This window comes from Lysobacter sp. N42, from assembly GCF_004344885.1.
Genome location: NZ_SKFB01000015.1, coordinates 1 through 55,474 on the forward strand (window position 1 = coordinate 1; position 55,474 = coordinate 55,474).

The 55,474-nt window shown below is 70.5% G+C and carries 51 protein-coding genes and 2 tRNA genes (1 of these 53 cut by a window edge); 24 read left to right on the forward strand and 29 right to left on the reverse strand.

All coding sequences use genetic code 11. From position 1 onward, the window contains the following. Nucleotides 1–644 precede the first annotated feature (644 nt). A complete protein-coding gene (locus EYQ95_RS17105; protein ID WP_243699965.1) occupies nucleotides 645–2,438 on the reverse strand; it encodes a D-(-)-3-hydroxybutyrate oligomer hydrolase in 1,794 nt (597 codons plus the stop codon). 95 nt (nucleotides 2,439–2,533) lie between these two features. Here EYQ95_RS17105 and EYQ95_RS17115 point away from each other — a divergent pair, with 95 nt between their 5' ends. Both EYQ95_RS17115 and EYQ95_RS17120 read left to right on the forward strand, forming a co-directional pair. After that, complete coding sequence (locus EYQ95_RS17115) at nucleotides 2,534–3,322, forward strand: 3-hydroxybutyrate dehydrogenase (RefSeq protein WP_243699966.1); 789 nt, start codon at nucleotides 2,534–2,536, stop codon at nucleotides 3,320–3,322. A 28-nt stretch (nucleotides 3,323–3,350) separates the two neighbouring features. Then, entirely contained in the window at nucleotides 3,351–4,016 is a 666-nt protein-coding gene (locus EYQ95_RS17120; protein WP_132328543.1) for a response regulator transcription factor, read from the forward strand. Between the two features lie 5 nt (nucleotides 4,017–4,021). On the opposite strand, the gene EYQ95_RS17125 is transcribed toward EYQ95_RS17120, so the two are convergent. Continuing rightward, complete coding sequence (locus EYQ95_RS17125) at nucleotides 4,022–7,339, reverse strand: PAS-domain containing protein (RefSeq protein ID WP_132328545.1); 3,318 nt, start codon at nucleotides 7,337–7,339, stop codon at nucleotides 4,022–4,024. Between the two features lie 141 nt (nucleotides 7,340–7,480). Further along, nucleotides 7,481–9,685, reverse strand: a complete 2,205-nt coding sequence (locus EYQ95_RS17130; protein WP_132328665.1) for a TonB-dependent receptor — start codon at nucleotides 9,683–9,685, stop codon at nucleotides 7,481–7,483. A gap of 178 nt (nucleotides 9,686–9,863) precedes the next feature. Between EYQ95_RS17130 and EYQ95_RS17135 the strand changes: the two genes are divergently transcribed. Continuing rightward, nucleotides 9,864–11,267, forward strand: coding sequence for a GntP family permease (locus EYQ95_RS17135; protein ID WP_132328547.1), 1,404 nt, complete (start codon nucleotides 9,864–9,866; stop codon nucleotides 11,265–11,267). Nucleotides 11,268–11,399: 132 nt separating this feature from the next. Here the strand turns inward: EYQ95_RS17135 and EYQ95_RS17140 are convergent, their stop codons facing one another. Together EYQ95_RS17140 and EYQ95_RS17145 are read right to left on the reverse strand one after the other, a co-directional pair. Further along, the gene (locus EYQ95_RS17140) at nucleotides 11,400–12,227 is read right to left on the reverse strand and encodes an amidohydrolase (RefSeq protein WP_132328549.1); all 828 of its coding nucleotides are present in this window, start codon (nucleotides 12,225–12,227) and stop codon (nucleotides 11,400–11,402) included. Nucleotides 12,228–12,243: 16 nt separating this feature from the next. Further along, on the reverse strand, nucleotides 12,244–13,392 hold the full coding sequence (locus EYQ95_RS17145) for a pyridoxal phosphate-dependent aminotransferase (RefSeq protein WP_132328551.1): 1,149 nt from the start codon (nucleotides 13,390–13,392) through the stop codon (nucleotides 12,244–12,246). 55 nt (nucleotides 13,393–13,447) lie between these two features. Between EYQ95_RS17145 and EYQ95_RS17150 the strand changes: the two genes are divergently transcribed. The 10 genes from EYQ95_RS17150 to EYQ95_RS17195 all read left to right on the forward strand — a co-directional run bounded on the left by EYQ95_RS17150 (nucleotide 13,448) and on the right by EYQ95_RS17195 (nucleotide 20,763). After that, nucleotides 13,448–13,936 carry a DUF3293 domain-containing protein gene (locus EYQ95_RS17150; protein ID WP_132328553.1) on the forward strand — a complete coding sequence of 163 codons (489 nt, stop codon included), beginning with the start codon at nucleotides 13,448–13,450 and terminating at the stop codon, nucleotides 13,934–13,936. Between the two features lie 33 nt (nucleotides 13,937–13,969). Beyond that, complete coding sequence (ccmA, locus tag EYQ95_RS17155) at nucleotides 13,970–14,614, forward strand: heme ABC exporter ATP-binding protein CcmA (RefSeq protein WP_132328555.1); 645 nt, start codon at nucleotides 13,970–13,972, stop codon at nucleotides 14,612–14,614. Beyond that, nucleotides 14,611–15,303, forward strand: a complete 693-nt coding sequence (gene ccmB, locus EYQ95_RS17160; protein WP_132328557.1) for a heme exporter protein CcmB — start codon at nucleotides 14,611–14,613, stop codon at nucleotides 15,301–15,303. The genes ccmA and ccmB overlap by 4 nt, the downstream gene beginning before the upstream one ends. Nucleotides 15,304–15,399: 96 nt before the next feature. Next, entirely contained in the window at nucleotides 15,400–16,149 is a 750-nt protein-coding gene (locus tag EYQ95_RS17165) for a heme ABC transporter permease (RefSeq protein WP_132328559.1), read from the forward strand. Continuing rightward, nucleotides 16,146–16,316: a heme exporter protein CcmD gene (gene ccmD / locus EYQ95_RS17170; protein ID WP_132328561.1), complete on the forward strand. Its 171-nt coding sequence runs from the start codon at nucleotides 16,146–16,148 to the stop codon at nucleotides 16,314–16,316. The genes EYQ95_RS17165 and ccmD overlap by 4 nt, the downstream gene beginning before the upstream one ends. Beyond that, a complete protein-coding gene (gene ccmE / locus EYQ95_RS17175; protein ID WP_132328563.1) occupies nucleotides 16,313–16,813 on the forward strand; it encodes a cytochrome c maturation protein CcmE in 501 nt (166 codons plus the stop codon). The genes ccmD and ccmE overlap by 4 nt, the downstream gene beginning before the upstream one ends. 21 nt (nucleotides 16,814–16,834) lie before the next feature. Beyond that, a complete protein-coding gene (locus EYQ95_RS17180) occupies nucleotides 16,835–18,796 on the forward strand; it encodes a heme lyase CcmF/NrfE family subunit (protein ID WP_132328565.1) in 1,962 nt (653 codons plus the stop codon). Further along, the gene (locus EYQ95_RS17185) at nucleotides 18,793–19,338 is read left to right on the forward strand and encodes a DsbE family thiol:disulfide interchange protein (protein WP_132328567.1); all 546 of its coding nucleotides are present in this window, start codon (nucleotides 18,793–18,795) and stop codon (nucleotides 19,336–19,338) included. The genes EYQ95_RS17180 and EYQ95_RS17185 overlap by 4 nt, the downstream gene beginning before the upstream one ends. After that, nucleotides 19,335–19,766: a cytochrome c-type biogenesis protein gene (locus tag EYQ95_RS17190; protein ID WP_132328569.1), complete on the forward strand. Its 432-nt coding sequence runs from the start codon at nucleotides 19,335–19,337 to the stop codon at nucleotides 19,764–19,766. The genes EYQ95_RS17185 and EYQ95_RS17190 overlap by 4 nt, the downstream gene beginning before the upstream one ends. 1 nt (nucleotide 19,767) lies before the next feature. Further along, a complete protein-coding gene (locus tag EYQ95_RS17195) occupies nucleotides 19,768–20,763 on the forward strand; it encodes a tetratricopeptide repeat protein (protein WP_132328571.1) in 996 nt (331 codons plus the stop codon). 68 nt (nucleotides 20,764–20,831) lie between these two features. Here the strand turns inward: EYQ95_RS17195 and ppsA are convergent, their stop codons facing one another. Continuing rightward, complete coding sequence (gene ppsA / locus EYQ95_RS17200; RefSeq protein WP_132328573.1) at nucleotides 20,832–23,207, reverse strand: phosphoenolpyruvate synthase; 2,376 nt, start codon at nucleotides 23,205–23,207, stop codon at nucleotides 20,832–20,834. Nucleotides 23,208–23,335: 128 nt separating this feature from the next. On the opposite strand from ppsA, the gene EYQ95_RS17205 reads away from it, so the two are divergent. From EYQ95_RS17205 to EYQ95_RS17220, 4 genes are all read left to right on the forward strand, one after another. Beyond that, on the forward strand, nucleotides 23,336–24,157 hold the full coding sequence (locus EYQ95_RS17205; protein ID WP_132328575.1) for a pyruvate, water dikinase regulatory protein: 822 nt from the start codon (nucleotides 23,336–23,338) through the stop codon (nucleotides 24,155–24,157). An 87-nt stretch (nucleotides 24,158–24,244) separates the two neighbouring features. Beyond that, complete coding sequence (locus EYQ95_RS17210; RefSeq protein ID WP_132328577.1) at nucleotides 24,245–24,751, forward strand: DUF1249 domain-containing protein; 507 nt, start codon at nucleotides 24,245–24,247, stop codon at nucleotides 24,749–24,751. Between the two features lie 42 nt (nucleotides 24,752–24,793). Next, a tRNA-Ala gene (locus EYQ95_RS17215) sits at nucleotides 24,794–24,869 on the forward strand. A gap of 37 nt (nucleotides 24,870–24,906) precedes the next feature. Next, nucleotides 24,907–24,982: transfer RNA gene (locus tag EYQ95_RS17220), tRNA-Glu, on the forward strand. A gap of 47 nt (nucleotides 24,983–25,029) precedes the next feature. Here EYQ95_RS17220 and EYQ95_RS17225 read toward each other — a convergent pair. Together EYQ95_RS17225 and orn are read right to left on the reverse strand one after the other, a co-directional pair. Beyond that, complete coding sequence (locus tag EYQ95_RS17225) at nucleotides 25,030–25,665, reverse strand: hypothetical protein (protein ID WP_132328579.1); 636 nt, start codon at nucleotides 25,663–25,665, stop codon at nucleotides 25,030–25,032. Nucleotides 25,666–25,721: 56 nt separating this feature from the next. Then, a complete protein-coding gene (gene orn, locus EYQ95_RS17230; protein WP_132328581.1) occupies nucleotides 25,722–26,291 on the reverse strand; it encodes an oligoribonuclease in 570 nt (189 codons plus the stop codon). 56 nt (nucleotides 26,292–26,347) lie between these two features. Between orn and EYQ95_RS17235 the strand changes: the two genes are divergently transcribed. After that, nucleotides 26,348–26,809, forward strand: a complete 462-nt coding sequence (locus EYQ95_RS17235; protein WP_132328583.1) for a DUF2721 domain-containing protein — start codon at nucleotides 26,348–26,350, stop codon at nucleotides 26,807–26,809. Here EYQ95_RS17235 and tadA read toward each other — a convergent pair. The 12 genes from tadA to ndk all read right to left on the reverse strand — a co-directional run bounded on the left by tadA (nucleotide 26,806) and on the right by ndk (nucleotide 39,595). After that, entirely contained in the window at nucleotides 26,806–27,324 is a 519-nt protein-coding gene (gene tadA, locus EYQ95_RS17240; protein ID WP_256432838.1) for a tRNA adenosine(34) deaminase TadA, read from the reverse strand. The two genes, EYQ95_RS17235 and tadA, sit on opposite strands and share 4 nt — an antisense overlap. A 159-nt stretch (nucleotides 27,325–27,483) precedes the next feature. Continuing rightward, on the reverse strand, nucleotides 27,484–29,049 hold the full coding sequence (gene guaA / locus EYQ95_RS17245; protein ID WP_132328587.1) for a glutamine-hydrolyzing GMP synthase: 1,566 nt from the start codon (nucleotides 29,047–29,049) through the stop codon (nucleotides 27,484–27,486). A 104-nt stretch (nucleotides 29,050–29,153) separates the two neighbouring features. Further along, entirely contained in the window at nucleotides 29,154–30,611 is a 1,458-nt protein-coding gene (gene guaB, locus EYQ95_RS17250) for an IMP dehydrogenase (RefSeq protein WP_132328589.1), read from the reverse strand. A 149-nt stretch (nucleotides 30,612–30,760) separates the two neighbouring features. Beyond that, nucleotides 30,761–31,636: a bifunctional methylenetetrahydrofolate dehydrogenase/methenyltetrahydrofolate cyclohydrolase FolD gene (gene folD, locus EYQ95_RS17255; protein WP_132328591.1), complete on the reverse strand. Its 876-nt coding sequence runs from the start codon at nucleotides 31,634–31,636 to the stop codon at nucleotides 30,761–30,763. A gap of 57 nt (nucleotides 31,637–31,693) precedes the next feature. Then, nucleotides 31,694–32,830 carry a molybdopterin-synthase adenylyltransferase MoeB gene (gene moeB / locus EYQ95_RS17260; RefSeq protein ID WP_370451280.1) on the reverse strand — a complete coding sequence of 379 codons (1,137 nt, stop codon included), beginning with the start codon at nucleotides 32,828–32,830 and terminating at the stop codon, nucleotides 31,694–31,696. 101 nt (nucleotides 32,831–32,931) lie between these two features. Continuing rightward, entirely contained in the window at nucleotides 32,932–34,329 is a 1,398-nt protein-coding gene (gene der / locus EYQ95_RS17265) for a ribosome biogenesis GTPase Der (RefSeq protein WP_132328595.1), read from the reverse strand. 73 nt (nucleotides 34,330–34,402) lie between these two features. After that, complete coding sequence (bamB, locus tag EYQ95_RS17270; protein ID WP_132328597.1) at nucleotides 34,403–35,614, reverse strand: outer membrane protein assembly factor BamB; 1,212 nt, start codon at nucleotides 35,612–35,614, stop codon at nucleotides 34,403–34,405. 10 nt (nucleotides 35,615–35,624) lie between these two features. After that, on the reverse strand, nucleotides 35,625–36,248 hold the full coding sequence (locus EYQ95_RS17275) for a tetratricopeptide repeat protein (RefSeq protein WP_132328599.1): 624 nt from the start codon (nucleotides 36,246–36,248) through the stop codon (nucleotides 35,625–35,627). 87 nt (nucleotides 36,249–36,335) lie between these two features. After that, complete coding sequence (locus tag EYQ95_RS17280) at nucleotides 36,336–37,118, reverse strand: helix-turn-helix domain-containing protein (protein WP_132328601.1); 783 nt, start codon at nucleotides 37,116–37,118, stop codon at nucleotides 36,336–36,338. Further along, nucleotides 37,115–37,924 (reverse strand): type IV pilus biogenesis/stability protein PilW, encoded by an 810-nt coding sequence (pilW, locus tag EYQ95_RS17285; protein WP_132328603.1) that lies wholly within the window; start codon nucleotides 37,922–37,924, stop codon nucleotides 37,115–37,117. Before pilW ends, EYQ95_RS17280 begins: the two co-directional genes overlap by 4 nt. Further along, a complete protein-coding gene (gene rlmN, locus EYQ95_RS17290) occupies nucleotides 37,914–39,152 on the reverse strand; it encodes a 23S rRNA (adenine(2503)-C(2))-methyltransferase RlmN (RefSeq protein WP_132328605.1) in 1,239 nt (412 codons plus the stop codon). Before rlmN ends, pilW begins: the two co-directional genes overlap by 11 nt. Before the next feature lie 17 nt (nucleotides 39,153–39,169). Continuing rightward, a complete protein-coding gene (gene ndk / locus EYQ95_RS17295; RefSeq protein ID WP_132328607.1) occupies nucleotides 39,170–39,595 on the reverse strand; it encodes a nucleoside-diphosphate kinase in 426 nt (141 codons plus the stop codon). A gap of 228 nt (nucleotides 39,596–39,823) precedes the next feature. Here ndk and EYQ95_RS17300 point away from each other — a divergent pair, with 228 nt between their 5' ends. The 3 genes from EYQ95_RS17300 to EYQ95_RS17310 all read left to right on the forward strand — a co-directional run bounded on the left by EYQ95_RS17300 (nucleotide 39,824) and on the right by EYQ95_RS17310 (nucleotide 44,210). Continuing rightward, entirely contained in the window at nucleotides 39,824–40,462 is a 639-nt protein-coding gene (locus tag EYQ95_RS17300; RefSeq protein WP_132328609.1) for a TetR/AcrR family transcriptional regulator, read from the forward strand. A gap of 21 nt (nucleotides 40,463–40,483) precedes the next feature. Continuing rightward, entirely contained in the window at nucleotides 40,484–42,853 is a 2,370-nt protein-coding gene (locus EYQ95_RS17305; RefSeq protein WP_132328611.1) for a 3-hydroxyacyl-CoA dehydrogenase/enoyl-CoA hydratase family protein, read from the forward strand. Nucleotides 42,854–43,001: 148 nt separating this feature from the next. Further along, nucleotides 43,002–44,210 (forward strand): acetyl-CoA C-acyltransferase, encoded by a 1,209-nt coding sequence (locus tag EYQ95_RS17310; protein ID WP_132328613.1) that lies wholly within the window; start codon nucleotides 43,002–43,004, stop codon nucleotides 44,208–44,210. A 50-nt stretch (nucleotides 44,211–44,260) separates the two neighbouring features. Here EYQ95_RS17310 and EYQ95_RS17315 read toward each other — a convergent pair whose 3' ends face one another. From EYQ95_RS17315 to cmk, 9 genes are all read right to left on the reverse strand, one after another. Then, nucleotides 44,261–44,599, reverse strand: coding sequence for a tRNA-binding protein (locus EYQ95_RS17315; protein WP_243699969.1), 339 nt, complete (start codon nucleotides 44,597–44,599; stop codon nucleotides 44,261–44,263). Then, on the reverse strand, nucleotides 44,596–45,891 hold the full coding sequence (locus EYQ95_RS17320) for an FAD-binding oxidoreductase (protein WP_132328617.1): 1,296 nt from the start codon (nucleotides 45,889–45,891) through the stop codon (nucleotides 44,596–44,598). Before EYQ95_RS17320 ends, EYQ95_RS17315 begins: the two co-directional genes overlap by 4 nt. A gap of 38 nt (nucleotides 45,892–45,929) precedes the next feature. Then, entirely contained in the window at nucleotides 45,930–46,829 is a 900-nt protein-coding gene (gene galU, locus EYQ95_RS17325) for a UTP--glucose-1-phosphate uridylyltransferase GalU (RefSeq protein ID WP_132328667.1), read from the reverse strand. A gap of 38 nt (nucleotides 46,830–46,867) precedes the next feature. Then, entirely contained in the window at nucleotides 46,868–48,775 is a 1,908-nt protein-coding gene (locus tag EYQ95_RS17330; RefSeq protein WP_132328619.1) for a nucleoside-diphosphate sugar epimerase/dehydratase, read from the reverse strand. After that, nucleotides 48,772–49,758 carry a lipopolysaccharide biosynthesis protein gene (locus EYQ95_RS17335; RefSeq protein WP_132328621.1) on the reverse strand — a complete coding sequence of 329 codons (987 nt, stop codon included), beginning with the start codon at nucleotides 49,756–49,758 and terminating at the stop codon, nucleotides 48,772–48,774. The genes EYQ95_RS17330 and EYQ95_RS17335 overlap by 4 nt, the downstream gene beginning before the upstream one ends. A 4-nt stretch (nucleotides 49,759–49,762) precedes the next feature. After that, nucleotides 49,763–50,938 carry a lipopolysaccharide assembly protein LapB gene (gene lapB, locus EYQ95_RS17340; RefSeq protein ID WP_132328623.1) on the reverse strand — a complete coding sequence of 392 codons (1,176 nt, stop codon included), beginning with the start codon at nucleotides 50,936–50,938 and terminating at the stop codon, nucleotides 49,763–49,765. 79 nt (nucleotides 50,939–51,017) lie between these two features. Next, nucleotides 51,018–51,320: an integration host factor subunit beta gene (locus EYQ95_RS17345; RefSeq protein ID WP_132328625.1), complete on the reverse strand. Its 303-nt coding sequence runs from the start codon at nucleotides 51,318–51,320 to the stop codon at nucleotides 51,018–51,020. Nucleotides 51,321–51,431: 111 nt separating this feature from the next. Next, entirely contained in the window at nucleotides 51,432–53,120 is a 1,689-nt protein-coding gene (rpsA, locus tag EYQ95_RS17350; protein ID WP_132328627.1) for a 30S ribosomal protein S1, read from the reverse strand. Between the two features lie 189 nt (nucleotides 53,121–53,309). Beyond that, nucleotides 53,310–53,981 (reverse strand): (d)CMP kinase, encoded by a 672-nt coding sequence (cmk, locus tag EYQ95_RS17355; protein ID WP_132328629.1) that lies wholly within the window; start codon nucleotides 53,979–53,981, stop codon nucleotides 53,310–53,312. A 207-nt stretch (nucleotides 53,982–54,188) separates the two neighbouring features. Here cmk and ykgO point away from each other — a divergent pair, with 207 nt between their 5' ends. The 3 genes from ykgO to EYQ95_RS17370 form a co-directional block, all read left to right on the forward strand. Then, a complete protein-coding gene (gene ykgO / locus EYQ95_RS17360) occupies nucleotides 54,189–54,314 on the forward strand; it encodes a type B 50S ribosomal protein L36 (protein ID WP_010342887.1) in 126 nt (41 codons plus the stop codon). Nucleotides 54,315–54,473: 159 nt separating this feature from the next. Further along, nucleotides 54,474–54,794, forward strand: a complete 321-nt coding sequence (locus EYQ95_RS17365) for a hypothetical protein (RefSeq protein WP_132328631.1) — start codon at nucleotides 54,474–54,476, stop codon at nucleotides 54,792–54,794. A 10-nt stretch (nucleotides 54,795–54,804) separates the two neighbouring features. Continuing rightward, nucleotides 54,805–55,474, forward strand: the 5' portion of a protein-coding gene (locus tag EYQ95_RS17370; RefSeq protein WP_132328633.1) for an agmatine/peptidylarginine deiminase. Its footprint extends 362 nt past the window's final position; only the first 670 of its 1,032 coding nucleotides appear in the window; its start codon is at nucleotides 54,805–54,807; the stop codon falls past the right edge of the window.

Consider the following 55,474-nt stretch of genomic DNA (forward strand, 5'->3'; position numbering starts at 1 on the left):
CTGCCGATGCTGCGCGTGGCGCTGGCGCTGGTCTTCGTCGTCACCGCGCTGCTGTCGTTCGGGCTGTATCCGGTGGAAAGCCGGGCGGTGGTGGTCGCCCCGCCGGTGGCCCGCCCCGCGGCGGACGCCCCGGTGGCGGCGGCCCGCGCGGCCCGCGTACCTGAGATACCCGAACGAAAGGGCGCCGCTGGCGCCCTTTCCTTTTGTCCCGCGGAGATCGGTCCGCCCGTTGGGCAGATGGCGATGCCGGCCGGCGCCACCGCCGCAGGACGAACGTCGGCGCGACTCGCGCGTCAACCCATGTCGTCATGCCCGCGAACGCGGGCATCCGTGCACGTTGCCTGTTCGCCGTGCGGACTCACGATGCGCCCTGGATCCGGCCCGACCCGCGGCCTGCCCAAGCGCCGATGTCCCGCGGCGCGCACGATCGCGGGGAGCCTTGCTCCGCCAGCGCCCCCGATCGCGCGAGAGGAGAAGGGGCCGCGAACGCGTGCAATGAGACCGCGCCGTCGTTCGCGCGGAAGCGGGAAACAGGCCCGCGCTCCCACGCGGCCGACGCATCGGCGACCTGCGTCGAACGTCGATCCGCACCAGGCCTGCCGGGCGGCATGCGCAGGCCCGGCGCGTCCACGCCGTCCGGCGTCTCAGCCGGCGGGTATGGCCAGGTGACGCGCTTCGAGGGCCGGCTCGGCGCCGCGCGGCGTCGCACGGATGCGGGCGTCGCCCGGCAGCGCCCTGCCCTCGTGCAGGTGCGCCCATACGCGATCCAGCGCGGCGTGCACGTAGGGCATCAGCGGCACGTACGAGGCGCCGATCGCCGGCAGGCCGAGGAACGCGTCGAAATGCTGCGCGCGCTCGACCTCCCAGAAGCGCACGTCGCGCCCCGCGCTGCGCGCCGCGCGCACGTATGGGGTACTGGTGAAGGCCATCGGCACCAGGCCATCGTCGACGCCGTGCACAATGATCACCGGCAACCCGCGCCTCGGCAGCCCCGCGCGGGTGGCCTCGACGCCTTCGCGCACGCGCGCGGCCAGTGCATGGTCGGTCCAGAGGGCGCGCAGGCACCGAGTCCCGCCCAGCGCCGCGTCGGGCGGGGTGATCAGGGCGACGCCGGCGCCGGGCGGGATGCCGCTGGCGTCGGACCACCAGGCCGCGCGCTCGGTCGCGGTGGCCTGGCGCGCCGCGCCGGACGCATCGGTCGCGGCGAAGCGGAAGCCGCAGGGGTGCGACTGCGGCCCGAAGCGCCCATAGGCCGAGGCATAGGTGGCGGCCACGGCTTTCCAGATGTCGAAGGCGACGCTGAGGCCGCCGGCGCGCAGCGCCTCGTCGGTCCAGCCACGCGCCCGCAGCGCCTCGTAGGCCGCGCGCGCGCGCGCCGCGTCGTCCCCGCCCGGGACGAGCCCGGCATCGGCGATCGCGGCGCAGCCGGGCCCGGCCGCGGGCGGCACGGGCAGCTTCATGTGGGACAGCGCGCAGGGCATCAGCAGCGCCGCTTCGGTGGCGATGTCGTACAGCGGTGGCGCGCCCGGCACGGCGATGTTGGGTTCCCCAGCCACGACCGCATCGAGCCAGTCGCCGTCCAGTTCGGCGGCGCGCAGCACCGCGCCACCGCCATTGGACACCGCGGTGGCGATGACGGTGGTGTCGTCGAAGCGGAACGGCGCCTGCGCGGGGAACGCCTGGTCCAGCGCGTGCAGGGCGAACTGCGCGGCCTGGCGCACGTGGCGGCCCCAGTCGGCCTCCGGGTTGTCGGCCGAGTGCGCGTGCTTGAAGGCCACGCCCTCGCCTCCCGCCGCGGGCTCGAAGCCCAGCGTGGTGCCGCCTGCGGCCTGCACGGTGCCGTCCAGCGCCACGCCCTGCCCGGCGTCGAGATCGAAGTAGTCGGTGCCCGCGCCCTTGTCGGTGTAGGCGATGGCGCAACCCTTCGGCAGCCCCCAGCTGGCCGCGACCGCGATCGCGCCGTAAACGCCGCGCGAGCCCGAGGCCGGGGCCACGACGATGCAGCGCCGCTTGGCGTCGAAGCCGTCGGGCACCTGCACCGCGACGCGATGCGGATGCCTGGCACCGGGCAGGCGCAGGAAGGCGTGGTACTCGCGCCCCGGCACGGGCGCGGTCGAGCCGTAGAGCCTGCCGAAGCCGCCCTGCGGGGAGAGGTCGGCGATACCGCGCCAGTTCGACCAGATCGCGCGGCGCCGCAGTTCGGCGGGCGTGGGGTGCTCAGCGTCGGCGAACGCGGGCGGCGCCACGGCACGCAGGCCGTCCAGCCCCAGCCCGGCGGTGAGCAGGTCGTCACCGCCGCGGTGTTCGGTGACGCGGATCGGGCCGACGATGTCGAGGTCGTCCATGCGGGTTCCGGGGTCGAGGCTGGCGCAGCCCGCGGCGAGGCCGGTGAGCGCGGCCAGCAGGGCCGCCTGTCGCAGCATGGGGATCTTCTTCATGGGCCGACGTTAGCAGCGGCTGCGCAGCGCGGCATCGTACGTTCGTACCACGCCGGGGCGCGCCGCGGTTGGTAGGCTGCACGCAGGAGGACTCCATGCCCGCATCCATGCTCCCACCCGCCCCGTCCCGCTGCATCCTCGTCACCGGTGCCGGCAGCGGCATCGGCGCCGGCATCGCCACGCACCTGGCGCGCGAGGGACACCACGTCGTCGTGACCGATCTTTCGGGCGACGCCGCCGCGCAGGTCGCCGACGCCATTCGTGGCGAGGGCGGCAGCGCCGAGGCGCATGCGCTGGACGTGACGCGCGACGACAGCGTCGAGCACGTGCTGGCGCCGATCTCGCGTCCGGTGGACGTGCTGGTCAACAACGCGGGCCTGCAGCACGTCTCGAAGCTCGAGGACTTCCCGATGGAGAAGTGGGACCTGCTGGTGCAGGTCATGCTCGTGGGCGTGGCGCGCCTGACGCGCGCCGTACTGCCGGGCATGCGCGAGCGCGGTTTCGGGCGCATCGTCAACATCGGCTCCATCCACTCGCTGGTGGCCAGCCCGTTCAAGAGTGCCTACGTGGCCGCCAAGCACGGGCTCGTGGGCTTTTCCAAGGTGATCGCGCTCGAAACGGCCGATACCGACATCACGATCAACACGATCTGCCCCACCTACGTGAAGACACCGCTGGTGGACAGGCAGATCGCCGATCAGGCGCGCACGCGCGGCATTCCCGAGTCCGAAGTGGTCAGCCAGGTCATGCTCAAGCCCATGCCCAAGGGCGTGTTCATCACGTTCGAGGAACTGGCGGGCATCACGGCGTTCCTCATGTCGCCGGTGGCGCGCAACATCACCGGCCATACCATCGATGTCGACGGCGGCTGGACCGTGCAGTAGCACGACCACCCGCATCCCCACGACCGCCATGCCCCGCCTGCTGATCGCCGACGACCATCCGCTCTTCCGCGCCGCGCTGCGCGGCGCGGCGGCCGATGCCGTGGCCGGGCTGATCGTGCATGAGGCCGAGTCGCTGGACGGCGTGCTGGCAACGCTGGAGCGCGAGGCCGACATCGACCTCGTGCTGCTGGACCTGCACATGCCGGGCAACCACGGCCTGGCGGGGCTGGCCGCCGTGCGTGCCCAATTTCCGCACGTGGCCGTCATCGTGGTCTCGGCCAATGACGATGCGCGCGTGGTGCGGCGTGCGCTGGACCACGGCGCGGCGGGCTACCTGCCCAAGAGTTCGGGCCTGGACGAACTGCGCGACGCGATACGCGCGGTGCTCGCCTGCGAGCAGTGGCTGCCGCCCGCCCTGCGCTCGGCGGTGGCGCGCACGCAGACCTCCAGCAGCGATGCCGACCTCGCCGCGCGGCTGGCAAGCCTGTCGCCGCAACAGTTCCGCGTGCTCACGCTGGTGGCACAGGGGCTGCTCAACAAGCAGATCGCCGACCGCCTCGACGTGCAGGAGCGCACGGTGAAGGCCCACCTGTCGGCCATTTTCGAGCGCCTGGGCGTACGCAACCGCACGCAGGCCAGCGTGGTGCTGCGGGAACTGGAGCTCAGCGACCCCGCACGCACGATCGAGGGCTGACGCCCTCAGCCCACGATCGCCGGCGGCCGCTCGCGCGCGGCGATAAGGCGGTCGAGCGTCGACTTCAGCGCCAGCGGCTTGAGCGGCTTGGCCAGAAGCGGGTGACCGGCGTCGCGTACGCAGGCACGCACCTCCTCGCCCGGATCCGCACTCAGGATCAGCGTGGGACGCGCGCCGACCCGCGTGGCCAGGGCCTGTGCCACGCCCACCCCGGTGTCGCCGCGGTCGAGATGGAAGTCGAACAGCCACGCGTCGGTGTCGAATCGCTCGCAGGCCAGAAGGGCGGCATCGCGATCCGCCGCGGTCACGACCTCGCAGCCCCAGCGTTCGAGCAGGGCCCGCAGTGCGGCGAGCGCCGAGGGATCGTTGTCGAGCGCGAGCACCTTCAGGCCGGCAAGGCTGCCCGCGGGTCGCTGCGCCGATGTCTCCATGACGCGTGGGGCGACGCGCGGCAGGTCGACCGAGAACACGGTGCCCCGCCCGATCCGGCTGCGCAGCGCGAGCGGCGCTTCGAGCAGGTGCGCGATGCGGTCGGCGATCGACAGGCCCAGCCCGAGCCCTTCGCCCGGCGCATCCGGGCCGCGGCGGAACTCCTCGAAGATCGCGCGCTGCTGGTCGGGCGCGATGCCCGGTCCGGTGTCGTGCACCTCGATGCGCAGCATGCCCCCGGCCCGGCGCACGCCCAGCGCGATGCCGCCAGCCGGGGTGTAGCGCACCGCGTTGGCCAGGAAGTTCTGCAGGATGCGGCGCAGCAGTTGCGGGTCGGTACGCGTCCACGCGCGCGTGGGAACGAAGCCGAAGGCCAGGCCGCGAGCCGCCGCGATCGCGCGGAACTCCGAGGCCAGCGGTTCCAGCACCTCCGACAGGGCGAACTCGCGTGGTTGCGGCACGAGGCCACCGGCCTCAAGGCGCGACATGTCCAGCAGGCCGGTCAGCAGGTCGGTGGTCGACTCCAGGGCGCCACGCACCTGCGCGACGGTGGCGCGGTGGCGCGGCGATTCCAGCTCGTCGGCCAGTGCATCGGTGAACAGCTGCGCGGCGTGGAGCGGCTGCATGAGATCGTGGCCGATCGCGGCCAGGAAACGGCTCTTGGCGTGGTTAGCCCGCTCGGCCTCGCGCTTGGCCACCTCCAGGTCGGCGGTGCGCGAAGCCACGCGCTGCTCGAGTGTCTCGTTCGCTTCGATCAGCGCGCGCTCGGCGCGCCGGAACTCGGTGACGTCGGTGAAGGTGGCCACGAAACCGCCACCCGGCATCGGGTTGCCGCGGATCTCGATGATGCTACCGTCCGGAAGCACGCGCTCGGACAGATGCGGCGTGCCCGCGCGCATGAAGGCCAGCCGCCTCTGCAGCGCACGCTCGATGTCGCCCGCGAAGTCGATTCCCCGCATCGCCCAGCGGGCCAGGTCGGCGATGGGGCGGCCGACCTGCAGCAGGTCGGCGGGAAAGCCGAAGATCTGCGCGTAACGCGGGTTCCACGCCACCAGCCGCAGGTCGGCGTCGACCACGCTGATGCCCTGGCTCATGTTGCGCAGCGCGGCCTCGAGTACCCGCTGGTTGAAGCGCAGGTCGGCCGATGCCTGGCCTACGATGGTCGCCACCGTCTCGAGGTCGCCGGACTCGCGCCGCGCGGCATCGAGCAGCACGCGCGCGGACGCTGCGCCCAGTACGGCGGCGAGCTCGCGCTCGACGCGTTCCTCGGCCTCGGCCGGGACGGGGCCGGAGGACTCCACCCCGTCGAGCAGGCGCGCCACGCGCTCGCGCGGCAGGAAGCGCTGGCTCGCCGCGCGCAGCGTCGCCAGGTCCAGCCCGCGCGAGGTGCGCCGCGGCGCCGCCGACCACGAGGCGGCGAGCACGACGGTGGCCAGCGTGCCGACGAACAGGCTGGACCCCACGGCCCGGCCCAGCCGCGTCCAGCCCGTGAGCCCGAAGAATCCGTCGGGCGAGAGCCATGCGAGGCCAGCCGGCGCGAGGTCACCCGGCGCGCCCAGCAGGGGCAGCAGCAGCACCCAGGCCCAGGTCGCGAAGCCGGCGAGGATGCCTGCGGTCGCCGCGCGCGCCGAGGTCTGCGGCCGCCACAGCGCGAAGCCCAGCGACGGCGCGAGCGTGGCCAGGGCGGAGAATGAGACGGCCCCGACGTCCGCCAGCGCCTCGCTGCCGGCGATGACGCGGCTGTAGGCCCAGGCGAGCAGCATCACCGCCACGATGCCCGTGCGCCGCAGCGTCAGAACGCTGCCGCTGAGGTCGCCGGCATCGCCGCGGCCCCAGGCGCCGCGCAGCAGCCCGGGCGCGAACCAGTGGTTGCCCACCATCAGGCTGAGGGCGAGCGTGCTCACCACCACCATGCCGGTGGCCGCGCTCAGGCCGCCCAGGTAGCCGAACAGCGCCAGTGCCTCGCTCCCCTGCGAAAGCGGCAGCGCGAGGATGTAGAGGTCGGTCGGCACCGCATCGCCCAGCCACGCCACTCCCGCGCGGGCGATGGGCAGCACCGGCAGCGCGATCAGGACGAGGTAGAGCGGGAACAGCCAGCGCGCGGTCTGCACGTGGCGCTCGTCCCGGCATTCGACCACCGCGACGTGGAACTGGTGCGGCAGGATGAACATGGCCAGCGCACCCAGTGCGACCAGGGGCGCGAAGCCGCCGGGTGCCACGTCCGTTCGCGGCGGCGCAAGCGCAGGGCCGTCGCCGAGCTTCAGCCAGACCCATGCCCCGATCGCCAGCATCGCCAGCAGCTTGAACACCGACTCCAGCGCCATCGCGAACACCAGCCCGCGGTTGTGCTCGGTCGCGCGGGCATTGCGCGCGCCGAACAGGATGGCGAATACCGCGAGCACGATGGCGACGTACAGCGCGCTGTCCTGCCAGGCCGGCGCGTCGCCGCCGGGCGCGGCCGCCAGGAGGGAGAAGCCCATCGCGACCGCTTTCAGCTGCAGCGCGATGTAGGGAATCAGGCCGAGTGCCACCACTAGCGTGACGGTGGCCGCCAGCCACGCGTCCTTGCCCAGGCGCGTGGCGATGAGGTCGGCGAGCGATGTGGCATTGCTGTCGCGCGCAAGGCGCACCAGCCGCAGCATGATGCCCACGCCCAGCGCGTACAGCAGGATCGCGCCGACGAACGTGGGCGGCAGCGGCCAGCCATGGCGCGCGGCCTGCGTCACGGTGCCGTAGAAGGTCCACGACGTGCAGTGCACGGCCAGCGAGAGCGCATAGACGTGGCGCCAGTGGCGCGCGCCCAGTGCGGGCCGGTGCTCGGCATGGAGCGCGGCGGCGAACATCAGCCCCAGCCAGAGCAGGCTGGCGCCCGTGACCAGCGCGAAGTTCAGCATCGCCTCCCGGCCCGTGGCCGGATCCAGTGCAATCCCCGCCGCGAGCATAGCTGCCCTCGCCCGGCCCTTGGTGGCCTACGCGAAGAAAAAGGCGACGGACCCGGAGGCCCGCCGCCGCGTTCCGACCGCCTTCGGCGTCGGTCAGAAGTCGTAACGCGCCGTCAGTGCGACCTGTCGGGGCGCGCCGTAGAAGCCCGTCAGCACGCCCAGCGCCGCGTTCAGGTTGTAGCCCGTGGTGCGGTATTCCTTGTCGGTGAGGTTCGTGCCCTGCAGCGAGAGCGTCCACGCCCCCGCACTGCGCCAGGTCACGCCGGCGTTCACCAGGCCGTACCCGTCCTGCCTGATGGGCTGCGCGCCGGTGCGCACGATCTCGGTCGTGGCCACCACTTCGCTCTGGTAGGAATAGCCCACGCGCGCGGCGACGTTGCCGCCACCCGCCAGGTCCATGCGGTACTCGACGTTGACGGCGCCGGAGAACTCCGGCGCGTTGGTGAACTCCTGCTCGTGGGCGATGTTGACGCCCGCGTAAAGGAACTCGTCGTACTTCGCGTCCAGCCAGGCGAGGTTGCCGTTGATCAGCCAGTTCCGCGTCGGCAGCCACTGGTACTCGACCTCGACGCCATTGACCGTACCCGCGCCGGCATTGGTGAAGTCGCCGAAGAATGCATCGTTGGTGCCGTCGCCATTGCTGTCGTAGGCGGTGAACACAGACAGCTGGATGTCCTCGTACTTGTTGTGGAACGCGGCGAGGTTCAGGAACAGCCTGTTGTCGAGGAAGGCCATCTTGCTGCCGACCTCGAAGCTGTCGACGACCTCGTCGTCGAACGGCTCGGCCGAGCGCGGCACGGCGGTGGCCTGTGCGCGGATGTTGTAGCCGCCGGACTTGAAGCCGCGCGAGGCGTGCGCATACAGCATCACGCTGTCGCTGGCCTGCCAGTCCAGTGCCACCTTGGGCGAGGTGTTCTTGAAGTTGATCGTCTTGTCGAAGTTGGCGACCGTGGCGATCGGGGTGGTGAAGCTGGAGTTGGCATAGGCGCGGTTGAGCACGACCGCGTTCTTGTCCTCGTCCGTATAGCGCGCGCCGACGTTGAGCTCGAGGCTCCCGGTGAGGTCGAAGGTCCAATCCGCATAGGCGGCGATGCTGTCGGTGAACACGGTGCCCTGCGTGTCGCCGAACAGCAGGCCGAAGAAGTTGTTGAGCACCTGGCCGCCGGCCTCGCCGTCGAAGGCGTACAGGCCCATCACGCCACGCGAGCGGCCACCGGCGTCGTAGTGCACCTGCAGCTCGTGGCTGATCTGCTCGTCGCGGTAGAAGGCCTTGACGTCGGCGATGGTGGCCGGCGTGGTGTCGAAGTCGATGTTGGTCTCGGTGTCGGACTTGCGCAGCGCGGCCACGTACTTCAGGCCCCAGGCGTCGCCGATGTCGTAATTGGCCGTGACCGACGCACCCTTCATCGAGGTGTCGTTGACGTTGGGCATTCCGTTGCGCACGTCGTAGCGGTCGTCCAGCGGCGGATAGGCCGGCGCGAAGCGGTTGGGCCCGAGCATCTTCGCGCCGCGCACGCCGGACTGGTCGTCCATCCAGTCGAAGGCGAACTGGATGTTGAAGTCGTCGCTGACGTAGGCGCCCAGCTGCGCCCGCAGCGCCAGGATCTCCTTGTCGCTGATCTCCTGCCCGGTGAGGATGTTCCGGCCGAAGCCGTCGCGGTTCAGGCTCGCGACCGAGAGGCGCGCGCGCAGCGCCTCGCTGCCACCGAGCGGGCCACCCACCGCCGCCTTGACGTCGAGCTGGTTGTAGTTGCCCACGGTCACCGATGCGAAGCCGTCGAACTCCTTCGGCAGGCCACGCGAAACGTACTTGATCGCGCCACCGATGGTGTTCTTGCCGTAGAGCGTGCCCTGCGGGCCACGCAGGACCTCCACGCGCTCGACGTCGAACACATCCAGCAGCGCGCCCTGCGGACGGGCGATGTACACGTCGTCGAGATAGATGCCCACGCCCGGGTCCACGCCCCACAGCGGGTCGGACTGGCCGATGCCGCGGATGTAGGCGGTCACGGTGCTCGAGGAACCGCGCGCGGCGTAGACCGTGAGGTTGGGTACCTGCGCATCGAGGTCGCCCAGATCCTCGATCGCCAGACGATCCAACGCATCGGCGGTGAAGGCGGTGACGGCGACCGGCACGTCCTGCAGCGTCTCCTCGCGCCGACGCGCCGTGACGGTGACGTTCTCCAGCGCGCGCTCCTCCTCGACGGCGGCGCCCTCGGCGCCGGTGGCGTCCTGCGCGGGCGCCACGGGTGCGAACAGTGCGCAGGCGATGGCGAGGCAGAGGTGATTACGGCTCATACGGGTGCGGCGCATCGGGTGGTTCTCCCCTGGGTTCCGTTGCGAACGCGGGGCATGCCCCGCCGTCATGCCGGCGATAGTGGGCCGCGTCCACCGCGCCCGGCAGCTGTACCTTCGGACAATGCCCGCGCCGCGGGCGACGTCGATACTGGCCCGCACTCGACGGAGCTGGACTTCCATGGCGTTTCTGATCGTGCTGGCCGCGCTGGCCTTCCTGATGTTCGTGGCCTACCGCGGCTACAGCGTCATCCTCTTCGCGCCGATCGCGGCCCTCGGTGCGGTGCTGCTCACCGATCCGACGCTGGTCGCGCCGATGTTCACCGGTCTTTTCATGGACAAGATGGTGAACTTCCTCAAGCTCTACTTCCCCGTGTTCCTGCTCGGGGCGATCTTCGGCAAGCTCATCGAGCTGTCGGGCTTCTCCAAGGCCATCGTGGCCGCGGCGATCCGCGTCGTGGGCGCGCGCCGCGCCATGCTCTCGATCGTCGTGGTCTGCGCGCTACTCACGTACGGCGGAGTCTCGCTGTTCGTCGTCGTGTTCGCGGTGTATCCGTTCGCGGCGGAGCTGTTCCGGCAGGGCGACATCCCCAAGCGGCTCATCCCCGGCACGATCGCCCTCGGTGCGTTCACGTTCACCATGGACGCGCTGCCCGGCACGCCGCAGATCCAGAACATCATTCCGACCACGTTCTTCGGCACCACCGCCTGGGCGGCGCCGGTGCTCGGCAGCATGGGCGGGCTCTTCATCCTGATCGTCGGGATGGCATACCTGGAATGGCGCCGCCGTAGCGCTGCCGCCGCCGGCGAGGGCTATGGCGACGCCGCCAGCCTGCTCAACGAGCCCGCCGCGTTCGTCGGAACGAAGCTCGCGCATCCACTGGTCGCGCTGCTTCCACTCGTGCTGGTCGGCGTATCCAACAAACTGTTTACGACGTGGATCCCCGCCGTCTACGGGACCTCCTACAGCTTCGATCCGGCGGTGATCGGCGACGCGGCCCCGGTGGTACAGGAGACATCCAAGCTGGCGGCGATCTGGGCGGTGGAAGGCGCCCTGCTGGTGGGCATCGCATCGGTGCTGGCGTTGGCGTGGAAGCCCGTCGCCGCGGGGTTCGCGGAGGGAACCAAGTCCGCGATCGGCGGCTCGCTGCTGGCGTCCATGAACACCGCGTCCGAGTACGGCTTCGGCGCGGTCATCGCCGCCCTGCCGGGCTTCCTGGTGGTCGCCAACGCGCTCTCGTCGATCCCGGACCCGCTGGCGAACACGGCCGTGACCGTGACCTCACTGGCCGGCATCACCGGTTCTGCATCGGGCGGCATGAGCATCGCGCTCGCCGCGATGGCCGATGCGTTCATCGCCAACGCGAACGCCGCCGGCATCCCCATGGACGTGCTGCATCGCGTGGCGGCGATGGCCTCGGGCGGCATGGACACGCTGCCGCACAATGGCGCGGTGATCACGCTGCTCGCCGTCACCGGGCTCACCCACCGCCAGGCCTACAAGGACATCTTCGCGGTCACCGTGATCAAGACACTGGCGGTGTTCGTCGTGATCGGGGTCTATTACGCGACGGGGCTCGTCTGACCAGGCAGCATGCCTTTTGAGCCACGGATCCACGGAGGGCCGTGCCTGCGCGGCGTCTACCGGGGCGCGAAACCTGACCCCGTGTCGTCCCTGCAAAGCCGTGGCCGACCCGCGAACGCGCCACGACGTCCGCTACAGCAACTCGAACCGGTCCGCGTCCAGCATGGCGGGGAAACGCTCGCGGTGGGCCTTCAGCTCCTCGAGGAACAGCGTGGTGGTGCTGACGACTTCCATGTCCGCGCACTCGCTGATCGGGTTGCCCAGGAAGTCGATCACCGCGCTCTCGCCCGCGTACCCGAGCCCGTTGCCGTCGGTGCCGACGCGGTTCACGCCCACGACGTAGCACAGGTTCTCCATCGCCCGCGCCCGCAGGAGCGTGCGCCACGCGTTCGAGCGTGCCGCGGGCCAGTTCGCCACGTACATCAGCAGGTCGTAGTCGAGGTCCTGCGGCCGCTCGACGTCGTAGCGGTTGCGCGAGAACACGGGGAAACGCAGGTCGTAGCAGACCAGCGGACAGATCCGCCAGCCGCGCCATTCCAGCGTCAGGCGATCGCGGCCGGCACGGTAGCGCTCGTGCTCGCCCGCATAGCGGAACAGGTGGCGCTTGTCGTAATGGCGCACCTCGCCATCGGGCGTGACGAAGAGCAGGCGGTTGGCGACCCCATCGCCCGTGCGCAACTGCACGCTGCCGGTCACGGCGGCGTCCAGCTCGCGGGCCCAGTCGCGCATCCACGCCACCGTGGGGCCATCCATGTCCTCGGCGCGGTCGATGGCTTCGTTCGAGAAGCCGCTGGTGAAGGTTTCCGGCAGGACCACCAGGTCGGTGATGCCGTGCAGTGCACCCACCAGCTCCCCGTAGTACTCGCGATTGGCCTCGGGCTGCAGCCAGCGCGTATCGCCCTGGACGATGCTGACGCGAAGCGGGTGACGGACGTCGGTGATGCCGTATTCGCTGGACATGGGTTCCCTCCTCTGCTCAGAGCGCCTGCAGCCGTGCGATCGCGGCGTCCAGGGTCGCCTCGTTCTTGGCAAAGCACAGCCGCGCCAGCCTCTGGCCCTGCGGCGGCGCTCCGTAGAAGGGCGAGAGCGGGATGGCGACCACGCCCTTCTCGATGGTCAGCCAGCGGCAGAACTCCGCGTCCGGCAGGTCGCTCACCGCGGAGTAGTCCACCAGCTGGAAATAGCCGCCGGGCACGGGCAGCGGGCGCAGCTTCGTCGTCAGCAGCTGTTCGCGGAAGCGGTCGCGCTTGGCCTGGTAGAAGGCGCCCAGCTGCTCGTAATGCTCCGGCTCGGCCTCGATCATCTCGGCGAAGGCGAACTGTGCCGGAGTGAAGGTGCAGAACGTGTTGTACTGATGGACCTTGCGGAACTCCGCGCTCAGCGCGGGCGGGGCGATGCAGTAGCCGACCTTCCAGCCCGTGCAGTGGTAGGTCTTGCCGAAGCTCGACACCACGAACGCACGCGAGCGCAGCTGCGGGTAGCGCAGCGCCGACTCGTGCCGGCGCCCGTCGAAGACGATGTGCTCGTAGACCTCGTCCGAAAGCAGGTAGATGCCGGTGCCGTCCAGCAGCGCGATCAGCTCGCGCATGTCGGCCTCGCTCCACATCGCGCCGGAGGGGTTGTGCGGCGAGTTGATCATGACCAGGCGCGTGCGCGGCGTCACCGCGGCGCGGATCAGCGCCCAGTCCGGCGCGAAGGTTTCGGGATGCAGCGGCACATGCACCGCGACGCCGCCGGCCAGCTCGATGGCCGGCTCGTAGCAGTCGTAGCAGGGGTCCAGCACGACGACCTCGTCGCCGGGCCGTACGACGGCGTGCACGGCGTCGAGGATCGCCTCGCTCGCGCCAGAGGTCACCGTCACCTCGGCGTCAGCATCGGGCCGGTATCCGTAGCAGCGCTCGGTCTTGGCGGCGATGGCCTGGCGCAGCGGCGGGACGCCCGTCATCGGCGAGTACTGGTTGCGGCCCTCGCGCATCGCGCGCGCCATCGCATCCACCAGCCGGGCCGGAACGTCGAAGTCGGGAAAGCCCTGCCCCAGGTTGACGGCGCCGTGCTCCACGGCCAGTTGCGACATCACGGTGAAGATCGTCGTACCGACCTTGGGGAGCTTGGTTTCGGGCGTCATCGCGCGGGGCTCGGCGGAGGGGCCACGAGTGTACGGAAACGGACAGGAGGACGGCATGAGCAATGACGGCACGCCGCGGCATGCATCGCAGGACGACCCCGTGGCGCTGGCCCGGGCGTTCGCGAGCGCGGTCTACCGCGCCGAGCTTGGCGGGGATCCGGTGGAACTCCGCGTCGGGCAGCCCGCCACGGAGATCGAACGGCGCCTTCCCGCGTCGACGTATGCCTTCATCACGGCGTGGAACCCGGACGCGGAGCGCCAGCCGGGCCAGGCGAATGCGCGCGACGACGATGCACTGGCGGCACGGCTGGAGGCCGCGGGCGTGGACTTCCGCCGCACCTGGGCGCAGGACGCCGAGGGCGGCCATCGCGAGGCGGGCTGGCTGGTGGCGGGTCTGTCGCCCGAACGCGCCGATGCGCTGGCGCGCGAGTTCGAGCAGGCCGGCATCCTCGCCTGGCTCGCGGGCGAGCCCGTGCGCCTGCACATGCTCATGCCGCGTCCGGGCGGCGCAGCGGACCTGCCGCATGTCGACTGGCTAGAATGAGCGACCGCGGCCGCCGGCCGTAATCGCGCGCCGATGACCGACTCCGCTCCGCCTCGACCGCCGCTGCTGCACGCCACCGGCCTGCGCTTCACGCGCGACGACGAGCCCGTCTTCGGCCCGCTCGATCTGGCGGTGGATACCGGCGAAGCCCTGCTGGTGCAGGGCGAGAACGGCGCGGGCAAGACCACGCTGTTGCGGGTGCTCGCCGGGCTGCTGCGCGCGGACGCAGGGGAGGTGCGCATCGACGGCCGCATCGCCACGCCCGCCGAGCGCGCGGGCGTCATCGGCTATCTCGGCCACCTGCCCGGCCTGAAGGGCGACCTGACCACGCTCGAAAACCTGGACTATCTGGGCGGCCTGCAGGGACGGCGCGCGACGCAGTCCTCCAACCGGGCCCTCGAGGCGGTCGGCCTTGCGGGCTACGAGGACGCACTGGCGCGGCAGCTCTCGGCCGGCCAGCGCAAGCGCCTGGCGCTGGCGCGCCTGTGGCTGTCACCGGTGCCGCTGTGGCTGCTGGACGAGCCCTACGCGAACCTCGACCTCGAAGGGATCGAGCTCGTGAACCGGCTGATCCAGACCCACCTGCGCCAGGGGGGCGCCGCGCTGCTGACCACGCACGGCGCCTACGCCGCGCCGCCCGTTCGCACGCGTCTCATCGAACTGCGGAGGGCGGCATGAGCGTGGCGGCGCATACCGGCCTGCTGGCCTCGGCCCGCGCGCTCGCCCTGCGCGACGTGCGTCTCGTGTGGCGCCGCCGCGGCGACGCCCTGCAGCCGGCCATGTTCGCGGTGCTGGTCATCGTGCTGTTCGCGCTGGCCCTCGGTGGCGAGCCGCGGGTGCTGGCGCAGGTCGCGGCCGCCGTGCTCTGGCTGGCGGTGCTGCTGGCCGGCCAGCTGGCGCTGGACGGCCTGTTCAGGTCGGACGCCGACGACGGGTCGCTGGAGCAGTGGATGCTCGCGCCGGTGCCCCTGTCCTGGCTGGTGCTGGTCCGCACGGCCATGCACTGGCTCACCACCGCCCTGCCCCTGCTCCTCGCCGCGCCGCTCCTGGCCGAGCTCCTGCAGTTGCCCCACGCCCAGTTGCCCGTGCTGCTCGCGTCGCTCGCGCTCGGCACGCCGATCCTGAGCCTGATCGGAGCGGTGATCGCGGCCCTGACGGTCGGGATGAAGCGCTCCGGTATACTGGTCGCCCTGTTGGCCCTGCCGCTGTACGTGCCCGTCCTAGTGTTCGGCGCGGGCAGCGTCGCCGCCGCGGCGCAGGGCCTGGACGTGCAGGGAGCGCTGCTGCTGCTGGCCGCCGGGCTCGTCGCCGCGCTGCTGCTGGCCCCGCTCGCAGCGGCCGCGGCCCTGCGCATCTCGCTGAACTGAGGCCGGCGATTTGAGTCCAATCAAGCGCCCCCCGGCCCCGGCCGGGGACACTCTGCCGCAAGCCTCCGCGGCGTCGCCGCCACCGCCGCCCGCCCGATGAATCCGCTGGTCCGCTGGTTCCACCAACTCGGCTCGCCACCCTATTTCGACCGCTTCGCCGCGAAGTGGGCGCCGTGGGGCTACGTGCTGGGCGCGCTGCTGATGCTGCCCGGCCTGTACGGCGCCCTGTTCCAGGTGCCGGCCGACTACCAGCAGGGCGACAGCTTCCGCATCCTCTACATCCACGTGCCGTCGGCCTGGATGAGCCTGGCGGTGTACGGGCTGATGGCCGTGTATGCCGCGATCGCGCTGGTCTGGCGCATCAAGCTCTGCGAGATCCTGGCCATGGCCTGCGCGCCCATCGGCGCTGCGTTCACGCTGATCACGCTGCTCACCGGCGCCATCTGGGGCAAGCCCATGTGGGGCACCTGGTGGGACTGGGACCCGCGCCTGACCACGCAGCTGATCCTGCTCTTCATGTACCTGGGCGTGATGGGCATCTACGGCGCCATCGACGACCGCCGCGTCGCCGCCCGCGCGGCCTCGTTCCTCGCCATCGTCGGCGTGGTGCTGCTGCCGATCATCCGTTACTCGGTCGTCTGGTGGAATTCGCTGCACCAGGGGCAGACGATCAGCGTGTTCGGCGAGTCGAAGATGGATCCGAGCATGCTGGCGCCGCTGCTGTGGATGGCCGTCGGGACGCATGTCTGGTTCATCGGCGCCCTGCTCGCGCGCGCGCGGGCGGACAACCTGCGCCGCGAGTCCGGCAAGGCCTGGGTCGCGCAGGCGGCGGGAGGTCGCCGGTGAGCTACCGCGAATACGTGATCGCGGCCTACGCCGTGTTCTTCCTCGTGCTGGGCTGGGACTTCGTCTCCACCCGCATCCAGATCGGGCGCCAGCTGCGCGCCGCCCGCCGCCGCCAGGCGCGCGAGGCCGCGCGCAGCCGCGCCCCCCGTTCCGTGGAAACGCCATGAACCCGATCCGCCGTCGCCGCCTGCTCTGGATCCTCGTGCTCGTGCTGGGCGCGGGCCTGGCCGCCTCGCTCGTGGCGATGGCGCTGCAGCGCAACGTCGCCTACCTCTACACGCCCGCCGAGATCCTCAGCGGCGAGGCCGGCGACAACGTGCGCTCCGGCCAGGCGCGCTTCCGCCTGGGCGGCATGGTCGCCGAGAAGTCCTTCCGCCGCGCTCCCGGCTCGATGGAGGCCCATTTCGAGGTGACCGACGGCGATGCCCGCATGCCGGTCGTCTACACGGGCATCCTTCCTGACCTCTTCCGCGAGAACCAGGCGGTGGTGGCCACCGGCCGAATGCAGGGTGACCGCTTCGTCGCCGAGGAAGTGCTCGCCAAGCACGACGAGACCTACATGCCCAAGGAAGTCGCCGACAAGATGGGCAAGGCGCACAAGAAGCACGACGTCGCGGCGCCGGCCGGCGCGCAGGACGCGTCGCCCCCCGGGGCCTACCAGTGACGGCTCTCCGGGAGGCTGCCCGTGCTGCCTGAACTCGGCCAGGTCGCGCTGCTGCTGGCGCTGCTCGTCGCCGTCGCGCAGTCCACGCTGCCGATGATCGGCGCGCAGCGCGGCATCGGCGCGTGGATGGCGGTCGCGCGCCCGGCCGCGTACGCCCAGCTTGCACTGCTGGGTATCGCGTTCGCCGTGCTCACCCATGCGTTCGTCGTACAGGACTTCTCGGTCCGCTACGTCGCTTCCAACAGCAACTCGTTGCTGCCCATGGCGTACCGCTACTCGGCGGTCTGGGGTTCGCACGAGGGGTCGCTGCTGCTCTGGGCACTCGTGCTCGCCCTGTGGACGGCGGCCGTCGCGCGCTTTTCGCGCACGCTGCCGGCGCACGTGGTGGCGCGCGTGCTCGGCGTCATGGGGATCGTCGCGGTGGGCTTCCTCGCCTTCCTGATCTTCACCAGCAATCCCTTCGAGCGCCTGCTGCCCGCCGCCGCCGAGGGCCGCGATCTCAACCCCCTGCTGCAGGACCCGGGCCTGATCATCCATCCGCCGATGCTCTACTTCGGCTACGTGGGCTTCGCGGTCCCGTTCGCTTTCGCCATCGCGGCGTTGCTCGAGGGCGATGTCGACAACCGCTGGCTGCGCTGGACCCGCCCCTGGACGAATATCGCCTGGGCGTTCCTCACGGTCGGCATCGCGCTGGGCTCGTGGTGGGCCTATTACGAGCTCGGCTGGGGCGGCTGGTGGTTCTGGGATCCGGTGGAGAACGCCTCGTTCATGCCCTGGCTCGCGGGCGCGGCACTGCTGCATTCGCAGGCCGTCACCGAAAAGCGCGGCGGCTTCGTGGGCTGGACCCTGCTGCTGGCCATCGCGGCGTTCTCGCTGTCGCTCCTGGGTACCTTCCTCGTGCGCTCCGGGGTGCTCACCAGCGTGCACGCCTTCGCCGCCGATCCCTCGCGCGGCACCTTCATCCTGATCTTCCTGGCGATCGTCGTCGGCGGCTCCCTGCTCCTGTACGCCCTGCGCGCGCCGGATGGCGAGGCGCGCCCGCGCTGGTTCGCGCTGTACTCGCGCGACACCCTGCTGCTGGCCAACAACCTGCTGCTCACCACCGCCTGCGCGATGGTGCTGCTGGGCACGCTGTACCCGCTTCTGGCGGACGCGCTGGAACTGGGCAAGATCTCCGTCGGGCCGCCCTACTTCGCGCTGCTGTTCCTGCTGCTCATGACGCCGCTGGTGCTGCTTCTGCCATTCGGCCCGCTCACCCGCTGGCAGCGCGAGGAGCCGCGCGCCGTGCTGCGCATGCTTGCCCCATGGGGTGCCCTCGCGCTCGTGGGCGCCGCGCTCACGTATTTCGTCGCACCCGACGGCGGCTGGAAGGCTCCACTGGGAATCGCCGCCGCGATCTGGGTGGGCGCGGGGACGCTGCGCTTTGTCTGGCGCCGCTGGCGTGAGGGCGGGGGTCGCTTCACCGCCGAGATGGTCGGCATGGTGCTGGCGCACGCGGGCATCGCGGTCTTCCTCGTCGGCGCGTTGCTCGTCGAAGGCCTTGACGTGCAGCGGGAGGTCGCCGTGCGGCCCGGACAGACCGTTGACGTCGGCCGCTACGTGTTCCGCTTCGACGGCGTGGAGGAAACTCCGGGCCCGAACTTCGTCTCCGACCGCGGGCAGGTCACCCTGTTGCGCGACGACCGCGTGCTGGCCGTGCTGCATCCGGAAAAGCGCGCCTACGCCAGCGGCGGGCAGGTGATGACGGAGGCGGCGATCCACCGCGGCCTCACCAAGGACCTCTACGTGGCGCTGGGCGAGTCGCTGGGCGACGGGGCCTGGGCCGTGCGCGTACACGTCAAGCCGTTCGTGCGCTGGATCTGGGCGGGCGCGCTGCTGATGGCGCTCGGCGGCCTCGTGACCGCGTTCGACCGGCGCTTCCGCACGCCGGTGCGCCGGCAGCGCGACATCGAGCCCGACGCCCCCGACGGAGCCGCAGCATGAGCCGTTCCCGCTGGATCCCCCTTGCCGTCTTCGGCCTCCTGGCCCTGCTGCTCGCCGCCGGCGTCTGGCTGAGCCGCCGACCGGACCGCGAAGCCCTGCCCTCGCCGCTGGTCGGCAAGCCCGCGCCGGAGTTCGCGCTCCCCGTGCTGCACGAGCCCGGCCGCATCGTGCGCGCGGCGGACCTGCGCGGCGCCCCCTACCTGCTCAACGTGTGGGGCAGCTGGTGCCCCGCCTGCCGCGACGAGCACCCCGTGCTCACGCGCTTTGCCGAAACCCGCCGCGTGCGGGTGGTCGGCTACAACTGGAAGGACACGCGCGAAGACGCCCTGCGCTGGCTGGAGCAGTTCGGCAATCCGTACTGGCTGGTGCTCGCCGACGAGGAAGGCGGCAGCGCGATCGACTTCGGCATCTACGGCGCGCCGGAGACGTTCCTCGTCGACGCCCGGGGCCGCGTCCGCTGGAAGCACGTAGGGCCGTTGACCGACGCGATCGTTCGCGACGAGCTCACGCCGCTCATCGACGAGATCGACCCGCGCCCATGAGGAGCCTGCTGCTCGCCCTGCTGATGCTGCTGTGCCTGCCCCTGCAGGCGCAGGTCACCGACCGCCGCCCGTTGCAGTTCCAGAGCGAGCTCGAGGAACGCCGCTTCCGCGCGCTGGCCGACGAGTTGCGCTGCGTGATGTGCCAGAACCAGTCGCTGGCCGATTCCGATGCGCAGATCGCGGTCGACCTGCGGCGCGAGATCCTGCAGATGATCCGCGACGGCCGCAGCGATGCGGAAATCCGCGACTTCCTCGTGGCGCGCTACGGCGAGTTCGTGCTCTACCGCCCCGGCATCTCGGCGGCGACACTGCTGCTGTGGTTCGGCCCGCTGCTCGTGCTCGCGGGCGGTGGCTGGATCCTCTGGCGCGTGGCGCGCTCGCGCCCGCGGGACGCCGCGCCTCCCGCGGACGACACGGGAGACTGGTGACATGAGCCTCTTCATCGCCGCCGGCCTGCTGCTCGGCGCGCTCGTCCTCGCCTACGTGTTCGCGCCGCTGATGCGGCGGCGCCCCGCTGTCGGCACCGCGCTCGTCGCGGCGGGCCTGGCCGTGACGGCCGGCCTGTACGTGCTCGTCGGTACGCCGGACGCGCTCGACCCCGCGCGCCGCGAAACACCGCGCACGCTCGACGCCGCGATCCAGCGCCTGGAGCAGGAACTGCGGCGCGATCCGAAACAGGTGGAGGGTTGGCGCCTTCTCGCCGACGCCTACCTGGCGAACGACCGCCCGGCCGACGCCGCCCGTGCGCTAGCGCGCGCCGTCGAACTGCAGCCCAGGAATCCGGACCTTCTGGCACAGGCAGCCGAGGCACGCGCGCTGGCCAGGCCCGACCGCCGCTTCGACACCGAAGCCCTCGACATGCTGCGGCGCGCCCTCGAGATGGATCCCGCGCACCAGCGCGCCGCCTGGTTCCTCGGCGTCGCGCAGCGCCAGGCGGGCCAGCCGGCGGACGCCGCGCGCACCTGGGAAGCGCTGCTCTCGCGCGTGGACGAAAGCACCGGGGCCGCGCTGCGAGCGCAGATCCAGTCTGCGCGGGCCGACGCCGGGCTGCCGCCGCTCGCCGACGCCCCGGCCGCGAAGGCGGCGGGGGCCATCCGCGTAACGGTCGACATCGCACCCGACCTGCGCAGCCGGCTTCCGGCCGGGGCCACGGTCTTCGTCATCGCGCGCGCGCCCGCCGGTCCGCCGATGCCTGTCGCGGTCGAACGCGTGAAACTCGCCGACCTGCCCGCCACGGTCGAGCTGGACGATGCGGATGCCGCCATGCCCACGCGTCGCCTGTCGCAGGTCGGGCGCGTCGAGGTCATCGCCCGTGCCTCCGCCACCGGAAACGCCAACGCCGCGGCCGGCGACCTCGAATCCGAACCCGTACCCGCCGAGCCGGGTGCGAAGATCACCCTGCGTATCGGGCACGTGCGACGCTGAAGAAGGCTACGGTCGCAAGAAAAAAGCCCCGCGGTGCGGGGCTTATTCGTTTTCGCGGCCGTGGGTGGTCAGCCGCCGGCCTTCGCCTTGGCCAGCCGCAGCCAGGTATCGACCACGGTATCGGGGTTGAGCGACACCGATTCGATGCCCTCTTCCATCAGCCATTGTGCAAGGTCCGGATGATCGCTGGGGCCCTGGCCGCAGATGCCCACGTACTTGCCCTTGCGACGCGCGGCCTGGATGGCCATCGAGAGCATCTTCTTGACCGCCGGGTCGCGCTCGTCGAACAGCGAGGCCACGATGCCCGAGTCGCGATCCAGGCCCAGCGTGAGCTGCGTGAGGTCGTTCGAACCGATCGAGAAGCCGTCGAAGATGTCCAGGAACTCGTCGGCCAGCAGCGCGTTCGACGGCACCTCGCACATCATGATGATCTTCAGGCCGTCCCTGCCCTGCTCCAGCCCGTTGGCGCGCAGCACTTCGACGACCTTGCGGCCCTCGTCGAGCGTGCGCACGAACGGGATCATCACCCAGCAGTTCTTCAGGCCCATCTCGTCGCGCACCTTGAGCACCGCGCGGCACTCCAGGGCAAAGGCTTCGGCGAACGACGGATCGACGTAGCGGCTCGCGCCGCGGAAGCCGATCATCGGGTTCTCCTCGTGCGGCTCGTAGCGCGAGCCGCCGACGAGGTTGGCGTATTCGTTGGACTTGAAGTCCGACAGCCGCACGATCACCGGGTTCGGCGCCACCGAGGCCGTGATCGTCGCGATGCCCTCGGCGAGGCGATCGACGTAGAAGTCGACCGGGCTGGCGTAGCCCGCGATCTTCTCGTCGATCTTCTTCTTCGTCTCCCCGTCCTGTCGGTCGTACTCCAGCAGGGCCTTGGGATGCACGCCGATGTGGCTGGCGATGATCATCTCCAGGCGCGCCAGGCCCACGCCGGCGTTCGGCAGCATCGCGAAGTCGAACGCGCGCTCGGGGTTGGCGACGTTCATCATCACCTTCAGCGGCGCCTCGGGCATCGCGTCGAGGTCGGCGACGTTGCGGTCGAACGGCAGCGCGCCCTCGTAGATGAAGCCGGTGTCGCCTTCGGCGCAGCTCACCGTGACCTGCTGGCCGTCCACGATCGTATCCAGCGCGTCACCCGTGCCGACCACCGCCGGCACGCCGAGCTCGCGCGCGATGATCGCCGCATGGCAGGTACGGCCGCCACGGTTGGTCACGATGGCCGCCGAGCGCTTCATCACCGGCTCCCAGTCGGGGTCGGTCATGTCCGCCACCAGCACGTCGCCCGGCTGCACCTTGTGCATGTCCTCGAGCTTGCGCACCACGCGCGCCACGCCGACCCCGATCTTCTGCCCGATCGCGCGCCCGTCGCAGACCACCTTTCCGCGCTGCAGGAGCTGATAGCGCTCGATCTGCGTGGCATGGGCGCGCGACTTCACCGTTTCCGGGCGCGCCTGCAGGATGTAGAGCTTGCCGGTGACGCCGTCCTTGCCCCACTCGATGTCCATCGGCCGGCCGTAGTGCTGCTCGATGACGAGCGCCTGCTTGGCGAGCTCCTGCACGTCCTCGTCGGTGATGCAGAAGCGGTGGCGCAGTTCCTCCGGCGTGGGCTCGGTGCACACGCGCTCGCCCGGCGCGTCGGAGTAGACCATGCGCAGCTGCTTGGCGCCCAGCGTGCGGCGCAGGATCGCCTTCTTGCCCTCGCGCAGCGTGGGCTTGTAGACGTAGAACTCGTCGGGATTCACCGCGCCCTGCACGACCATCTCGCCGAGGCCGTAGCTCGCGGTCACGAACACCACGTCGCGGAAACCGGACTCGGTGTCGAGCGTGAACAGCACGCCCGACGCGCCCACGTCCGAGCGCACCATCAGCTGCACGCCCGCCGAAAGGAACACGTCCTCGTGCTTGAAGCCGTGATGCACGCGGTAGGCGATGGCACGGTCGTTGTAGAGCGAGGCGAACACTTCCTTGACCTTGTGGACGACGTCGTCCTCCCCGGTCACGTTGAGGAAGGTTTCCTGCTGGCCCGCGAAGGACGCATCCGGCAGGTCCTCGGCGGTGGCGGACGAACGCACGGCCACCGCGACGTCGCCGCCGCCGTTGTCGGCACAGAGCTGGCGGTAGGCGGTGCGGATGTCGCGGTCCAGATCGGGCTGCAGCGGCGCGTCGATCACCCAGCCGCGGATCTCCGCGCCGGCCACCGTGAGCGCCTGAACGTCCTCGACGTCCAGCGAGGCCAGCCGGTCGTAGATGCGCTCGTGCAGGTGGTTGTGCGCGATGAAGGCCTTGAACGCCTCGGCCGTGGTCGCGAAACCGCCCGGAACCGAGACGCCGAGTTCCGAGAGGTGGCCGATCATCTCGCCCAGCGACGAATTCTTGCCGCCCACGCGCGCAAGGTCGGACAGCCGCAGCGCGTGCAACCAGAGGATGTTCTCGTTCAAGACGGTCTCCGTATGGGGTTCCAGGCGCGGGCGCCGATGTTTGCGCGATATGATCGCCGCAGCGCCCCGCGCGTACAAGCTTGATTCCACGGGATTTTCCTGTTGCCCCGCCGCTTTCGAGGCCCTGCATGACCGACACCCGCCCGGTGTTCTACGTATCCGACGGCACCGGCATCACCGCCGAGACCATCGGCCACAGCGTGCTCACGCAGTTCACCGAGACGCGCTTCGAGAGCCGCCGGATGTCGTTCGTGGACACGCCCGAGCGCGCACGCGAGGCCGTCGAGCGGATCCGCGAGGCGGGGGCGCGCCATGGTGTACGCCCGGTCGTGATCAATTCGTGCGTGGACCCCGACATCAGCGCCGTGCTCTCCGAGAGCGGCGCCCTCATGCTCGACGTGTTCGCGCCGTTCATCGAGCCTCTGGAGCGCGAGCTCGGGCAGACGCGCCAGCGCCACGTCGGCCGTGCGCACGGCATGGTCGACTTCGAGCGGTACCACCGCCGCATCGACGCGATCAACTTCACGCTGACGCACGACGACGGCCAGAGCCTGGACTACGCCGATGCGGACGTGGTGCTGGTGGCCGTTTCCCGCGCGGGCAAGACGCCGACCTGCATCTACCTGGCGCTTCACTACGGCGTTCTGGCGGCGAACTACCCGCTCACCGAGGAAGACCTCGAGCACGACCGGCTGCCGCCGCGTCTGCGCCCCTACCGCCACAAGCTGTTCGGCCTGACCATCGACCCTGCCCGCCTGCAGCAGATCCGCCAGGAACGTCGCCCGAATTCCCGCTACGCGCAGCTGGAGACCTGTCGGCGGGAGGTCGCGGCCGCCGAGGCCATGTTCCGCGCCGAGCGCATCCCGACCCTCAGCACCACGCATACCTCCATCGAGGAGATCGCCAGCAAGGTGATGAGCACGCTGGGCATCCAGCGCGAGATGTTCTGAGACGCCTGCCACAGCCGCGCCTGTCCGGCGCTGAATACGCGCCGCACGGTCGCATCCGGCGCGAGTCCGGCCGTGTAGAGTCGGTCCATGTCGCAGCTCGCCGCCCGCCACCGCCTCGTCCCCCGCCTTGGCCGCTTCGCCTGGCTGATGGCGCTGTATTCCGAGAACCATGCGCGGATCACGCGGCTGTTCCCGGTGCGCGACCTGATGCCCGGACGCTGGGTCTCCGACGTGGGCGACGGCCTGCCGCTGGTCGTGGACGTGATGGGGCAGCATCCCTACACGAGCGAGATGCGCCTGAGCTACGCGATTCCCGACCCGGTGACCGGCGAGCCGGACCCGTCCGCCTACCTGCGGCTGTATCACGACGCGCGCCAGCTCGAGGCCACGCACTGCTACGTCGGCCGCCGCTGGCAGGACGTCATCGGCCTGAACCCGACGCCGCAGCGGCTGCTCGGCCACCGCATGCGCATGAACACGTTTCTGGGCAAATGGCTGCAGTACCTCGCCGAGCGCGGGCACGGCGAGGCCTCGCTGCGCTTCGAAGGTGCGATTCCCGCTACTGAACGTGAAATCGATGTCGAGAACGCTTGACGCACCGGAATTCGCTGCTAAAGTAGCGGGCTTCCAGCAAGTGGGGCCATAGCTCAGCTGGGAGAGCGCTACAATGGCATTGTAGAGGTCGCCGGTTCGATCCCGGCTGGCTCCACCACTATTCGGTTCGCCTGGCGGCATCGGGCAACCACGACGTCCCCATCGTCTAGAGGCCTAGGACATTACCCTTTCACGGTAGCGACCGGGGTTCGAATCCCCGTGGGGACGCCACTCTTCGAGGGCCCGCGAAAGCGGGCCTTCGTCTTTTCCGGAACCCGCTACCGCGCGCTGGCCGCGTCGAGGTCGCGAAGCAGCGCCTCGTCCTCCGCCTCCTGCCCGTGTAGCGGGAGGCAGTCAGCCCGCCTGAGCCGACGCTCGACCTCGCTGCAGCGACGCGGTGGCCCGCCGAACAGCCCGAGGGCCGCCGCCACCACCGGGGAACGGAACGACGCCTGTTCCAGCGCATTGCCGTCCGGCACCCAATGGCGCTCGAAGCGCGTGGGCCGCGCCTCGATGACGATGGGTCGGTCGAAGGCATGCAGCGTGCGCCTCGCGTGCGTGGCGGGCGGCAGGCTCAGGTCGAGAGGACGCGCCGCGGACCCGTCCTCCACCGCGGTCGACGCCGGAGCAACCGGGACCGGCGCCCCGGCGTCCGTCCCATCGGGCGACGCGGTCATGGCATGGACAGGCGGGTGGGTAGCGCGCTCGATGCGTGCCGGCTCCACGCCAGGCATCCGCAGCGGGGACGGCAGGGCGCGCGGTATGAACTCGACGTCGATCGCCGCGTCGGCATCGCCGGCCCCGACGTACGGCGGCGGCATCCGCGCCAGCGCGGCGAACATCGCCGCATGCACGAGAACCACTCCGCTCCACGCCAGCGCGCGCTCCTGGAGATTCCGCGTGCGCTCCCGCATCCCTGCTTCCCCTCATTGCGACGGGAAGCTCGACCGCGGAAGTCGGCGCGGGTTCCTCAGCCGATGGCGCCGCCCAGCGTCCCCATGAACTGCCGGTAGTGGCGCAGCTCGGCGATCGAGTCGCGCACGTCGCTCAGGGCCGTGTGGGCCGACTCCTTGGCCACGCCGGCGAGCACCTGCGGCGCCCAGCGGCGCGCCAGCTCCTTGATCGTGCTGACGTCGAGGTTGCGGTAGTGGAAGTGCTTCTCCACGTGCGGCATCAGGCGGTGCAGGAAGCGCCGGTCCTGGCAGATCGAGTTGCCGCACATCGGCGAGGTACGCGCGTCCACCCATTCGGACAGGAAGGCGAGCGTGCGTTCCTCGGCCTCGGCCATCGGGACGCCCTCGCGCAGCACGCGGTCCCAGAGCCCGGAGCGGCGGTGCTGGTTGCGGTTCCACTCGTCCATGGCCTCAAGCCGCTCCGGCGGATGCGCGATCGCAAGTTCCGGCCCCTCGGCCAGCACGTTGAGCTGCGCGTCGGTGACGACGGTGGCGATCTCCAGAATCGAATCGTTGTCGGTGTCGAGCCCGGTCATCTCCAGGTCGATCCAGATCAGGCGATGCTCCTTCGGCGATTCAACGGACATGCGCTCGCGGTCGTTGGGGTGAGGCGGCATGATAGCCGAGCACCCGAGGATGCCCCATGACCCCGACCGACCTGACGTCCGGCCACTACGCGATCCTCACCGCGATGCTCGCACCGGCCCTGCTCATGGCGGCGACCGGCTCGCTGCTGGTTTCGGCGAACGCGCGCCTGGCGCGCGTCGTGGACCGCTTGCGCGCGCTCATCGAGGAATGGAAGCACGACGCACCGGACATGTCCTGGCGCGACCGCCAGATCGCGCGTCACCGCAGGCGCGCGGCCTTGGTGCTGCGTGCCTGCCAGATGCTGTACGCGGGCCTGGGCAGTTTCGTCGGAACCAGCCTGGCTCTGGCCGTCGATGCGTTCGCCGGATTCCGCCTCGGCCTCGTGCCGACCGCGCTCGCCATCCTGGGCGTGGGCTTCCTGCTCGGAGCCAGCGTGATCCTCGGCGTGGAAGTCAGCCTGTCGGTGCGCTCGTTCGACGAGGAGCTCGACCAGGAAATGGCCGGTCGCACGCGCTAGGCATCGCCCGCGGCCGGGCGCCGCGCGCGCTTGGCGCGGAAGTAGGCGGTCAGCATCGCGCCGGCCTCCTCGCCCAGCACGCCGCCCTGCACCGACAGGCGATGGTTGTGACGTGGATCCAGCAGCAGGTCGAAGACACTGCCGGCCGCGCCGGTCTTGGGGTCGTACGCGCCGAACACGACGCGCGCCAGGCGCGCATGGATCATCGCCATCGCGCACATGGCGCAGGGCTCGAGCGTCACGTACAGCGTCGCGCCCAGCAGGCGATGGTTGCCGACCGCCCTGCCCGCCTCGCGCATCGCCACGATCTCGGCGTGGGCACTCGGATCGTGTTCCCCGATGTTCCGGTTCCAGCCGCGCCCGATCACGTTCCCTTCGACCTCGACGACCAGCGCGCCCACCGGGATCTCGTCGTGCACGTCGCGCGCATGGGCCGCCAGCGCGAGTGCTTCGCGCATGAAGTATTCGTCGGTGGAGGCATCGGGTGGCGTCACGATGGTTGGACCGGGGGTCAGGCGTGTGTTGGGGTCGCATGCGCGCCGTCGACCTGCAGCTCGACGGCGCGGGTCAGGCTGCCGTGCCTGGCGCGACCAGTCGGTCACGGGTGGTCCGGCCCGGCCATCCATGGCCGGTCGATGAACTGCCGCCCGCTCGCGCCTCCGGCGCGCGGTGGCTCATTCCCATTCGATCGTTGCGGGCGGCTTGCCGCTGATGTCGTAGACGACGCGCGAGACCCCGCGCAGTTCGTTGATGATGCGGTTGGAGACGTGGCCCAGGAACTCGTGCGGCAGGTGAGCCCAGTGCGCGGTCATGAAGTCGATGGTCTCGACCGCGCGCAGGGCGATCACCCATTCGTAGGCGCGGGCATCGCCGACCACGCCGACGGAGCGGACCGGCAGGAACACCGCGAACGCCTGGCTGACCTTGTCGTAGAGGTCGTGGCGACGCAGCTCCTCGATGAAGATGTGGTCGGCCTTCGCCAGCAGCTCGGCATACTCGGGGCGCACCTCGCCGAGGATGCGCACGCCCAGGCCCGGGCCGGGGAACGGATGGCGGTAGACCATGTGCGGCGGCAGGCCGAGTTCGACGCCCAGGCGGCGGACCTCGTCCTTGAACAGCTCGCGCAGCGGCTCGACCAGGCCGAGCTTCATCGTCTCGGGCAGGCCGCCGACGTTGTGGTGGCTCTTGATGACGTGGGCCTTGCCGGTCTTGCTGCCCGCCGACTCGATCACGTCGGGGTAGATCGTGCCCTGCGCGAGCCACTTCGCGTTCGTGAGCTTGGCGGACTCCTCGTCGAAGATCTCGATGAAGAGACGGCCGATGATCTTGCGCTTGGCTTCCGGGTCGTTGACGCCCTCGAGTGCGCGGAAGTAGCGCTCGCGCGCATTCACGCGCACCACGCGCACGCCCATGTGCTCGGCGAACATCGCCATCACCTGGTCGCCTTCCTGCCAGCGCAGCAGCCCGGTGTCGACGAAGACGCAGGTGAGCTGGTCGCCGATCGCGCGATGCAGCAACGCGGCGACGACCGAGGAGTCCACGCCGCCCGACAGCCCGAGCACGACTTCGTCCGAGCCGACCTGTTCGCGCACCCGCGCGATCTGGTCCTCGATGATGTTGGCCGCCGTCCACAGGGTGGCGCAGCCGCAGACGTCGACGACGAAGCGGCGAAGCAGCGCCTGCCCCTGCTTCGTATGCGTCACTTCGGGATGGAACTGCACCGCATACCAGCGCCGCGACTCGTCGGCCATCGCCGCCACCGGAATGCGATCGGTGCGGGCGGTGATGGCGAAGCCCGGCGGCACCGCCGAGACGTGGTCGCCGTGGCTCATCCAGACATCGAGCTTCGCGGCGCCGCCGTGGTCGGACAGACCGGCGAACAGCGCGTCGGGCTGCACCACGTCGACCGTGGCATGGCCGAACTCGCGCGCGTCGGCCGCCTCCGTCGCGCCGCCGAGCTGCGCGGCCATGGTCTGCATGCCGTAGCAGATGCCGAGGATCGGCAGGCCGGAGTCGAAGACCTCCTGCGGCGCGCGCGGCGCGCCGGGCAACGTGGTCGACTCCGGTCCGCCGGAGAGGATGATCCCCTTCGGTGCGAAGGCCGCGATCTCGGCCGGGTCGTGGTCCCAGGCCCAGATCTCGCAGTAGACGCCGAGCTCGCGCACGCGGCGCGCGATCAGCTGCGTGTACTGCGCGCCGAAGTCGAGGATGAGGATCTTGTCGGAATGGATGTTCTGCACGGGATTCGGGATTCGGGATTGGGGATTCGCAAGAGCGGGACTCTCGCCTGCTGCAGGATCCGCACCGGGGGACCGTCCAGCGAATCCCGGATCCCACCGCACCCTCAGGTGCGGTAGTTCGGCGGTTCCTTGGTGATCTGCACGTCGTGCACGTGGCTCTCGCGGGAACCGGCACTGGTGACGCGCACGAAGCTGGGCTTGGTGCGCATTTCCTCGATCGTCGCGCAGCCCACGTAGCCCATCGTCGCGCGCAGGCCGCCGGCGAGCTGGTGGACGACTCCACGCAGCGGGCCGCGGTAAGGCACGCGGCCTTCGATGCCCTCGGGCACGAGCTTGTCGGCGTCGGAGGCATCCTGGAAGTAGCGGTCCTTCGAGCCCTTCTCCATCGCGCCCAGCGAGCCCATGCCGCGATAGCTCTTGTAGCTGCGGCCCTGGAACAGCTCGGTCTCGCCCGGCGATTCCTCGGTGCCGGCGAACAGCCCGCCGATCATGACGCTGGAGGCGCCGGCGACGATCGCCTTGCCGATGTCGCCCGAGTACCGGATGCCGCCGTCGGCGATGAGGGGGATACGGTCCTGCAGCGCCTCGGCGACCATCGACACCGCGGTGATCTGCGGTACGCCCACGCCCGCGACGATGCGCGTGGTGCAGATCGAGCCCGGGCCCACGCCCACCTTCACCGCGTCCGCGCCGTGGTCCATGAGCGCCAGCGCCGCGTCGCCGGTGACGATGTTGCCGCCGATGACCTGGCACTGCGGGAACTTGGTCTTGACCCACTTCACCCGGTCGAGCACGCCCTGCGAATGGCCGTGCGCGGTATCGACGACGATGACGTCGACACCGGCGGCGACGAGCGCCTCGACGCGCGCCTCGGTATCGCCGCCCACGCCGACCGCGGCGCCGACCAGCAGGCGCCCGCTGCTGTCGTAGGCGGCATTCGGGTTGTCGCGCTTCTTCTGGATGTCCTTGACGGTGATCAGCCCGCGCAGCGCGAAGTCGTCATTGACGACCAGCACCTTCTCGATGCGGTGCCTGTGCAGCAGGTCGAGCACTTCGTCGTCGGGCGCGCCCTCGCGCACGGTCACGAGGCGATCCTTGCGCGTCATGATGTTGCGCACCGGATCGTCGAGCTGCTTCTCGAAGCGCATGTCGCGGCTGGTGACGATGCCGACCAGCTGCCCGCCCTCGTCCACCACCGGCACGCCCGAGATGTTGCGGGCGCGGGTGAGCTTGAGGACTTCGGCGATCGTCGTATCCGGCCCGACGGTGAAGGGCTCGCGGATGACGCCGGCCTCGAACGTCTTGACCTGCGCGACCTGCGCGGCCTGCTGCTCGAGCGTCATGTTCTTGTGGATGATGGAGATGCCGCCCAGCTGCGCCATCGCGATCGCGAGGCGGGCTTCCGACACGGTGTCCATCGCCGCCGAGAGGATCGGCAGGCGGATCGTGAGGTCGCGGGTGAGGCGGGTGGCGAGCGAGACGTCCTTGGGCAGGACGGTCGAATGCGCCGGGACGAGCGATACGTCGTCGAAGGTGAGCGCTTCAGCCTGGATGCGCAGCATGGGCGACCCCGGGAGGATGAAGCGCGTCATTGTAACGTGATGCCGGGTCGCGCGCCGAATGTCCGTGGAACGGGCCGGCGACCTGCGCGGGCGACGGCGAACGACGGGCCGGCGCCTGGACGCGATGGGCTGCGTCGCCGGGTGGCGGGCTACGGGTCCAGGGCCTCGGCGGCCTCCAGCGTGTTCTCCATCAGCGTGGCGACCGTCATCGGCCCCACGCCTCCCGGCACGGGCGTGATCCAGCTGGCGCGGCGCGCGGCCGCCTCGAAGCCGACGTCGCCCACCAGGCGTCCGTCGTCGAGCCGGTTGATGCCCACGTCGATGACGACCGCCCCGGGCTTCACCCATTCCCCCGGGACCAGGCCGGGCCGGCCGACCGCGACCACCAGGATGTCCGCACCGCGCACCGACGCCTCCAGCACCTGCGGCGGCGTGAAGCGGTGGCAGCAGGTGACCGTGCAGCCGGCGATCAGCAGCTCCAGCGCCATCGGCCGCCCGACGTGGTTGCTGACGCCGACGATCGTGGCGCTCTGGCCGCGCACCGGCCGGTCGGTATAGCCGAGCAGCGTGGTGATGCCCCGCGGCGTGCACGGGCGCAGGCCGAACTGGCGCAGCACCAGGTGCCCGACGTTCTGCGGATGGAAGCCGTCGACGTCCTTGCGCGGGTCGATGCGGTTGATCAGCGCGGTCGCGTCGCGGCGATCCGGCAGCGGCAGCTGCAGCAGGATGCCGTGGATCGACGGATCGGCATTGAGCCGGTCGATCAGCGCGAGCAGCGTGGCGTCGTCGGTATCCGCCGGCAGGTCGTGGTCGATGGCACGGATGCCCACCTTCTGCGCGGCGCGCCGCTTGTTGCGCACGTAGACGGCCGAAGCGGGGTCGTCGCCGACGAGGATGACGGCGAGGCCGGGCGCGGCCTTCCCGGCAGCCAGGCGTGCGTCCACGCGCGCCCTGAGCTCGTCCAGGAGCGTCTCGGCGATGCGCTTGCCGTCGAGGATGCGGGCGGTCGGGCGATCGTCGGTCATCGGCGGGCGGCGTGGGACGGGGCGCGCATTATCGCCGCTCCACGGGCCGGCTGGCGCTCAGGCCGTGCAGAAGCGCGCGTAGTCGGCGTAGCCGGGAAACTCGCGACCGGCCGCGCAGACGGCGCAATCGGGATCGGGAGGAATCCGCGTCTCGCGAAAGCGCGCGGCGAGCGCATCGAACTGCAGCAGCCGGCCTGCGAGCGTCTCGCCCGTTCCGAGCAGGAGCTTGAGCACCTCCGTCGCCTGCAGGAGCCCGATGACGCCCGGCAGGACCCCGAGCACGCCCGCCTCGGCACAGTTGGGCGCGGCCTCCGGGGGCGGCGGCTCGGGGAAGAGGCAGCGGTAGCAGGGCTGGCTGCCGCGGTGGCGGCCGGCGTCGAACACCGCGAGCTGGCCCTCGAAGCGGTGGACCGCGCCGTAGACCAGCGGCTTGCCGTGCTTCACGCAGGCATCGTTGAGCAGGTAGCGGGCCGGGAAGTTGTCCGCGCCGTCGAGCACCACGTCCATGCCGTCGACGAGCGCGTCGACGTTGGCCGATGTCACCCGCTCTTCCACGGCCTCGACGCGCACGCGCGGATTGAGCGCCGACAGCGCCGCCGCCGCCGAGCGCACCTTGGGCTGCCCCACCCTCGCCTCGCCATGCAGGATCTGGCGCTGCAGGTTGCTGCGGTCGACCACGTCGTCGTCGGCGATGCGCAGCAGGCCGACGCCGGCCGCCGCCAGGTAGAACGCCGCCGGCGACCCCAGCCCCCCGGCCCCGACAAGCAGCACGCGCGCCGACTCCAGCCGGCGCTGGCCCTCGACGCCCACGCCGGGCAGGCGCAGGTGCCGCGAATAGCGTTCGAAGAAGTCGGCATCGCCTTCGGGCACAACCATGGGCAGGCCGTCGGCACGCCAGCGCCGCGTTCCGCCGTCGACCGAGAACACGCGTGCGTAGCCCCGCTCCAGCAGGGCCGCGGCGGCCCGCGCCGATCGCAGGCCGCTCTCGCAGATCACGTGGATTTCCCGGCCCGGGTCACCGAAGGTTTCGGCGAGGTCGGCCGCGGCGCAGGCGACGGCCCCGGCGGCCATGCCCGAAGCGCGTTCGTGCTCCTCGCGCACGTCGACCAGGAGCGCGCCGGCGCGCTGGCGGTCGTGGGCTTGCTGCGGGGTGACGATCGGGCTCATCGGCTGATTGTCGCGCGCCGGCGGCATGCGTGCCTCCCGCGCGGCTGAACGTCGCGTTGCACCGCGCCCACCGGTGGAGCCCAGTCCCGCCATGAAGGCGCTCGGCGCCCGGGCCGGAGGCGGACGCCCTACTTGCGCTTCACGTGGCGCAGCAGGCGGCGCTTGCGCGCGACCTGGCGCTCGCTCAGCTCGTTCTTCTTGCCCTCGTACGGATTGCTGCCTTCCTTGAAGACGAAGCGCACCGGCGTGCCGACGAGCTTGAAGCGCTTGCGGAAGAAGTTCTCGAGATAGCGCCGGTAGGTGTCGCCCAGCGTGCGCAGGCGCGTGCCGTGCACGACGAAGGTCGGCGGGTTGCTGCCGGCCGGGTGCGCGAAACGGAGCTTGGCCACGTGGCCTCGCACCGTCGGCGGCGGGTTGGTCTCGTAGGCGATCTCGACCGCACGCGTGACTTCGCTGGTGCTGAATTCCTTCGTCGCCGAGGCGTGGGCGCGATGGATGGCGGCGAACAGCTCGCGCAGGCCGGAACCGTGCTTGGCGCTGATGCGCACGGCCTCGGCCCAGTCCACGAATCCCAGCTTTCGCGACAGCATGGACGCGGCCTGCTCGCGCTGGTACTCGCTCAGGCCGTCCCACTTGTTGACGGCGATGACCAGCGCGCGGCCCGCATCGAGCGCATAGCCCAGCACGGTGGCGTCCTGGTCGGTGATGCCCTCCGAGGCATCGAGCAGCACGACGGCGACCTGGCACTGCTCGATGGCCTGCAGCGTCTTGAAGGCGGAGAACTTCTCGACCGCCTCGTCCACGCGCGACCGACGGCGCAGGCCGGCAGTGTCGATCAGGCGATAACGGCGGCCATCGCGCTCCATGTCGATCGAGACCGAGTCGCGCGTGGTGCCCGGCACCTCGGACGCGATCATACGCTCCTCGCCGAGCAGGCGGTTCACGAGCGTCGACTTGCCCACGTTGGGGCGGCCGATGAAGGCCACGCGGATCCGCGTCGGGTCGTCGTCCAGCACCGGCGCCGCGCCTTCCTCGGGCAGGTGCGCGTAGATGCGCGCCAGCAGCATGTCCACGCCGTGGCGGTGCGAGGCCGCCACCGCCACGCGGTCGGAGAGGCCGTAGCGGGCGAAGTCGTTGACCGCCTGCTGCGCGTCGATGCCATCGGTCTTGTTGACCACCAGGACCGTGGGGCGGCCGGTACGGCGCAGCCACTGCAGGATCTCGTCGTCAAGCGCCGAAGCGCCCTCGCGGCCGTCGACCACGAACAGGACCAGGTCGGCCTCCTCCGCGGCCGCGCGCGCCTGCCGCGCGGTGGCCCCGGCCAGGCCCTCGTCCTCGCCGGCGATGCCGCCGGTATCGACCACGGCGAACGCCGGGCGCCCCTCCGGGCGGGCCACACCGTAATTGCGGTCGCGGGTGACGCCGGGCTGGTCGTGGACCAGGGCATCGCGCGTGCGCGTAAGCACGTTGAAGAGCGTGGACTTGCCCACGTTGGGCCGGCCGACGAGGGCGACGAGCGGAAGCATGGTGCGACCTCGGGTCTCTGGAAAATGCACGGGCCGCACGGTGGCGTCGCCACCGGTGCGGCCCGCGAAGGAATTACTGGCCGACGCGGAAAGCCGCGACGCCACCGTCGACGTTCTGCACCACCACCACGCCATCGGCGACGACCGGCGCAGCGCGCACCGCGTCGCGGCCGGCACGGCTGCGGGCGGCGAAGTCGCCATTGTCCAGGCGCAGCCAGTGCACGTAGCCCTCGAAGTCCGCCAGCACGGCGTGCTCGCCCACGATCGCGGCGCCGGTCACGCCGCGGCGCGCCAGCCCCGGCTGCCGCCAGAGGGCTGCGCCACTCTGCTTGTCGAGGCCGAAGACGCCGCCATCGGGCTCGGCCACCACGATGCGATCCGACGCCACGGCCGGCCGACCCGCGCCGCCGTGCTCGGCGACCCACACCGGCCGGCCGTTCGGGCCGTCGATGGCGACGGTGCGACGCTTGTAGCTGGTCGCGAAGACCGCACTGCCGTCGAGAACGGGCGTACCGTCCACATCGGCCATGCGGTCGAACTCGGTACGGCCTTCCGGCTGCGCGACCGGCACGGCCCACAGAGGGCGGCCATCGTCTATCGCGAGCATCGCCACGCTGCCGTCGTCATTGCCGACGAACACCACGCCCGGCCCGAGGGCGGGCGCGTCGTTGCCGCGCACGGTGAGGCTGGGCATGTCGTGGTTCCGGAACCAGCGACGCTCGCCCGTGGCGGCGTCGAACGCCGTCACGCGTCCGTCGTTGGACCGCACGAAGACGCGCCCCTGCCCCACCGCCGGCGCCGCGATGACTTCGTTGCCCACCTTCGCGCGCCACTTTTCCGTGCCGGTGGCCGCGTCCAGCGCGATCACGTCGCCTTCGAGGCCGCCGACCACGAGCAGTCCGTCGCCAACGCCCGGGCCACCGCCCAGCCGCGTGCCGGCCTCGTAGGCCCAGGCCACCCGGCCGGTCTGCAGGTCGAGCGCACGCACGTCGCCCGACACCGTGGCCGTGTAGACATGCCCGCCCTCCACCACCGGCGCCTGGCCGATGCCGACTCCGGCATCGCCGTTTCCGACCTTGGCGGACCAGAGCGGCGTGACGGACAGCGAGGGCGCGAACTCGGCGAGCGCGCTGGGCTCCACCGGGCTCGCCTTGTCGTCGCCGAACCAGCCCTTGACCGTCGAGCAACCGCCGAGGCCTCCCGCGAGGGCCAGCGCCAGGACGGCATGGAGCGCACGCACGGCGATGTGCGGTGAGCGGTCGGAACGGCGGGACGGATGATTCATCAGGCGGACCTCATGGCGACGGGGGCGTGGCGGGCACGCCGCCCACCTGGGTGTACTTGAGTTCGATCAGCCCGCGCTGCGGCGAGCCGACCTCGGCCTTGGCGAGTGCGCGGCGGTAGGCCTCGCGCGCGTCGTCCCGGCGCCCCTGTGCGACCCGCGCATCGCCACGGAGTTCCTCGACGGCTGCGGAGTCCCCGCGCACCGTCGACAGCGCCTGCTCGATCTTGCCGCCGTCCAGCAGCAGGCGGGCGACACGCAGTTCCACGATCTCGCGCAGGGGGCCGGACGCTGGCATCGCGCCACGGAGCGTGCCGAGGGCGGCATCGCGCTGCCCGGCCTCGACCTGCGCGCGCGCGAGCACCAGCGAGGCCAGCGTACGGTACGTGCCCTCCGGCAGCGCCTTCACGCGCGGTGCGGCGGCCACGCCGCGGCTCACCACCTCGTCCACGGCCTGCTGGTAGGCATCCGCTGCGCGCATGTCCTCCTGCACCTGGTGATCCTGCCACCAGCGCCAGCCGTATACCGCAGCCAGCCCCAGGGCGACGCCGCCGACCAGACCGAGGCCGTTGCGACGCAGCCAGTCCTGGACGCGCCGGCTCTGTTCGTGTTCGTCGAGAATTTCGTCGATCGCCATGCTTGCTCGTCCCGCCGTCGACGGGAACCGCTGGAGGAAGGGACCCCGCGTGGCGCCGGCCGCGAATCCGGCCGTGGCTGGCCGACGTCAGGGCCTTGCAGGCGCGATCGGCGCGAGGGAACCGTCAGAGGATAGCGTAAAGCGGGCGACGTTCGCTTGGCTGTAGGGTGCCAGGTCCACCGCTTCGCCACCGCGCACGGCACGCACCGCGGATGCGTTGCCGAGCACGACGCGCGCGACGCCCGCGGCACCGAGCTCGCGGCGCTGCCCCGCGGCCACGAGGCCGCTCTCGAGCAGGCGCCCGCTCGCGTCGAAGAACTGCACCCAGCTTTCGCCGGCGAACTCCAGCATCAGGCCCGGCCGCACCGCCGCGGCAGACGGCAAGGGAGCGATCGACGCCATCATCGGCGTGGGCCCGTCCGCGACCGATCCGACCGAGGCCGGCACGTCCAGCGGCGCCACGGCCGGCCCGGCAGCCTGGAACGAGCCCCGGGTGGCAAGCCAGACCGGCACCACGAGTGCCGCGGTCAGCACGATATAGACGACCCGGCGCCCGAGGTTTTCCGCCACGTGCCGGTAGCGCGGCACGTGCGAATGGCTCACGAGGCTGGGAATCTGCGACGTGGACAGCGGGCTGGGCAGGGCCTGGTCGTCGAGCGTCAGGCCGAGCACGCGCGCATAGGCCCGTACGTGGCCTCGGACGAAGACCGGCGCGCCGATGGCAGCCCAGTCACCCGATTCCAGGGTTTCGAGCACCCGGACCGGAATCCTCGAGCGGGTGGAAACGTCCGCAAGGCTGTAGCCTGCGGCCTCGCGCGCCTTCCTCAGGCGCTCGCCGACGGCAGAGTCGGCTGCGTGCGGATTCGTCATGGGTTCCCGCCTTCCCGGGCGGAGTCAGGAGTCCGGGGGAACTCCGCCCTGATGCGCCGAACGTAGCGCGCGGCAGCGGCCGTGTCGCCGAGTTCCTGTTCGATCTGTGACGCAAGCAGCAGAGATTCCTCGTCCGCCGGCGCCGCCGCAAGGCGTCGCTCGATGAAGGCACGCGCTTCGAACGCGCGCCCGCGCCGAAGCTCGACTTCGGCCAGCGTGCGCAGGGCCAGCGGGTTGGCAGGCGCGATCTCGATCGCGCGGCGCAGCGAGGCCGCCGCGCGTTCCAGGTCGCCGGACCGGAGCGCGCAGGCGCCCGCGTTGGCGAGGGCTGCATCCGGCGATGCGTAGCCGGGCGCGGCCAGGGCGCGGTCGAACCAGCCCGCCGCCTCGGCAGGGCGCCCGTTCGCGCAGAGCCAGGCACCGTAGTTGTTGAGGAGCGATCCCTGGCCCGGTGCCAGCTCGGCGGCGCGGCGATGATGGGCGCCCGCCTCGCGGGGCCGCTTGAGCGCATCCAGGCTCAGTGCCGCCACGCTGTGGGCCTCCGCGGAACGGTCGTCGATGGCAAGCGCGCGCTCGGCCGCCTGCAGCGCGCCGGAGGCGTCGCCCGAGAGCAGCCGCGCTTCGGCAGCGCGGACGGGGTTGATCGCCCCCGACTTCCTGTCGGGCCGGATGCTCACCTCGGGAGCGACCCGGCGGTAGTCGCCACGCGAGACGTCGGGACGGAGGAAGGTGACGCGGCTGCAGCCCGCGGCGGTGGCGATGAGCACGAGGCCCAGCAGGCAGCGGATCCAGCCCTCAGGCCGCATCGCCCAGCCCTTCCTGTGCGACGCGACGGCGGAAATCGGCGCTGCGGCGCGTGCGGTCCATCACCTGCCCCTTCAGCTGCCCGCACGCGGCATCGATGTCGTCGCCGCGCGTGCGGCGCACCGGCGCGATCATGCCGGCCTCGTTGAGCAGCTTCTGGAAGGCGCGGATCGCCTGGTCCGTGGGGCGCTCGAAGCGCGTACCCGGGAAGGGGTTGAAGGGGATCAGGTTGACCTTGGCCGCGCCCTTCATCTGCACCGAGCGATCGAAGGCGCGCATGAGGCGGACGAGCTCGCGCGCATGCTGCGGCTGGTCGTTGACGCCCTTCATCAGCGTGTATTCGAAGGTCACCGACGTACCGGGCTTGCGCAGTGCGTAGCGCACGCAGGCGTCCATCAGCACGTCGATCGGGTACTTCCTGTTCAGCGGCACCAGCTCGCTGCGCAACTCGTCGTTCGGCGCATGCAGCGATACGGCGAGCGAGACGTCGCTCACTTCGCCCAGCCTGTCGATCATCGGCACCATGCCGGCGGTCGATAGCGTGACGCGCTTGTTCGCCAGGCCGTAGCCCAGGTCGTCGCGCATGATGCTCATCGCGCGCACGACGTTGTCGAAATTCGCCAGCGGCTCGCCCATGCCCATCATCACGACGTTGGTGAGCTTGCGCTGCTGGTGCGGCACGTTGCCCAGGTGCCGCGCGGCGACCCAGACCTGGCCGATGATCTCGGCGGTTGACAGGTTGCGGTTGAAGCCCTGCGTTGCGGTCGAGCAGAACTGGCAGTTGAGCGCGCAGCCCACCTGCGCGGACACGCACAGCGTGCCGCGGCCCTTGTCGGGGATGTAGACCGTCTCGATGGCGTTCTTCGGGTCCATGCCGAGCAGCCACTTGTGCGTGCCGTCGGCGGAGGCCTTGTCGAATACGACCGACGGCGCGTGCACGTAGGCATGCTGCTCGAGCTTGGCGCGCAGGGCCTTGCCCAGGTCGGTCATCTGGTCGAAGTCGGTGACGTAGCGGTGATGGATCCACTTCATCACCTGGTGCGCGCGGTAGCGCTTCTCGCCGAGCACCTGCTCGAAGAAGTCCTCCAGCTGCACCCGCTCGAGGTCGAAGAGGTTGGTCCTCTTCGCCTCGGGCGCGACGGGCACGTCCGCGCGCGCGGCGGCACGGGCCGGCACGGCGGGGGCCGTGTCGACCAGCGTGGCGTCGATGTCGCGGGACGTGCTCGTCATCTCTCTCACTTCAGGAATCAGCGCGCGTAGACGTCGGTCTGCGGGAAGAAGTACGCGATCTCGATCGCGGCGTTCTCCAGGCTGTCCGAGCCGTGCACGGCGTTGGCGTCGATGGAATCGGCGAAGTCGGCGCGGATCGTGCCCGGCGCGGCATCCTTCGGGTTGGTGGCGCCCATGAGCTCGCGGTTCTTCGCGACGGCGTTCTCGCCCTCGAGCACCTGGATCATCACCGGACCGGAGACCATGAACTCGACCAGCGCATTGAAGAACGGGCGCTCGCGGTGCACGGCGTAGAAGCCCTCGGCCTCCTGGCGCGACAGCTGCTTCATCTTCGCGGCGACGATCTTGAGGCCGGCCTGCTCGAAGCGGCTGTAGATCTGGCCGATCACGTTCTTGGCGACCGCGTCGGGCTTGATGATGGAAATCGTGCGCTCCAGCGCCATGGGACTGCTCTCCGAGGTTGGCGGGCGCCGGATGCGTCTCGGCGCCCAAGATAACAAGAAAAACCCGCGTGGCGACGCGGGTTTAGCCGAACTGGCAGGTGCGGATTCTACGCGTTCAGGCCGCGTCGGTGAAAGCGGCCACGGCCGGAGGCGGCGTACCCGGCAGCGGCCATTGACCCCCGTACGGTGGCGACCTACCATCAAACAAGCGTTTGATTAGGCCAGACGATGTCGGGTACGACTCCATTCTCCACGAAAGACCGCATCCTCGGCGCCGCCGAGGAACTGTTCGCCCAGCATGGCTTCGCCGGCACGTCGCTGCGGCAGGTCACCAGCCGGGCCGACGTGAACATCGCGGCCGTGAACTACCACTTCGGCAGCAAGGAAAACCTGGTCAACGAGGTGTTCCGCCGCCGCATGGACGAGATGAGTGCGCAGCGCCTGTCCGCCCTGCGTTCGGCGGTGGAGAACCACCCGGGCCAGCTGGAGCCGATCCTCGCGGCCTTCGTGGAGCCGGCGCTCGCCATCGCGCAGGACCGCCATGGCGGCGCGTCGTTCGTGCGCGTGATCGCGCGCGCCTATGCCGAGAAGAACGACGCTCTGCGCAAGTTCCTGTCCGACCACTACGGCCACGTCCTGCGCGAGTTCGCCAAGGCCATCGCGGCGGTCGTGCCGGGGCTGGGCAAGGAGACGCTGTACTGGCGCCTGGACTTCCTTTCCGGCGCCCTGACCTACGCGATGTCCGACTTCGGCCTGATCAAGCGGCCGACCGGCGCGTCGGAGGCCGCCCACCGGGCCCGCGCCGCGCGCGAGCTCATCCGTTTCGCCGCCGCGGGCATCCAGTGCCCGAGCGCGGACCCTGCCTGACCCAACCGGGACCGATACGACATGTCCAAGAAACTGCTCGTCCGCCGCGCCGCCGTTCTCGGCGCAGGCGTCATGGGGGCGCAGATCGCCGCGCACCTGACCAACGCCGGTGTCGACACCGTGCTGTTCGACCTTCCGGCGAAGGAAGCCGATCCGAACGGCGTGGTGACCAGGGCAATCGCCAACCTCGCCAAGCTCTCCCCCGCCCCGCTGGCCGACAAGGCGCTGGCCGAGCGCATCACCCCGGCGAACTACGAGAGCGGGCTGGAGCTGCTGCGTGGCTGCGACCTCGTGATCGAGGCGATCGCCGAGCGCATGGACTGGAAGCAGGACCTCTACCGCAGGATCGCGCCGTTCGTTCCGGCACACGCGGTACTGGCGAGCAACACCTCGGGCCTGGGCATCAACGCGCTGGCCGACGTGCTGCCCGAGGAGCTCCGCCACCGCTTCCTCGGGGTGCACTTCTTCAACCCGCCGCGCTACATGCACCTGGCCGAACTGATTCCGGCCAAGGCGACGGATCGCGAGGTGCTCGAAGGGCTCGAGACCTTCCTGACCACCACGCTCGGCAAGGGCGTGGTGATCGCCAAGGACACACCGAACTTCATCGGCAACCGCATCGGCGTGTTCTCGATGCTGGCGGCGATGCACCACACCGAGCGCCTCGGCCTCGGCTTTGACACCGTCGACTCGCTGACCGGCCCCGCGATCGGCCGGCCGAAGTCGGCCACCTATCGCACCGCGGACGTGGTCGGACTCGACACCATGGCGCACGTCATCAAGACGATGGCGGACACGCTGCCGGACGATCCCTGGCACGCGCACTTCAAGGCCCCCGCATGGCTGAGTGGCCTCGTCGAGAAGGGTGCGCTGGGCCAGAAGACCGGTGCCGGGTTCTACACCAAGCGCGGCAAGGACATCCTCGTCCTCGACGTGGCCGCGCGCGACTACCGCCCGACCGCGGGCGACCTCGATGCGGACGTCGCCGCGATCCTCAAGGAACGCGACCCGGCGAAGAAGTTCGCTGCCCTGCGGGCCAGCGGGCATCCGCAGGCCCGGTTCCTCTGGTCGGTCTTCCGCGACACCTTCCACTACAGCGCCTTCCACCTGCAGGACATCGCCGACACCGCGCGCGACGTCGACTTCGCCATGCGCTGGGGCTACGGCTGGTCGCAGGGTCCTTTCGAGACGTGGCAGGCGGCCGGCTGGCAGCAGGTGGCGCAGTGGATCGCCGAGGACGTCGCCGCCGGCAAGGCGATGGCGAACGCGCCGCTGCCCGCATGGGTGGGCGCGCGCAACGGCGTGCATGAGGCTGCCGGCAGCTTCAGCCCGGCGCGGAACGCGTCGGTCGCGCGCTCGTCGAACCCGGTCTACGCGCGCCAGCGCTTCCCCGATCCGCTGCTCGGCGAGCAGTTCGCACCCGGCAAGACCCTGTTCGAGAATGATGGCATCCGCCTGTGGGCCGATGAGGACGACATCGCGGTCGTCAGCTTCAAGACGAAGATGCACACGGTCTCGGACAAGGTGCTCGACGGCCTGCAGGAAGCCATCGGCATCGCCGAGCGCGACTTCGGCGGCCTGGTGATCTGGCAGCCGAAGGAGCCGTTCTCCGCCGGTGCCGACCTGGCCGGTGCGCTGGGCCTGCTGCAGGCCGGCAACGTGGCCGGCTTCGAGGCGATGGTCGAGAACTTCCAGCGCACCAGCCAGCGCATCAAGTATTCGCTGGTGCCGGTGGTGGCGGCGGTGCGCGGCCTCGCGCTCGGCGGCGGCTGCGAGTTCCAGATGCATGCCGCGCGCAGCGTGTTCGCACTGGAGAGCTACGTCGGCCTGGTCGAGGCGGGCGTCGGCCTGCTCCCAGCGGGCGGCGGGCTGAAGGAATTCGCCGTGCGCGCCTCGCAGGCGGCGGGCCCGGGCGGCGACGTGTTCGCCCACCTCAAGGCGCCGTTCGAGAGCGCGGCGATGGCCAAGGTGTCGACGTCGGCGTTCGAGGCCAGGTCGCTGAAGCTGGCGCGCGAAAGCGACGTGGTGACGTTCAACGCCCATGAGCTGCTGCACGTGGCCAGGGCGCAGGCGCGCGCGATGGCCGAGGCCGGCTACCGCCCGCCGCTGCCTGCGCGCAATGTGACGGTGGCCGGCGACGTCGGCATCGCCTCGCTGCAGATGATGCTGATCAACATGCTGGAAGGCCTGTTCATCTCGCCGCACGACTACGAGATCGCCACGCGCATCGCCACCGTGATGTGCGGCGGCGCGGTCGACCGCGGCTCGGTGGTCGACGAGGAATGGCTGCTCAGGCTCGAGCGGCAGCACTTCGTCGAGCTCGCGCAGATGCCGAAGACGCAGGAGCGCATCGCGCACATGCTCAAGACGGGCAAGCCTTTGAGGAACTGACATTCGCGATTCGGATTCGGGATTCGAAAAAGCAGCTCCTCGCCAACCTATTCACTGACGCCGGTATCGGTACACCACGGGACGCGCGGATTCGCCATTGCGAATCCCGAATCCCGACTCCCGAATCCCGGCGTTTCGGAGAAACGCCATGAAACAAGTCCAGGACGCCTACATCGTCGCCGCCACCCGTACGCCGGTCGGCAAGGCGCCGCGCGGCTTCTTCCGCAACACCCGCCCGGACGACATGCTCGCCCACGTGCTGCGCAGCGTGGTCGCCCAGGCACCGGGCATCGACGTGAACCGGATCGACGACGCCATCATCGGCTGCGCCATGCCCGAGGCCGAGCAGGGCATGAACGTGGCCCGCATCGGCGTGCTGCTGGCCGGCCTGCCGCATGGCGTGGCTGCGCAGACGATCAACCGTTTCTGCTCGTCGGGCCTGCAGGCCGTGGCGCTCGCCGCCGACCAGGTGCGCCTGGGCAATGCCGACCTGATCCTCGCCGGCGGCACCGAGTCGATGTCGATGGTGCCGATGATGGGCCACAAGATCGCCCTGAACCCGCGCGTGTTCGGCAAGGACGAGGACCACATCGCGATCGCCTACGGCATGGGCATCACGGCGGAGAACGTGGCCAAGGAATGGGGCATCTCGCGCGAGGCCCAGGACGCGTTCGCGGTCGAGTCGCACCGCAAGGCGCTGGCGGCGATCGCCAACGGCGAGTTCAGGGACGAGATCACGCCCTACGAGGTCGTGTCGCGCGTGCCCGACCTGGCCGGCAATGCGGTCCAGCTGAAGAAGCGGCTCGTGGACACCGACGAGGGCCCCCGCCCGGATACCTCGATGGAAGGCCTGGCCAGGCTCAAGCCGGTGTTCAAGAACGGCCAGTTCGGCGGCTCGGTGACGGCCGGCAATGCATCGCAGATGAGCGACGGCGCCGCCGCGGTGCTGATCGCCTCCGAGCAGGCGATCAAGGACTACGGCCTGACGCCGCTCGCGCGCTTCGTGAGCTTCTCGGTGGCCGGCGTGCCGCCGCACATCATGGGCATCGGCCCGAACGCCGCGATTCCGAAGGCACTGAAGCAGGCCGGGCTCACGCGCGACCAGCTGGACTGGATCGAACTCAACGAGGCTTTCGCGGCGCAGGCGCTGGCCGTCATCAAGGATTCGGAGCTCGACCCCGCGAAGGTCAACCCGCTGGGCGGGGCGATCGCGCTCGGCCACCCGCTGGGTGCGACCGGCGCCATCCGCACCGCGACCATCGTGCATGGCATGCGCCGTCGGCAGCAGAAGTACGGCATGGTGACCATGTGCATCGGCACCGGCATGGGCGCGGCCGGCATCCTCGAAGCGGTCTGACCGGCTCGACCGCACGGTGGACGGCGGGGCCTGCGGGCCCCGTCGTCGTTTCAGGCCAGGCGCGCGCCGTTCGGCACCGGACGCTCGACCGTCGTGATCACTACTCCCGCGTCGGTATGGAAACCCGTCAACAGGAACTCGGACACGAAGGGACCGATGCGCTTGGGCGGAAGATTCAGGACGCCGACGATCTGGCGCCCCACGAGTGCCTCTGCGTCGTAGAGGTCGGCGATCTGTGCGCTGGTCCGGCGTACGCCGAGCTCGCCGAAGTCGACCCACGGCTTCCACGCGGGTCTGCGCGCCTCGGGGAAAGCTTCGACGCGAACGACGGTTCCTGCGCGGATGTCCACGCGCTGGAAGTCGTCCCAGCCGATGCTGTCGCCGCTCACCGGCCCCTCCGCTCGCGCCAGTCCCTCCATTCGTCCCTGGCCTGCGCCCACCAGTAGCCCAGCTGCGCGGCGAGGAACCCGGCCGGCTTCAGCGCCGGCTCCAGGCCGTAGCGCGCGAACATCCGCCAGCGCGTGTCGCCCTCGGCGATGGCCGACGCCAGGAGCTCGCCGGCCGCCGCCGTCGGCGCAACACCGTGACCACCGAAGGCCTGCCCCACCCACAGGCCGGGCTCGACCTCCAGGATGTGCGGCATCTGGTGCGGCGCATAGCTCATCAGCCCCGACCACGCATAGTCCACACCCACGCCGCGCAGCTGCGGGAACACGCGCAGCATGTCGCCGACCAGCAGCTTCTCCACCTCCGCCGGGGAGCGGTCGAGCACCGAGATCCGTCCGCCCCACAGCAGGCGGGAGTCCGGCAGCGGGCGGTAGTAGTCGAAGGCGAATCGCGTGTCGTAGATCGCGGCGCGCGTGCGCAGTACGTCGTCCATGCGCGCGCCGAGCGGCTCGGTCACCATGACGTAGGTCGCGATGGGCAGGACGCTCGCGTCCACGCGCCGCGAGAGGCCGGCCAGGTAGCCGCCGCAGCACAGCACCACCTGCCGCGCGCGCACGCTGCCGCCGGGCGTGTGCACTTCCCAGCCCGCGCCTCGGCGGACGAGCGCCGTGGCCGGCGACTGCCCGTGCACTCGCGCGCCATGGCGGGCCAACGTCGCGGCCAGGCCGCGGGCGTAGTTCAACGGATGGAAATGGAAGGCCGCGGGCTCGAAGAGGCCGTCGGAATACCTCTCCGACGCGATCAGGCCACGCATCGTGTTGCGATCCAGCCATTGCCAGTCCACGCCGAAACCCGAGGCGAGCAGCCCGCGGCGCGCATCCAACAGGTCCGGGCGCCTGAACCAGTTGGCCCAGATCACCCCCGCGTCCACGGGGTCGCAGGCGATACCGTAGGCCTCGATGCGCTGCCGGATGCGTGCGACCGCGGCGGTCGTCAGCCCGTAGGCTTCGCGCGCCCGCTCCGGTCCAAGGTCGGCCAGCAGGGCGCCCTCGCCGCGCGAATAGCCTCCGAACACGAAGCCGCCATTGCGGCCCGAGGCGCCGAAACCCACCTGCCGCGCCTCGAGCAGCACGACGTCGCGCATGCCCCGTTCGACCAGGCCGAGTGCCGTGTTGAGGCCGGCAAAGCCGCCACCGATGACGCAGACGTCCGCATCGACGGTACCGGCAAGCGACGGCATGTCGACGGCCGGCTGCGCCGTCGCGGTGTAGTAGTCGCCCTGGAATCGCGGCATGCGCCAAGCGTGTCGGCGCGCGCGCGCGATGTCCAGCGTCAGCTGATCTCGACCACTCCCAGCTCGACCAGCGCATTGCGCATGGTCTCGGCGGCGGCGTCGCTGAGCTTCTCGTGGTCGAGCGCGTAGCGGATGGTCGCTTCGATGAGCCCGATGTGCGTGCCGCAGTCGAAGCGGGTCCCGCGGAAGCGGTAGGCGTCGACGCACTCCTCGCGGAGCAGGCGTTCGATGGCGTCGGTGAGCTGGATTTCGCCGCCCGCGCCCGGCGTGGTGGATTCGAGGAGCTCGAAGATGCGCGGCTGGAGGATGTAGCGGCCCACCACGGCCAGGCTGCTGGGCGCGTCCTCCGGCCTGGGCTTCTCGACGATGCGCGTGATGCGCCCCTGGCGGTTCGCGAAATCCTGCGTCGCCACGATGCCGTAGCTGGCGGTCTTTTCCGGCGGCACGTCCTGCACGGCGATCACGCTGCAGCCACTCTGCTCGGCGGCGTCGGCCATCTGCTTGAGGGCACCGGGGCCGCGGTTCCAGATCAGGTCGTCGGGCAACAGCACGGCGAAGGGCTCGTTGCCGACCACGTCCTTGGCGCACAGCACCGCATGACCGAGGCCGAGCGCTTCCGGCTGCGTGACGAACACCGCCTTGACGCCCGCGGGCAGGACGTGGCGCACGAGTTCGAGCTGCTCGGTCTTGCCGGCGCGCTCGAGCTTCTGCTCGAGCTCGTAGGCCTTGTCGAAGTAGTCCGCCACCGCGTGCTTGTAGCGGTTGGTGATGAAGATCAGGGTGTCGCAGCCGGCCTCGATCGCCTCGTCGACGGCGTACTGGATGAGCGGCTTGTCGATCACCGGGAGCATTTCCTTCGGCACCGTCTTGGTTGCCGGAAGGAAGCGGGTTCCAAGGCCCGCGACCGGAAACACGGCCTTGCGGATGCGGCGGGGGATCGCCTCGGTCATCGACATCATCGGCTGCACTGGGGGCCTCAGATTCTGCGGGCCTGGCGTGCAGGAAATGCGACGACCGTTGCGGTCGACGTGGCATTGCCATGCGCACCGATCGGCTCGAACTCCGGCACGGCCTCACGCAGCAGGCTCGACAGCGCGGCGAGGTCGTAGCGCGCGCACGCGTCGCGCAGCGCGTTGATGGCGGCGTCCACCTCCGCCCCCGCGACCTTCCGCGGCTCGGCCTGCAGGATCTTCGGGTGCTGGGTGGCCCGATAACGCTCGTCGGAATGGAACAGCGTTTCGTGCAGCTTCTCGCCGGGGCGCAGGCCGGTGTAGACGATGGCCACGTCACGCCCGGGCTGCTTGCCGGCCAGGTGGATCATCTGTTCGGCCAGGACACGGATGGGCACCGGCTCGCCCATGTCCAGCGTGTATACGGCCTCGTGCGTACCGATCGCCGAGGCCTGCAGGATGAGCTGGCAGGCTTCCGGGATGGTCATGAAGAAGCGCGTGACGTCCGGGTGCGTCACCGTGACCGGCCCGCCGGCGCGGATCTGTTCGCGGAACAGCGGCACCACGCTGCCGGCCGAGTCGAGCACGTTCCCGAAGCGGACCGTGACAAAGCGCGTCCCGCGATCGGCGAGCGACTGGCAGACCATTTCCGCCATGCGTTTCGTGGCGCCCAGCACGTTCACGGGATCGACCGCCTTGTCGGTGGAGATCAGCACGAAGGTGCCCACGTCGGCATCGCGGCACGCGCGCGCGACGCAGTGGGTGGCCAGCACGTTGTTGCGCACGGCTTCGCGGAGCTGGGCCTCCAGAACCGGAACCTGCTTGTACGCCGCGGCGTGGAAGACCGCGTCAGGCTGCGCGAGCGCGAGCGCATGGCCGATGACGGCGGCATCGCCGCAGTCGCCCAGCACCGGCACGAAATCGAGGTCGGGAAAATCGCGGCGCAGCGCTGCTTCCGTGGTCATCAGCGCAAGTTCGTCCAGTTCCACGAGCGCGATGCGGCGGGCGCCGTGGCGGGCGCACTGGCGGCAGAGCTCCGAGCCGATGGACCCGCCGGCACCGGTGACCAGCACGGAGCGGCCGCCGAGCCAGGCGCGGATCGCCTTCCAGTCGGGCAGAACCGGCTTACGGCCCAGCAGGTCCTCGATCGCCACCTCCTTGAGCTCGCCGGGCAGCGATCGCCCTTCCAGCACGTCCTGCAGGCGCGGGACCATGCGGAAAGGCAGTCCGCTGCGCTCGCAGATGCCGACCACGCGCTGCAGGGCCGTCGCATCGGCCGACGGGATGGCGATCACCACCAGTTGCGCTGCCGTTTCGCGGGCGATCTCGGGGAGATCCTGGATGCGTCCCAGCACGGGCACGCCGTGCATCTTCGACCCGCGCAGGCGGGGCGCGTCGTCGAGAAAACCCACCGGCTGGTACGTGCCGAACCGGCGCAGGTCGCGCACCAGCGCCTCCCCCGCCTGGCCGGCGCCGAGGATCAGCACGCGCGTGGAGGTCTTGCGGCGCTCGTCCGACTGTGCGTCCTTCCAGGCCCGATAGACCAGGCGCGGGGCTCCAAGCAGCGCCGCCAGGACGATCGGGTACAGGACCAGGACCGCGCGCGGGACCAGTTCCAGGCGGTTGTAGAGAAACAGGCCCAGCAAGATGCCCAGGAGCCCGGCCAGCGACGCCTTGAGGATGTTCCACAGGTCCGGGACGCTCGCGAAGCGCCAAAGGCCGCGGTAAAGGCCCACCCACCAGAACGCCAGGCCCTGCAGCCCGAGGACGATGAGCACCTCCGGGGACCAGAGCGAGTGCGGCGGCACATCCGATTCGACCGCGTAGCGCAGCCAGTGGAGCCCGTGCCAGACCAGCCAGACGACCGCCAGGTCGTGGACCACCACGGCTGCGCGCGGCACGTGCGCCTGCCACAGGTCGGTCCACCGGCTCATCGATCCCTCTCCGTCATGCCGCCTCGCTTCATCCCGAAAACGCGCTGGACGCAGGCCCAGAGGCCGGCAGCGGCCGTATACCACAGCGCGAGAGAAGCCATGATAAGGCTCTCCCCCGCGTCGCGTAGCGCCCACGCCAGGACGCCGCCGGTCGACGACCATGCCCCGTACGCGAGCGTCACGGGGGCGTGCCCGTAGCGGCGCGCGGCGGCCTGGTAGAGATGCCGCGTATGCGGTGTCCACCAGCGTTCGCCCTGGATCATGCGCATGGCGAGGGTCGCGGCGGCATCGACCAGGAACGCCGCCGCAGGAAACAGCAGCAGCAGCGCGACGGGCGCGGAGCCGCGCGCGGGAGTCAGCAGGGCGATCAGCACGAGCGCGTAGCCCAGTGCGCCGCTGCCAACGTCGCCCAGGAAGATGCGCGCTCGCGGAAAGTTGAACGGGATGAACGCCGCGAATGCGAGCGCGACAGCCAGCGCGCGAAGCGACGCATCACCCTGCCCCAGTGCCGCCGCGGCGAGCGCGACGATCAGCGCCTGCGTGGCCGCGATGCCGTCGATGCCGTCCATGAAGTTCCAGACGTTCACCGCGACAGCGACGGCGAGCATCACCCCCACGCCCTGCACGGGTTCGCCCCAGAGCTGCACGCCGGCGGCAAGCGCCGCGCCCGCGAGCAGGTGCGTGACCAGGCGCACGCCGGCGCCGAGCGGGCGGTGGTCGTCCCATGCGCCGATGCCCGCGACCGCCAGCAGGCCGCCGAGCGACCACCGCCAGTCGCCGGGCCACCGGCCTGCAAGGCCCAGGCCCGCGATCAGCACCGCGAGTGCGAGCACCGGCCCGGCGCCTCCGCCGCGCGGCGTGGCGACCGCGTGGCTTCGCCGCGCGCCCGGCTCGTCGATCAGCCTGCGTCTGAGGGCATAGCGGCGCGCGAACCAGGTTCCCGCTGCCGACAGCAGCGGTACCGCGAGTACCCAGCCCCACATGGGCTCAGACCACCGCGTAGTTCAGGAGCGGCTTCACCGAGCCCCATTCCTTGCAGCTGGGGCACTGCCAGTGGTGGCTGCGGGCGCCGAAGCCGCAGCGCGAGCAGCGATAGCTGGGGTTGCGCACCAGCAGCTGGTCGGTGATGTGCTTGAGGTCGACCAGCGTGGCGGCGGGGTCGGTGCGCTCGGCGAGCGACAGGTCGATGAGTGCGGCTTCGCCACGCACCGAAGGCCGGTCCTTCAGCTCCTTGGCGAGGTAGGCGCGCGCGGCGGCGATGCCCTCCTCCTTCTCGATCATGCGCGTCAGCGCGAGCACCGGTGCGATGCCGCGGTAGTGCTCGCACATCTCGGCGAGGAAGCGCCGCGCCCCGGGCAGGTCGCCGACCCGCTCGTAGCAGGCCAGCAGCGAGGGCAGCACCTCCGGCAGGTAGTCCGGGTCGCTGCGGGCGACGCGCTCGAACGAACGGATGGCGGCGGCGTCGTTGCCGGCTTCCAGTTCGATGCGGCCCTCCAGCATTCCCGCGCGCACGGAGTTGGCGTCGGCCTCGTACGCCCGCGCCACGGCCGCGCGCGCGGCCTCGGGTCCGCCGGCGGCACGATGGCGGTCGGCGAGCTCGCACTCGAAGTGCGCGACGAGCTTGCCCATCGGTTCGCCGGTCGCCTGCTCGTAGCGGCGCGCGTTCTCGATGGCCTTGGCCCAGTCGCGCTCGGCCTGGTAGATCCCGATCAGGTGCTTGAGCGCCAGGGGCGAGAGGTCGAGCTCCACCAGCTCGCTGAACACGGTTTCCGCGCGGTCCAGCAGGCCGGATTTCATGTAGTCCTCGCCCAGCGCCAGCAATGCCTGCACGCGCTGCGCGTCGCTCAGGCCGGGACGCTGGACCAGTGCCTGGTGCAGGCGGATGGCGCGATCGACCTCACCGCGCCTGCGGAACAGGTGACCCAGGGCGACCTGCGTCTCGAAGGTCTCCTTGTCCAGCTCGGCGATGTGCAGGAACAGCTCGATCGCCTTGTCGGGCTGTTCGTTGAGCAGGTAGTTCAGGCCGCGGAAGTAGGTCGTCGACAGGCGGCTGACCTGCGTGTCGCTGTGGCGCTGCCCGCCACGCCGTCCGATCACCCAGCCCGACAGGGCCGCGAGCGGCAGCAACAGGAAGAACCAGAACCATTCGCTGATGAACGCCATCGCGATGCTCCAAGGCAATGCCGGCCAGCCTCGCGCAGGCGGCGGCTCGAACGCAAGGCGGCAGGACGCCGCCGGCGGGTCAGACGTCGTCGTCGACCGGCTGCACGTCGCTCACGCGCTCGCGCAGCTCCTTGCCCGGCTTGAAATGCGGCACGTGCTTGCCGCGAAGCGAAACCGCCTCGCCCGTCTTCGGGTTGCGGCCCACGCGGGGCGGCCGGTAATGCAGGCTGAAACTACCGAAGCCGCGGATCTCGATGCGCTCGCCGCCCGAAAGCGCGCCGCTCATCATGTCCAGCATCGACTTGACCGCGAGGTCGACGTCCTCGGCCTTCAGATGGCCCTGCCTTGCACAGAGGATCTCGATGAGCTCGGACTTGGTCATGGACGCTTGGATACCGGGACGCCTTCGGAAAGGAATTCGCGGGAGCGCGGGACTCCCATAAAAAAGGACGGCCCGACAGGGCCGGGCCGTCCCGGTTTTACCGCCGGGCGATTACTCGCCCTTCTGGCCGAGCTGCTCGCGCAGCAGCGCACCCAGGCGGGTGGTGCCGCTGGAGGCTTCCGCCGACTGGCGGTTGTAGTCCGCCACGGCCTCGCTCTCTTCCGCGTAGTCCTTCGCCTTGATCGACAGCTGGACCTGGCGCGTGCGGCGGTCGTTGCCGATCACCTTGGCCTCGACCTGGTCGCCGACCTTCAGGCGCTGCGAGGCGTCGTCGACGCGCTCGCGCGCGATGTCGCGGGCCTGGATGTAGCCCTCGACGCCGCCGTCGAGCTCGACGGTCGCACCCTTGGCGTCCACCGCGGTCACGGTGCCGCGCACGATCGCACCGCGTGCGTTCGAGACGACGTACGTGCCCATCGGGTCCTGCTCGAGCTGCTTGATGCCCAGCGAGATGCGCTCACGCTCCGGGTCGACCGCCAGCACCACGGCCTCGACCGTGTCGCCCTTCTTGAAGTTGCGCACGACGTCCTCGCCCGTGGTGTTCCACGAGATGTCGGACAGGTGCACGAGGCCGTCGATGCCGCCGTCCAGGCCGATGAAGATGCCGAAGTCGGTGATCGACTTGACCTGGCCCTCGACCTTGTCGCCCTTCTTGTGGATGGCCGCGAAGGTCTCCCACGGGTTCGACGTGACCTGCTTCATGCCCAGCGAGATGCGGCGACGGTCCTCGTCGACGTCCAGGACCATGACCTCCACCTCGTCGCCGACCTGCACGATCTTCGACGGGTTGACGTTCTTGTTGGTCCAGTCCATCTCGGACACGTGTACCAGGCCCTCGACGCCCGGCTCGATCTCGACGAACGCGCCGTAATCGGTGACGTTGGAGACCTTGCCGAAGACGCGGCTGTTGGCCGGGTAGCGGCGGGCGATGTTGTCCCACGGATCCTCGCCCAGCTGCTTCAGGCCGAGCGAGACGCGGTTGCGCTCGCGGTCGTACTTGAGCACGCGGACGTCGAGCTCCTGGCCGACTTCCACCACCTCGGACGGATGGCGCACGCGCTTCCACGCCATGTCGGTGATGTGCAGCAGGCCGTCGATGCCGCCGAGGTCCACGAACGCACCGTAGTCGGTGAGGTTCTTGACGACGCCCTTGAGCACGGCGCCCTCGACCAGCTTCTCCATCAGCTGCTCGCGCTCTTCCGAGTGCTCGCTCTCGACGACGGCGCGGCGCGAGACCACGATGTTGTTGCGCTTGCGGTCGAGCTTGATGAGCTTGAACTCGAGTTCCTTGCCCTCGAGGTAGCTCGAATCGCGCACCGGACGGACGTCGACCAGCGAGCCCGGCAGGAAGCCGCGCACGTCCTTGATGTCGACGGTGAAGCCGCCCTTGACCTTGCCGCTGATGCGGCCGGTGATCGTCTCGTTGTTCTCGAGGGCCTTCTCGAGCTCGTCCCACACCATGGCGCGCTTGGCCTTCTCGCGCGAGAGGACGGTCTCGCCGAAGCCGTTCTCGATGGAGTCGAGAGCGACCTTGACTTCGTCGCCGATGCCGACGTCGATCTCACCGGCGTCGTTCCGGAACTGTTCGATCGGGACGATGCCCTCGGACTTGAGGCCGGCGTTGATCACCACGACGTCGCCGCGGACATCCACGACGGTACCGGTGACGATCGAGCCCGGCTTCAGCTTGGCCAGGTTCTGCTGGCTCTGTTCAAACAGTTCGGCAAAAGATTCGGTCATTGGAAATTGCTCAGTTGGACACACGGGCCGTGCACATGCCCTTCGGCATCGTCGCTCGACCCACCCGTTGAGTGGTGCGGAAACAAACGCACCGTGCAGTTGGAAATCCGTCGCACAGCGCGACGGGCCGGCTCTGCCGGCCGGACGTGGACGGGCTCTGGTTCGGTGAGCGCGCGGAACCGCGAGCGGTTACCGCTGGACCAGGGACAGCACGCGTTCGACCACCGCCTCGATCCCCATCCCGGTGGTGTCAATGCAGACGGCGTCTTCGGCCGGTCGCAATGGGGCCACCGCGCGGGAGGCATCGCGGGCGTCGCGGGCGAGAATCTCCCGCAGCAGATCGTCAAAGTTAACGGAAACTCCCTTTTCCTTCAACTGCTTATACCGCCGCTCGGCCCGCTCCTCGGCACTGGCGGTCAGGAAGACCTTGGTCGCGGCGTCCGGGAAGATCACGGTCCCCATGTCCCGGCCGTCGGCCACCAGGCCGGGCGGCTGCCGGAAGCTGCGCTGGCGCTCCTTCAGGGCGGTGCGCACCTCGGGGATGGCCGCGATGGCCGAGGCGGCCGCGCCGGCCGTTTCGGTGCGGATCTCGTCGGTGGCGTCGCGGCCGTTGACCAGGATCCGCAGCTCCTCGCCCGGGACTTCGATGAACTCGATGCGGCTGTCGAAGCAGCAGCGGACGAGGGCACCGGGGTCGCTGAGGTCGAGGTCGGTCCAGCCGGCGGCCACGCCCACGGCGCGGTACAGCGCGCCCGAATCCAGGTAATGCCAGCCCAGGCGCTGGGCCACGAGGCGGCTGATCGTGCCCTTTCCGGAGCCGGACGGGCCGTCGATGGTGAGAACGGGGACAGTGGAATCCATCCCCCATTGTCGCCTGTCGGGAGGCCGCTTGGCTCGCCGTCCCGCGCGGCGCACGTCCGCCTCCGGGCGGGGCGCATGAGGACCCGCGCGCCGGCCAGCGGCCGGGCCTGGAACGGCGCCGCGGGAAGCCGTTGATTATCAAAACCTTATGCCGCTACAATGCGCGGCTTCGTTCGCCCGCTTTCTTCTTTTGCCGAGGTTTTTCTCATGAAGGTCCTGTCCTCCCTGAAGTCGGCGAAGGCCCGTCACCGTGACTGCAAGGTCGTCCGCCGCCGCGGCAAGGTCTTCGTGATCTGCAAGTCGAACCCGCGTTTCAAGGCGCGCCAGCGCTAAGCGCACGCGCTCGAAGGCCCGGTGCGCCGGGCCTTCAGGTTCGCTCCGAAAGCCGCCGAACAGGCGGTTTTCGCGTTTCCGGGGCCGTGGCACGCGCCGCGCGCGCGGCGCCTACGCCCGGCTGCATACAATCCGCCCTCCCCGTCCCGGAGCCGCACCATGCCGCGTCCCGCCCTGCTGGCGACCCTCCTGCTCGCCCTGGCTGCCCCTACCGCCGCTGAAACCCTTCTCGTCGAGCGCGTTGCGCAGGAGCCGGGGGCCCTGCCCGCCCGCGGCATGACCATGGCGGACGTCCGCGCCCGCTTCGGCGAGCCCGCCAGCCGCCTCGAGCCGGCCGGCGGACAGAAGCGCCAGTGGCCGACCATCCACCGCTGGGTCTATCCGTCGTTCACCGTCTACTTCGAGCGCAGCCGCGTGATCGATGCCGTGGCCAACAAGGCCGATGCCAACGAAGTCGGCCCCAAGCCGCCGATCCGCTGACCGAATCCCGATGACCCGATCCGATGTCCGGTTCCCCGCCGAGTGGGAGCCGCAGTCCGCCGTCCTCATCGCCTGGCCTCACGCCGGGACCGACTGGGCCGAGCGCCTGGCCGAGGTGGAATCGACCTACGTGGCCCTGGTCGCCGCCATCGTGCGCTTCGAGCGCGCGATCGTCTGCGTGGCCGACGACGCGCTCCAGGCCCATGCGCAGGCGCTCCTGGCCGGGGCCGGCATCGACCTCGCGCGCGTGCGCTTCGTGCAGGCCCCGTACGACGACACCTGGCTGCGCGACTCCGGCCCCATCACGCTGCGCAGCGCCGACGGCTTCCGCCTGCTGGACTTCCGCTTCACCGGCTGGGGCGGCAAGTTCGAGGCCAGCCGCGACGACGCGCTCGTCGAGAACCTGGACCGGGCGGGCCTGTTCGCCCGCGCCGAGCGCATGCCGATCCGCTTCGCCCTCGAGGGCGGTGCGATCGATACCGACGGCACCGGGACGCTGCTCACCACCTGGCAATGCCTGAACCAGCGGCATCCCGGGACCTCGCGCGAGGAACTGACCGCCAGGCTCGCCGACTGGCTGTCGCAGGATCGGGTGCTGTGGCTCGACCACGGCTACCTCGAAGGCGACGACACGGACGCGCACGTCGACACCCTCGCCCGCTTCGCCTCGCCCGATTCCA

What these genes read in the sequence shown, in the direction of transcription:
- rlmN (WP_132328605.1), bottom strand. Translation starts at nt 39,152, where the DNA reads ATGACGAGCACGTCCCGCGACATCGACGCCACGCTGGTCGACACGGCC.
- EYQ95_RS17105 (WP_243699965.1), bottom strand. Translation starts at nt 2,438, where the DNA reads ATGAAGAAGATCCCCATGCTGCGACAGGCGGCCCTGCTGGCCGCGCTC.
- EYQ95_RS17135 (WP_132328547.1), top strand. Translation starts at nt 9,864, where the DNA reads ATGGCGTTTCTGATCGTGCTGGCCGCGCTGGCCTTCCTGATGTTCGTG.
- EYQ95_RS17140 (WP_132328549.1), bottom strand. Translation starts at nt 12,227, where the DNA reads ATGTCCAGCGAATACGGCATCACCGACGTCCGTCACCCGCTTCGCGTC.
- EYQ95_RS17310 (WP_132328613.1), top strand. Translation starts at nt 43,002, where the DNA reads ATGAAACAAGTCCAGGACGCCTACATCGTCGCCGCCACCCGTACGCCG.
- EYQ95_RS17190 (WP_132328569.1), top strand. Translation starts at nt 19,335, where the DNA reads ATGAGGAGCCTGCTGCTCGCCCTGCTGATGCTGCTGTGCCTGCCCCTG.
- EYQ95_RS17115 (WP_243699966.1), top strand. Translation starts at nt 2,534, where the DNA reads ATGCCCGCATCCATGCTCCCACCCGCCCCGTCCCGCTGCATCCTCGTC.
- orn (WP_132328581.1), bottom strand. Translation starts at nt 26,291, where the DNA reads ATGTCCGTTGAATCGCCGAAGGAGCATCGCCTGATCTGGATCGACCTG.
- EYQ95_RS17195 (WP_132328571.1), top strand. Translation starts at nt 19,768, where the DNA reads ATGAGCCTCTTCATCGCCGCCGGCCTGCTGCTCGGCGCGCTCGTCCTC.
- ccmE (WP_132328563.1), top strand. Translation starts at nt 16,313, where the DNA reads ATGAACCCGATCCGCCGTCGCCGCCTGCTCTGGATCCTCGTGCTCGTG.
- EYQ95_RS17125 (WP_132328545.1), bottom strand. Translation starts at nt 7,339, where the DNA reads ATGCTGAACTTCGCGCTGGTCACGGGCGCCAGCCTGCTCTGGCTGGGG.
- ndk (WP_132328607.1), bottom strand. Translation starts at nt 39,595, where the DNA reads ATGGCGCTGGAGCGCACGATTTCCATCATCAAGCCCGACGCGGTCGCC.
- EYQ95_RS17120 (WP_132328543.1), top strand. Translation starts at nt 3,351, where the DNA reads ATGCCCCGCCTGCTGATCGCCGACGACCATCCGCTCTTCCGCGCCGCG.
- EYQ95_RS17275 (WP_132328599.1), bottom strand. Translation starts at nt 36,248, where the DNA reads ATGGCGATCGACGAAATTCTCGACGAACACGAACAGAGCCGGCGCGTC.
- EYQ95_RS17235 (WP_132328583.1), top strand. Translation starts at nt 26,348, where the DNA reads ATGACCCCGACCGACCTGACGTCCGGCCACTACGCGATCCTCACCGCG.
- EYQ95_RS17150 (WP_132328553.1), top strand. Translation starts at nt 13,448, where the DNA reads ATGAGCAATGACGGCACGCCGCGGCATGCATCGCAGGACGACCCCGTG.
- moeB (WP_370451280.1), bottom strand. Translation starts at nt 32,830, where the DNA reads ATGCCGCCGGCGCGCGACAATCAGCCGATGAGCCCGATCGTCACCCCG.
- pilW (WP_132328603.1), bottom strand. Translation starts at nt 37,924, where the DNA reads ATGCGGCCTGAGGGCTGGATCCGCTGCCTGCTGGGCCTCGTGCTCATC.
- der (WP_132328595.1), bottom strand. Translation starts at nt 34,329, where the DNA reads ATGCTTCCGCTCGTCGCCCTCGTCGGCCGGCCCAACGTGGGCAAGTCC.
- ykgO (WP_010342887.1), top strand. Translation starts at nt 54,189, where the DNA reads ATGAAGGTCCTGTCCTCCCTGAAGTCGGCGAAGGCCCGTCACCGTGAC.
- EYQ95_RS17145 (WP_132328551.1), bottom strand. Translation starts at nt 13,392, where the DNA reads ATGACGCCCGAAACCAAGCTCCCCAAGGTCGGTACGACGATCTTCACC.
- bamB (WP_132328597.1), bottom strand. Translation starts at nt 35,614, where the DNA reads ATGAATCATCCGTCCCGCCGTTCCGACCGCTCACCGCACATCGCCGTG.
- EYQ95_RS17320 (WP_132328617.1), bottom strand. Translation starts at nt 45,891, where the DNA reads ATGCCGCGATTCCAGGGCGACTACTACACCGCGACGGCGCAGCCGGCC.
- rpsA (WP_132328627.1), bottom strand. Translation starts at nt 53,120, where the DNA reads ATGACCGAATCTTTTGCCGAACTGTTTGAACAGAGCCAGCAGAACCTG.
- EYQ95_RS17205 (WP_132328575.1), top strand. Translation starts at nt 23,336, where the DNA reads ATGACCGACACCCGCCCGGTGTTCTACGTATCCGACGGCACCGGCATC.
- EYQ95_RS17345 (WP_132328625.1), bottom strand. Translation starts at nt 51,320, where the DNA reads ATGACCAAGTCCGAGCTCATCGAGATCCTCTGTGCAAGGCAGGGCCAT.
- cmk (WP_132328629.1), bottom strand. Translation starts at nt 53,981, where the DNA reads ATGGATTCCACTGTCCCCGTTCTCACCATCGACGGCCCGTCCGGCTCC.
- EYQ95_RS17280 (WP_132328601.1), bottom strand. Translation starts at nt 37,118, where the DNA reads ATGACGAATCCGCACGCAGCCGACTCTGCCGTCGGCGAGCGCCTGAGG.
- ccmB (WP_132328557.1), top strand. Translation starts at nt 14,611, where the DNA reads ATGAGCGTGGCGGCGCATACCGGCCTGCTGGCCTCGGCCCGCGCGCTC.
- EYQ95_RS17365 (WP_132328631.1), top strand. Translation starts at nt 54,474, where the DNA reads ATGCCGCGTCCCGCCCTGCTGGCGACCCTCCTGCTCGCCCTGGCTGCC.
- EYQ95_RS17225 (WP_132328579.1), bottom strand. Translation starts at nt 25,665, where the DNA reads ATGCGGGAGCGCACGCGGAATCTCCAGGAGCGCGCGCTGGCGTGGAGC.
- folD (WP_132328591.1), bottom strand. Translation starts at nt 31,636, where the DNA reads ATGACCGACGATCGCCCGACCGCCCGCATCCTCGACGGCAAGCGCATC.
- EYQ95_RS17210 (WP_132328577.1), top strand. Translation starts at nt 24,245, where the DNA reads ATGTCGCAGCTCGCCGCCCGCCACCGCCTCGTCCCCCGCCTTGGCCGC.
- EYQ95_RS17165 (WP_132328559.1), top strand. Translation starts at nt 15,400, where the DNA reads ATGAATCCGCTGGTCCGCTGGTTCCACCAACTCGGCTCGCCACCCTAT.
- EYQ95_RS17330 (WP_132328619.1), bottom strand. Translation starts at nt 48,775, where the DNA reads ATGAGCCGGTGGACCGACCTGTGGCAGGCGCACGTGCCGCGCGCAGCC.
- EYQ95_RS17300 (WP_132328609.1), top strand. Translation starts at nt 39,824, where the DNA reads ATGTCGGGTACGACTCCATTCTCCACGAAAGACCGCATCCTCGGCGCC.
- EYQ95_RS17185 (WP_132328567.1), top strand. Translation starts at nt 18,793, where the DNA reads ATGAGCCGTTCCCGCTGGATCCCCCTTGCCGTCTTCGGCCTCCTGGCC.
- EYQ95_RS17130 (WP_132328665.1), bottom strand. Translation starts at nt 9,685, where the DNA reads ATGAGCCGTAATCACCTCTGCCTCGCCATCGCCTGCGCACTGTTCGCA.
- lapB (WP_132328623.1), bottom strand. Translation starts at nt 50,938, where the DNA reads ATGGCGTTCATCAGCGAATGGTTCTGGTTCTTCCTGTTGCTGCCGCTC.
- guaB (WP_132328589.1), bottom strand. Translation starts at nt 30,611, where the DNA reads ATGCTGCGCATCCAGGCTGAAGCGCTCACCTTCGACGACGTATCGCTC.
- EYQ95_RS17305 (WP_132328611.1), top strand. Translation starts at nt 40,484, where the DNA reads ATGTCCAAGAAACTGCTCGTCCGCCGCGCCGCCGTTCTCGGCGCAGGC.
- ccmA (WP_132328555.1), top strand. Translation starts at nt 13,970, where the DNA reads ATGACCGACTCCGCTCCGCCTCGACCGCCGCTGCTGCACGCCACCGGC.
- EYQ95_RS17335 (WP_132328621.1), bottom strand. Translation starts at nt 49,758, where the DNA reads ATGTGGGGCTGGGTACTCGCGGTACCGCTGCTGTCGGCAGCGGGAACC.